Raw genomic sequence first — 56,623 nt, forward strand, 5'->3', positions numbered from 1 at the left:
AAGGACTACCCTTAATCTCTAGTATAAGGAGTTTTTTCTTGCAAGGCCAGGTTATTTCAGGAATTTTGCTGATTTTGGGGCGCAATTGCTCTTGACATGTTTATAATTTTTTTATGCAACGCTAGTGGACGGTGATACTATTTTACTGGATGCCGGCTCCACCACCTTACAGCTGGCCCGCTTGCTGAAGGCGAATAAAAAACAGCCCCTCACAGTGGTGACCAACGCCCTCAATGTAGCCTGGGAACTGGCCTTCGTTGAAGCCATTGATTTAATCCTCACCGGCGGCCACCTGCGCCACCGCACCCTATCTTCCGTCGGTCCCATTGCCGACAATACCCTGCTGGGTTTATACGTCGATAAAGTATTCCTGGCTACCAATAGCTTAGATGTCGAGCGGGGCCTGACTACGCCCAATATCTACGAGGCGCAGACCAAACAGAAGATGGTTAAAGCTGGCCGCGAGGTTATTGTCCTGGCCGACCACAGCAAGTTCGGCCGCATCTCGCTGGGGTTTGTTTGCCCCATAACTGCCATTCACCGGCTCATTACCGATCCCGGTGCCCCGCAAGAGGACCTGGCACGCCTGAAGGAGCGCGGCGTGGAAGTAATTGTCGCCACCAGAGATTGAACTACCAGGAGGGGACATTATTGCCTGCACCCATTATTACTGTTACTTTGAACCCGGCCCTGGACAAGACGGTTGTCGTTGAAAACTTTGAGCCTGGCAAAACAAACCGTGCCCGGATAGTGTGTTACGAGCCCGGCGGGAAAGGAATTAATGTTGCTAAATATTTACATGAACTGAATTATCCGGTTATTGCTACTGGTTTCCTGGCCGGCCATAACGGTATTCTGATTAAAGAGGCCTTACAGGAGAGAGGCATTCTTGCGGATTTCATTGAGGTCGAAGGAGAAACTAGGATCAACCTGAAGGTCATTGATCCTGTCAAAAATACTGAAACGGAAATCAATGAAAACGGGTTTATCGTCAGGAAGGAAGATTTAACCGCTCTGGAGCAGAAGCTCGATGCATTGCTGTCCCGTTGCCGGTTGCTGGTATTATCGGGCAGTTTGCCCGGGGGCGTCCCTGGCGATTTCTATGCCACCTTAATTCGCCAGGGACAGAAATATGGTATTGCTGTCATCCTGGATGCCGAGGGGGAGGCCCTGGAGTACGGCTTGGCGGCCAGGCCCCTGCTGGTAAAACCCAACAAGTATGAAGCCGAAACCCTGCTGGACGAGCAGATCTCTACGCCTGAAGACGCCGTCCGCGCCGGCATAAAAATCCGGCAGGCCGGGGCGGCGATGGTGGTCATTTCCCTGGGCGCCCTGGGGGCGGTGGCTGTGGACGGGCACCAGGCCCTGTGGGCGCAGCCGCCCCGCCTGGCGGTTGGTAGCACCGTCGGTGCCGGTGACGCCATGGTAGCCGTCCTGGCCAGGGCGATAAGTGAAGGGACCGGCCTGGCGGAGGCCCTGCCCCTGGCGGTAGCCGCCGGCACCAGGCTTGCTGCCCGTCGCACCGGGCCCCAGAACAGTATCGGCCTGGAAACCCTGGCCCGCCAGGTTCAAATAATGCCCATTAAAACCCGTCCCGCCAGCTTAGCTGCCCCGGAAATGAGGGTTTCCGGTTAAGCAGGGAAAAGGAGGAAGTTAATTTGAATTCCTACGAGCGCGCCGTGGCTACCCTGAAAGGGGAAATCCCCGACCGGGTGCCAACCTTTGAACTGATGATCGACCCGGCGGTCATGCAGGCTATCACCGGTAGCGATGATTATGCTGATTTCTGTGAATACGTGGGCCTGGATATAGTCGTCACCGGTACCCCTTCTAAACTATATGCCGAAAAGGTTATTGATCCTGTTAGCCGCACTATTATCAACGAATGGGGCATTGTTCGCCGCTACAGCGAGCAGGTGGTTTCCATCCCCCTGGAAGGCCCCATCAAGGAACCTGCCGATATTGAAAATTACACCCCGCCCGATCCCTATGATGAAAGGCGCTATGTCCAGCTCAAAGCCCTGCTGCATCGCTTCAAGGGCAAAAAGCTGGTTGGCATGCACCTCCACGACGCTTTTAACTACCCCGTTTACCTGCGGGGCATGGAACAGCTCTTCATGGACCTGATTATAAACCCGGAACTGGTGCAAAAACTGGTGCGGATTTCAGTGGAACATAACATCGCCATTGCTGAACGGGCCATCGACATGGGCGCCGACTTTATCATCCTGGGCGATGACTACGGCAGTAGCACCAGCACCCTGGTATCCCCGCAGCATTTCCGCGAGTTTTTCCTGCCGGGATTAAAGGAAGTAGTCCAGGCCGTCAAGGCCAAAGGCGCCTTTTGCCTGAAACACTGCTGTGGCAATATCAATGCCATTATCGATGACATGGTGGCCGCCGGCCTGGACGGCCTGCATCCCTTGGATCCAAGCGCCGGCATGGACATGCTGGCCGTGAAAAACCGCCACCCGCAGTTAACCGTCATTGGCGGTATCAGTTGCGCCGAGCCGCTGACGGAGTATAGCGTCGAGGAATTGAAGCAGGAAGTAAAGAAAGTTATCGACTGCGTGGCCCCCGGCGGTCGCTATATCCTGGCCTCCAGTAATTCTATCCACAGTAAAGTAAAACCGGAAAATTTCCTGGCCATGCAGGAAGCGGCACGAGAATACGGGATCTATAGGAAGTCCGGTAAGCAGTCAGGGTAGTAGCAATCGCCCAGATCCAGGAGTAGAAGAACGGATTAATCAAGGAAGGTAATCTTGACTGGAAAGGTAGCCGGGTTAAAGCTATCCCTGCATACCAATTTCACTTACCAATATAGATTGGCAAGAAGTTTTTTTCAAAAAAAATTACAGAGTAGCAGGAATCCCGAAGGCGGCGTCGAATATATGACAACGATAGTCATCGACAACGTTATCAAGTCAGAGGAGTAAGGTTTATTTTGATAAATAGGAATGATTCACCTAAAGGGCTGCCTACTATTAAAGACGTGGCTGCTGCCGCCGGGGTTTCCTTGAAAACTGTTTCCCGGGTCATCAACGGCGACGAGCACGTCCGCGAGCAGACCAGGGAAAAGGTCCTGGCGGCTATCAAGGCTGTGGGTTACCAGCCGAACGCCATTGCCAGGAGTTTACGGGTTAAGAAAACTTATACCATCGGCGTCATCATCGCCGATATAACTAACAACTTTTACAGCGCTATTGTCCGGGGTATCGAAGACATCGCCACCAGTAAAAACTACAGCCTCCTCATTGCTAACTCTGACGAGATGCTGAAGAAAGAAAAGCAATATACCCGCATCTTTGTGGAAAAGCAGGTGGAGGGGATGATTATCGTCCCGGCGGGCGGCTCCCACCAGTATCTAGAGCACCTGGCCGGGCACCTGCCCCTGGTCTTTGTGGACCGGCAACCGGAAGATTTTAAGGGTGCCTCCATTGTTAAGGTGGAAAATAGCCAGGGTGCCTATAATCTAACTTGCCATTTACTGCAACACGGCTACCGGGAAATTGCCTATATCGGCCATATCGCCAGTTTAACAACTGGGGAAGAACGCTTCGCCGGTTTTAAAAAAGCCATGGAGGAATATGGCCAGGAGATTAAACCTTTCCTGGTGCGGATGGGTAGTAAAACGGTAATGGATGCCTTCCGGGCCACCCAGGAGGTTTTAACGGGACAGCCGCGCCGGCCCCAGGCCATCTTTGCCACTAATAATATCATGGTGCTGGGGGCATTACGGGCCCTGACCCATCTGGGCCTGGAAGTGCCGCGGGATATAGCCCTGGTGGGTTTTGATGATTTTGAAACTGCGGATACCTGCCGGCCGCGCCTGACCGTCGTTTCCCAGCCGGCCTACGCCATGGGCCGGGAGGCAGCCATTATGTTGTTCCGCCAGATGGAAGGAGCTGCTTCTGGGCAGGAAATTACCTTGCCGACGGAATTGATAATCCGGGAATCCTGCGGCTGCCTGGGGCAATTCCAGCGGCAGCCTGGACAGGAGAAGATAAGCTAAACTAGCATCAATTGACAACGTTGTTTTTTGTCGAAGAAGCTGCTGCATCTTAATATGTAACGTTTTTAGCGAGGTGGCTATTGATGCCGGAAGTAATCTGCCTGGGGATTATGGTAGCCGATTTAGTGGGCCGGCCGGTGCGCGTAATACCGGAAAAAGGGAAGTTAACCCTGGTAGATACCATGGAACTGCATACCGGCGGCTGTGCCGTCAATACCGGGCGAGCCTTGAGCAAGCTGGGAATTAAGACGGGTGTTATTGGCAAATTAGGAGCCGACGCCCTGGGCGACTTTATCATCAAGGAACTGGAAATTGCCGGTATTGATACCCGGGGCATCAGGCGGGCCGCCGGTGTAAATACTTCGGCGACCATGGTCATGGTCAGTGAAGACGGCGAACGCTCTTTTATCCACTATATCGGCGCCAATGCTACTTTGAGGCCGGAGGATATTGACTGGGAACTGGTAAAGGGCGCGCGCCTGCTGCACCTGGCCGGCAGTTTAGTAATGCCGGGTTTTGATGGTGAGCCGGCGGCCGGGGTGCTGAAAAAGGCGCAGGAGATGGGCTGCCTGACCAGCATCGATACGGCCTGGGACGCCACCGGCCGCTGGCAGGAACTCATTGACCCCTGCCTGTCCTATACCGACGTCTTTTTACCCAGTCTGGACGAGGCGCGGATGCTATCCGGCTATGAGGAACCCGAAGCGATAGTGGCCAGCTTCCTGGAGAGGGGGGTGAAGATAGTCGGCATTAAGATGGGTGCCGCCGGTTCTTTTGTGGCTTCGGCCGGGGAAAGCTTTCTGATGCCGCCCTTTAAAGTAGAAGCCGTTGACGCTACCGGTGCGGGGGACGCCTTTGTGGCCGGTTTCCTGGCAGGGCTGGTGCGGGGCCTTGATTTAAAAGAAACAGCCCGGCTGGCCAATGCCGTCGGGGCCCTGGCCGTCACCGCCGTTGGCGCCTCCAGCGGCATCCGTGGCTGGGAAGAAACCAAGGAGTTTATTGCGGCAAATTACAATAACATCAACTGACAAAGGAGTCATAGTAGTATGCTTTATCCATTAAAATTTCGCCCCCATTTACGCTTTTATCCATACGGCGGCTACCGCATTGCCCGCATGTTTGCCAAGGAGGATATCCCCACTGACAGGACCGTAGCGGAAAGCTGGGAGATCAGCGCCTGTCCCGGGTCGGAGGGGATTATTAAGAACGGGCCCCTGGCAGGGTTAAACCTCCAGGAGGCAGTGGATAAATTCCAGGCCGACCTGGTGGGGGAAGCGGTCTGGCAGCAATATGGGAATTACTTTCCCCTGTTAATCAAGTTTCTCGACTGTGCCAAGGACCTGCCACCCCAGGTCCACCCCGATGACGATTATGCTGCGCAAGTAAACCTGCCCTACCGGGGCAAGACCGAGGCCTGGTACGTCCTGGCTGCCGATGAAGGAGCCAGCCTCTGGTGCGGCAGCAAGCCGGGATTGACGGTAGAGGAATTTCGCACCCTTATCGAGAGGGGCGATACCTTTGCCCCCATGAAAAAGGTGCCCAGCAAGGTAGGAGCCACCTACTTTATCCCCGGCGGCCATCTCCACGCCATCGGTGCCGGCAACTTTATCGTGGAAGTGCAGCAGAACAGCGACGCCATCTTTGCCTGGGACTGGCTGGACTGGGATTTTGATGAAGAACGCCGTAAGAGCGATATTGAACACAGCCTGCAGGCGGCCGTCATCCAGGATGGCGATCCCGAGGATATCACCCCTATCACTTTAGAAAAAGGGAAAAACCTCCATGAATATCTTTGCGCCTGCCGTTACTTTACCATGGAGCGGCTGAGCCTTAAGGCACCCTGGGCTGAAGGCGGGGATCTAAGGCGATTTACCGCCCTGATCCCGGTAGCAGGCCAGGGGCAGTTGCGCTATAACGGTGGAGTGGAGAAAGTCAAAGCTGGTGAATCCATACTCTTGCCGGCCAGGATGGGTGCCTGGACCCTGGAACCGGAGGGAGAATTAATTTTAATCCGTGCCCTGGTGCCGGTTAATTTGCGGGAGGATATCATCGAGCCCCTACGTGCGGCTGGGATAAACGATGAGAGAATTATATCCCTTGGTGGTTATGGCATCCAGAACGACTTGCGCGTGTTACTTCGATAAGAGATGCTCCCTTCCAGGGGTATCAATATAACTTTATCGCAAAGGAGGGGGATTATCCTTTATAGCAGCGAAACTATAAATTAAGTAAACTGGTAGGCCTGAGGGTAGAGGTTATTGATTTTAAGTCAATTTTTATGGGAGGGACAAAGATGAGACATTTCAAGAGTGCAAAAATGGTCTTAGTATGGGCTATTGTGGCGGTTTTGGCTCTTTCGTTAGTGGCCTGTGGAGGCTCCAAAAATGAGGGAACCCAAACTGGAGGTTCATCATCTACCCAAACGGAACAAAAGTCATCTAAACCTGCCAAGATAACAGTTGCCGGTGTCGTATTCCAGGAAGACCAGTTCATGAAGCTATTGCAGAAAGGTTACCAGGATGCGGCCAAGGCAGCCGGAGTAGAGTGCTTAGTGAGCAATACAAACAATGACCAGGCTAAAGAGACGGAGTTAATCAATACCTATGTTGCCCAGAAGGTTAGCGGTCTTGCCATAGCTCCCTTGAGCGCTGATGCTTCGGTAGCCACACTTAAAAAAGCCGATGAACAGGGCATGAAGATTGCTGTATCCAATATAAATTTAAACAATGCTCCCTTCATCGTAGGCGGCTATACTTCTGACAACAAGGAGCTTGGCAGGCGTACAGGTCAGGAAGCAGTTAAGTTTATCCAGGAAAAACTAGGCGGAAAAGCTAAAATAGCTATTCTTCAGTTTAAATCTCTTCTTCCTGAGCAGAGCGGCGACCGCACCAGTGGATTCCTAGAAGAAGTCAAGAAGCTACCCGGTGTAGAAATTGTGGCGGATCAAGATGCATGGCTGCAGGATAAAGCGGTACAGGTAGCAGGCGATATTATCACCGCTCATCCCGATGTTAACATCATCTGGGCTGCCAATGAAGGCGGCACTATAGGCGCCACCATGGCAGTGCAAAATGCAGGTAAAGCAGGCAAGATATTTACTTTTGGAACGGATGCCAGCGAGCAGCTGGTGGCTATGCTAAAAGACCCCGCTAATATATTGCAAGCTGTAACGGGCCAGGACCCGTATACTATGGGTTACAAAACCATGGAGACCCTCATCAAAGCTATTAAGGGTGAAGATGTAAGCAGTACAAAAGGTAAATGCATTACAGTTCCCGGTGTGGTTTTAAGCCGTTCCAATCCCGATGGCATAGCCAAATTTGAAGCCGATCTAAAGGCAAAAATGGGTAAATAAAATATGAACGGTGGGGATTTGCGATTTGCAAATCCCCACCCAATAAAAATGCGAGGTAAAATGTCATGAGCATTTTACAGACACGTAACGTCACTAAGATATATCCTGGCACTATAGCATTAGATAACGTATCTATATCTTTTGAAAGCGGTAAAGTCCACGCCTTAATCGGCAAAAATGGTTCTGGAAAATCCACCTTAGTAAAGATATTTTCTGGAGCAATAGAACCCACCAGGGGTGAAATTTTGATAGATGGCACCCCCATTAAATTTAACGATCCGGCAGAAGCTTTTTTAAAAGGTATAGCCACCGTATATCAAGAACTTAGCCTCATACCAGGCCTTACAGTAGCCGAAAACATCTTCATGGGAAGATTACCCATGAAAGGAAGATTTGTAGACTGGAAAAAGACTTACGCCATGGCCGAAGAACTCCTTGAAGAAATGAAAGTAGATATTTCCCCCCATGAAATAGTCTATAATCTAAGCATGTGGCAGCGGCAAATGATAGAGATAGTAAAAGCAATGAGCTTTAAACCCAAAGTATTACAATTGGATGAACCTACATCGGCTTTATCTTATAATGAAACGCAATCCCTCTTTAAAATGGTAAGAGAACTTAAGAAAAAAGATGTCATTATAATATATGTTTCCCACCGCCTCCAAGAGCTTTGGGAAATAGCCGACACATGCACCGTCTTAAGAGACGGTAAACTAATAGGTACCATACCTATGGAAAATGCTACCCATGAACAAATAATAAAAATGATGTTTGGCGACGTAAAAATAAACACCCGGCCTTCTGACCTCAAAGTATCAGATGAAACAATATTAGAAGTAAAAAACCTAACTCGTAAAAATCGTTTTGAAAACGTATCCTTCCAACTCAAAAAGGGAGAAATTTTGGGGATAGCAGGCATGCTGGGCTCCGGAAGGACGGAACTTTTAAAATCTATATTCGGTGCCGATCCCCTGGATAGCGGTGAAATAATAATAAACGGTAAACGTATAAGCGCGCCTGATCCAATAAAAATGAAAAAGGAAGGTCTTGCCCTGACACCGGAAGATAGAAAAAACGAAGGGTTAAACCTGATAGGTTCAATCAAAGATAATTTATGTCTCGCAAGTCTTGACTTAATAGCCAACGGTTCCTTTATTAATCCTAAAACAGAAAACAACTTCGCCAATCGGCAAGTAAAAGAGCTTGAAATAAAAGTATCGGATATAGCCCATCCAGTATCCTCCCTTTCAGGAGGGAACCAGCAAAAAGTAGTAGTGGGCAACTGGCTCAATACAGATCCCCAAATAATATTCTTCGATGAACCTTCCCGGGGCATCGATGTCAATGCCAAACAACAAATATTTAAGATAATCTGGGACCAGTCCAGAAAGGGTGTAGCCAGTGTCATAGTATCCTCGGAGCTGGAAGAACTTTTAGAGGTATGCCACAGAATACTCATTATGAGGCAAGGGCATATCATCGGAGAAGTAAAGCCGGAAAAAACGAACATCGAACAGCTATATTCGCTATGTATGGGAGTGGAAAAGAATTGAAACTGGAAATGCGAAAAGTATTAAATAGATACATGCTGGAATGCATTCTTTTAGTAATAAGTATAGCTATAGCACTTATGGCACCGGGCTTTTTGACCCCCAGCAACTTGCTTAATATCTTGAGGAATATATCTTTACAGGGAGTTATTGCTTTTGGTATGACGATGGTAATTATAGCCGGAGAGATAGACCTATCTATAGGTTCCACCGTAGCCTTGACCGGTGTCATTATAGCTCTTACCTCAGGTGGCCTTGCCAAAGCCGGCATAATGCCCATGGAGACAGGAGTTATTGTAGGGATAATCCTGGCATTCATTATAGCTGCCTTAGTAGGACTTTTTAATGGATGGCTCTTGACCACTTTTAAAATGCCCTCCTTCATTATTACCTTGGCCATGCTGAACGCCCTGTACGGTGTAACGGCCATCATATCCAAAGGATTCCCCGTTACCACACTTCCCAGATGGTATAACATGCTCGGGGCGGGTCAGATATTTTCCATACCTATACCTGCCATCATCCTGCTTATAGTATTTGTAATAGTATCAGTCATAATGAACAGGACAAAATTTGGAAGATCAGTTTATGCAGTAGGTGGCAATCCTGAAGCCGCTCGCCTTTCAGGCATAAATGTGCGCAGGGTGAAAATCACGGTCATGATAGCTGTGCAGGTCCTGGCAGCCCTTGGGGGCACATTAGTATCATCCCAGGTTATGGCAGGTTCCTCTACTTTTGGCAGAGGTTGGGAGCTAAACGTCATCGCATCGGTCATTATCGGTGGTGCCAGCCTATTCGGTGGCATAGGCAAAGTATGGGGTACCTTCATAGGTCTTGCCTTTCTAGGTGTATTAATAAACGGTATGACCCTATTGAATATCAATGAATACGTGCAATATGTGGTAAGAGGTTTATTGATCCTGGCAGCGGTGCTTATAAATACCATGCAAACACAAATAAAGAAATAATTACTCTTTTCCAGATTGATACCCCTTTGGATCTTCAGCACGGAAGTATTTTTCCACCAGGACCACATGTTCCTCCAGTAACGCCTGGCTGTGGCCAAACGTTTAATAAAGCTTAAAAATATGGAGGTGCTTAAAATGCGCGAAATGACTCCCCTCCAGCGTTGCCTTGCCGCTCTCCGTTTTGAGGTCCCCGACCGGGTGCCGGTAGTACCCCAGTCCTTTATGGTAGCCTGCGCTACGGCCGGGTACAAGATCGGCGAGATCAATAAAAGTGGCAAGCTCATGGCCGAAACCCACCTCGTCAGCCAGGCCAAATACGGCTACGACGGCGTCGTCATCGATATAGATGATGCCACCTTGGCAGAGGCCTGCGGTGCTAAAGTTATCTGGCGGGAAAATGATGTGGCTATAGTGGATGAGGAAGATGTGGTTTTAAAGGACCTGCGGCAGATTGACGACCTCCCTTTGCCTGATCCCTACAATTCCGGGCGCCTGCCGGAATGGCTGGAGGCCACCCGGATTTTGCGGGAAAAGATCGGCGACCATGTTTTCATTATGGGCCGGGCCGATCAGGGCCCCTTTGACCTGGCCTGCCTCCTCCGGGGGGCGCAACAGTTTATGATTGACCTGGTAACCGAACCGCCGGAACTCATCTGGAAGGTCCTGGACTACTGCCGGCGGGCCGGGACGCTATTTGCCAAGGCCCAGAAGGATGCCGGGGCCCACGCCACTTCCATTGGCGATTCCTTTGCCGGCCCCAACCTCATTTCCCCGGCCATGTTCCGCCAGTTCGCCCTGGAGCATGAGATTATCATGACTAAAGAAGTCCAGGATTACGGCATTCCTTTCTCCATTCATATTTGTGGTGATACGACTGCCATCCTGGAAGATATGGCATCTACTGGCGCCCAGATCTTGGAGCTTGACTGGCAGGTCGATATGGGCTATGCCAAACGAGTAGTTGGTAACCGGGCCGTTCTTATGGGCAATATCAATCCCAGCGATCCCCTGGTCTGGGGCACACCGGAAGCTATTGAAGCCCAGGCAAGGAATATCATTGAGGCCACCGGGGGTATTGGTCTTTTCCTGAGTTCGGGCTGTGCCATGGGTTACAATACACCGGAGGCCAACATGCGGGCCTTGTGTGAGGCCGGTAAAAAGTATGGTAGCTATGAACGGTTAATGGAGTTGCAGGAGAGAAGGAGTAAGGCTTAATGGCGTACCTTTTTGACCGGGAATTTACCCGCCGGGATATCCGGCGCTACTTTGGCAGCCTGGAACAGGTGGCCGGCATCCGCCCCTTTACCTACAGCGAGGGGCGGGCTGAGGGCCTCAAGGCGGTTGAGGTCAGGACCGGGAGCGGTTTCCGGTTTGTCGTCCTGCCTGGGCGGGGCCTGGATATCGGCCTGGCCGAGTACCGGGGCCTGCCCCTGGCCTTTCGTTCGGCAGTGGGAGAGAGCGGCCCCCAGTATTTTGAACCGGCCGGGCTGGGATGGTTGAGGAACTTTGGCGGCGGCCTCCTGGTTACCTGCGGCCTGACCTACCTGGGCTCTCCCTGCCAGGATGCCGGGGAGGACCTGGGTCTTCACGGCCGCATTAACAACGTTCCAGCTGAGGAGTTGGGTACGGCGACTGCCTGGGAGGGAGATGAGTGCATCTTTACCATTAAGGGCCGGGTACGGGAGGCTGTAGCCGTCTTTGGCCCCAACGTACTCCTGGAAAGGACCATCCAGGCGCGCCTGGGGGAGAACCGCCTGTTTATCCACGACGTGGTCACCAATGAGGGCTGGCAGCCGGCGCCCCATATGATCCTTTATCACATCAATCTGGGTTATCCCGTCCTGGATGCCGGTGCCGAACTGCTGGCTGCCAGCCGGGAGGTAAAACCCCGGGACGAAGTGGCTGCCAGGGGGTTAGCCTCTTACCGCATTTACCAGGGCCCGACGCCTGGTTTCCCCGATACTGTCTTTTATCACGACCTCCTGCCTGATGCCAAAGGATGGTGCCAGGCCGCCCTGGTCAACCGCCGGGTAAACCTGGGTGTATATGTCCGTTATGAACACCAGAACCTGCCCAACTTTATCCAGTGGAAGTTTACCGGTGAAGGCGACTATGTGACCGGCCTGGAGCCGGCCAACTGCCTGGTGGAAGGGAGGGCTAGAGAGCGGCAACGCGGTACCCTGGTGTACCTGGCGCCAGGGGAGGCCCGGGAATACCGCCTGGAGATTGGTGTCCTGACCACGGGAGAGGAAATAGACGCCTTTGCCAGGGCCCTGCCGGCTATTTCCTAAGCCGGTGGCGGAAGCGGCATTAATTAAAAAGGCCAGGCAGGTCGGGAGAAAACGAGGAGCACGGAGTGATTTTTTTGCGTCCAGCAGTTGGTATTATTGAAGCCATGGGATTAACGGCAGCCATCCAGGCGGCCGATACGGCCGTCAAGGCGGCTGGCGTTCAGCTCCTGGGTTATGAACTTTCCAAGGGCAAGGGTATGGTTACGGTACGCTTCAGCGGCGATGTCGGCGCCGTTACGGCGGCCCTGGAGGCCGCCGTGGCGGCAGCCAGGGAAGTAAGTGGCGTTTATGCCTCGCTAGTTCTCCCCAAACCCCATGAAGAACTGGACAAGCTATTGTACCGGCAAAAAAAGGATAGTGTTGACTAGGAAAGGGGGGAGAGCACTAAATGCCAATCATGACTTTAAAAGAAGTGCTGGCTGACGCCGACCGGCGCCATTACGGCGTGGGGGCCTTTAATGTCCTTAACGTCGAGATGCTGAATGCCATTGTAAGCGCGGCTGAGGAAGAGCAGGCACCGGTGATCCTGGCTTTTGCCGAGGTACACCAGAAGTATATCGCCATGGAAACCATTGCGCCGCTGATGCTTAAAGTTGCCCGGGAAGCCACGGTACCGGTGGTGGTTCATTACGACCACGGCCAGCAGTTTGAAAACATAATCAAGATCATGCATTACGGTTTTACCTCGGTAATGTTTGACGGCTCGACCCTGCCCTATGAAGAGAATGTCCGCCGCACCCAGGAAGTGGTGCGGATTGCCAGGATCCTGGGCGTTTCCGTGGAGGCCGAACTGGGGCATGTCGGCGGGGCGGAAGGCGGCCCGGGTGGGGAAGATGACCCGCAGGCCTGTTATACTGATGTCAACCAGGCGGCCGATTTCGTAGCCCGGACCGGTGTCGATGCCCTGGTGGTAGCCATTGGTACCGCCCACGGCGTTTACCGTACCCGCCCAAAGCTCGATTTAGAGCGCCTGGCGGCCATCAAAAAACGGGTGGGGATACCCCTGGTCCTCCACGGCGGTTCGGGGTTGAGTGACGACGATTTTCGCCAGGCCATTGCCCGGGGAATAGCCAAGATCAATATCTTTACCGACATGTCCCTGGCAGCCGTCGATCAATTGAAAACGAAGCTGTGCACCTGTAGCCAGGGTAGCTGCGATGCGTCGTGTGCTGACAACTGCTTGCTCCAGCGTGATTACAGCGGTGGTTTGCCCGGGGACAGCATGGAAGACCTGGTCCAACGGGTAGTGGCCCGGGTATTGCAGGAGTTGACGCAGAAAGAGAAAGCCCAGGTCCAGCCGGTACAAAGTTACCCGGATTTAATTTTAGCGACTACGGCCGGGATTAAGGCCGAGGTTAAACGCAAGATACGCCTTTTTGGCAGTAACGGCAAGGCCCTTGCCTTTGGCAAGTAGGATGCGGTGGGACTTGCTACATTTTGCTGAGCAAAAACATTTCGTTTAAGGAGGCAATTTGCAATGATTAATGGTGCGCTGGGTATGGTGGAAACCAAGGGTTTGACCGCAGCTATTGAGGCGGCCGATGCTATGGTAAAGGCAGCCAGTGTAAGCTTGCTGGGTATGGAGAAAATCGGCTCCGGGATGGTGACGGTTTTCGTGGCCGGCGATGTCGGTGCGGTCAAGGCAGCCACCGAAGTCGGCGCCCAGGCTGCCCAGAAGGTTGGCGAGCTGATAGCCGTCCATGTCATTCCCCGGCCCCATGCTGAGCTGGAAAAGATCCTGCCGGCCATGGAATAGTTCTGTCCTCATAAAGTGAGGGAGCGATAAAGTGCTGCCACAGGAAGAATTACTGGCCATCATCACCAGGGCGGTCCTGGCTGAATTAAAGGAGCAAAAGCGTTTAATCCCGGTAGGTGTTTCTGCCCGCCATCTCCACATCAGCCGCGCCGACCTGGATGTCCTGTATGGCCCCGGTTATCAGTTAAAAAAATTAAGGCCCCTTATGGCCGGTGAATTTGCTGCCGAGGAGACAGTGACCCTGGTGGGTCCTAATATGCGGGCCCTGGAGCACGTCCGTATCCTCGGGCCGGAGCGCCAACAGACCCAGGTCGAGCTGGCCCGGACGGATGCCGTCCGCTTAGGGCTCAATCCCCCGGTGCGCCAGTCGGGGGACCTGGCAGGTTCAGCGGGGTTAGTAATTGTAGGCCCCAAGGGAGCCGTGGTCCTGCGGGAAGGTTGCATTATTGCCAACCGCCACATTCACATGACCCCGGCTGATGCCCGGGCCCTGGGCCTGAAAGATAATGTCTACGTTGATGTACGGGCCGTAGGGGAAAAGGGTGCCGTTTTACACCAGGTACAGGTACGGGTTCATGAAAAGTTTCGTACCGAACTGCACATCGACACCGATGATGCTAACGCCCTGGGGTTACGCTGCGGCGATCGCGTCATGGTGGTAGCGTGAAAGCTGGCGAGATAAATGTTAATCGGTAAAGTTATCGGCTCAGTAGTTTCCACCCGGAAACACGAAGGCCTGGTAGGCTTGAAGCTCCTGATCATCAGGCCGTTAAACAGCCGCTCCCGGCACCAGGACCTGGTAGCCGTCGACAATATCGGCGCCGGCACCGGGGAAACCGTGCTGGTGACCACAGGCAGTAGCGCCCGCCTGGTGCTCAACAACCCCCAGGCGCCGGTAGATGCCGCCGTGGTAGGCATTGTCGACAACCCGGCCGGGGTATCGTCCGGGTAACTACTGCTGCCTTTTAAAGGGGTAATAACTTTGCAGGCAGGAGAAGAACGGATTGCCCAGATTGTAGCGGAAGTGCTAAAAAAATTACAGCCCTATCTGCTTCCCGGCCAGCCGGCACCCGACCACCTGGTGGCCGGAGCGGCGCCGGCTAATACTCCCGGTGAACAGGGTATTTTTAATGATCTGGAAGCGGCCCTGGCGGCCGCCAAAAAGGCCCAGGCAGAATTGATGGCCCTGGCCAGGGATACCAGGGAGAAAATTATCGCCGCCATACGCCAGATCTTCTTGGAAAATGCCGAAAAGCTGGCCCGCCTGGCGGTGGAAGAAACCGCCATGGGACGTTATGAAGATAAGATCGTCAAGAATAAGAACGCGGCTTTGCTGACGCCGGGTATGGAGGATTTGGAGCAAAGGGTTGATGCCGGTACGACGGGGATGATTTTTAGCGAGCGCGGTCCCTTTGGCTTGATAGTTTCCATTGAGCCGACCACCAACCCGGTAGCTTCGCCGGTCAATCATGGCCTGGCCATGATTGCCGCCGGCAACAGCGTTTTCTTTGCTCCCCATCCCCGGGCCGTCAAATGCTGCCACGAGGTGGTACGCCTTTTTAACGAGGCGATCTGTAAGGCCGGCGGTCCTGCTAATTTAGTAGTAACCACCCAGGAGGTCAGCCTGGATAACGTCCGCCGGGCCATGGCCTCACCCCAGGTAAACCTGATCGTAGCCACCGGCGGCCACACCCTGGTGGAGGCTGCCCTGGCCAGCGGCAAGAAATGCATTGCCGGCGGTCCCGGCAACCCGCCGGTGGTGGTGGATGAAACGGCCGATATTGAGCTGGCGGCTCGGAATATCATCCTGGGGGCGTCTTTTGACAATAACCTCCTCTGTATCGCGGAGAAAGAGGTTTTTGTCGTGGACCAGGTGGCGGATGCCCTGCTGCTGGCCATGCAGCGCCAGGGCAATTATGTGGCCAGCAACCTGGAAATCCAGCAACTGACCAAACTCTTGGTGGTGGACGGTAAGATTAACAGCCGCTTTATCGGCCAGAATCCCTCCCGGATCTTAAAAGAGATCGGGGTCCGGGTTGGGGATGAGGTGCGGGCGGTAGTCATGGAAGTACCCCTGGAACACCCCCTCGTTACCCTGGAACAACTGATGCCCGTTCTGCCGGTGGTCAGGGTCAAGGATTTTGCCACGGCATTAAAAGTCTCCCGGGAAGTGGAACACGGCTTCCGGCATACGGCCGCCATTTACACCCGCGATTATACCCGGGCGGCGGCCTTCGCCCGGGCCATGGAAGCCACCCTGACGGTGGTCAATGTGCCCACCTATGCCGGCCTGGGTGGCGAAGGTATCGGCAAGCCAACCATGACCGTGGCCGGCCCCACGGGGGAGGGTATTACTTCACCCCGGACTTATACCCGCGAGCGTAACGTTGTCTTTGGTGGCCAGTTAACCATTGTTTAGACCGGAGTGAGCTTAATGACCGGGCCGGAATTAGTAGCTAAAGTTTTTCAGGCGGGAGTGGTCGGGGCCGGCGGGGCCGGCTTTCCGACCCATTTTAAAATTAAAAACCGGGCGGAAATCGTCATTGCCAATGGGGCCGAGTGCGAGCCCCTCCTCCAGGTGGACCAGCAGCTCCTGGTCAGGGAGCGAAGGGCAATTTTAAGGGCTCTTCAGGCAGTAAAAGAGGCTGTAGGGGCCACGGAAGCTTACCTGGCCTTGAAACCCAAGTATAAAGAAGCAGTCAGTGCTTTAGAAGCAGTTTTGCCGGGGTATCCGGGCCTGACGATCAAGTTGCTGCCCGATGTTTACCCGGCCGGGGACGAGCAGGTGCTGGTGTACGAGGTCACCGGGCGGGTTGTCCCCCCGGGGGGAGTTCCCCTCCAGGTAGGCGTGGTGGTTTTAAACATCGAAACCCTTGTTAATGTATATGCAGCTATGCATGACGAACCGGTAACAACGAAGTATGTTACCGTTGCCGGCGCGGTGGCCCGGCCCATAACCATCCAGGTTCCGGTGGGAACGCCGGTGAAGGAGGTCCTGGACCTGGCCGGCGGCCCGCAGGTAGAAGATTTTTTGGTCCTTGACGGCGGCCCCATGATGGGTAAGCCTATCGCCCCTGAACACGATGTGGTGACCAAGACTACCAAGGGGCTGCTGGTGCTCCCGGCCAGCCATCCCCTGGCGGCGAAAAAGCAATTGACCCTGGCCAGGGCCCTGGGGCGAACAATGGCGGCCTGTTGCCAGTGCCGGGAATGTACTGACCTTTGCCCCCGCTACCTGCTGGGGCACCCCCTGGAACCCCACCGGACTATGAGGGCGGTGGCTTATGGGATCACCGGCGATAGCCGGGGTATTACCGGGGCTATGTTGTGTTCCGAGTGCGGGTTATGTGAACTTTTCGCCTGCACCCTGGAACTCTCGCCCCGCCAGGTTAATATCGCCATAAAAAAGGAACTGCGGCGCCAGGGCTACCGGCCAGGCCGGCCAGGGCAGCAACCCCTAGTTAACCCCTGGCGGGACGGGCGCCAGGTACCTACCGGCCGCCTGGTAGCCAGGCTGGGGCTGGGGGATTATAACCGTAAAGCCCCCCTGACCCTGGAATTGTACCGTCCCCGGCTGGTGAGGTTGCCTTTACAGCAGGGCTCTGGTGTGGCCGCCACTCCCCTGGTCAAGAGCGGTGACCGGGTGGCCAGGGGCCAGCTCATCGCTGCTGTTCCCGAAGAGCAAATCGGGGCCAACCTCCATGCCAGCATTGACGGCACCGTCCAGGCGGTGGGTGAGGCGATCATAATCCGGGCCGGGGAGGTGGGTGAAGATTGAATCACGCCATCGGTTTATTGGAATTGAACAGCCTGGCCGCGGGGGTCCTGGCAGCCGACACCATGGTCAAAACGGCGACAGTGGATCTCCTCCAGGCCACCATCATGTGCCCGGGGAAATATATCATCTTAGTTGCCGGGGATGTCAGCGCGGTCCAGAGCGCCGTCGCAGCAGGCAAAGCAGGGTTCGCGGCGAACATCATCAGCAGCCTGGTCCTTGCTAACGTGCACCCGGATGTCTTCCCGGCCCTCAGGGGGGCGGTAGCAGCGACTGAAATGGGTGCTCTGGGTTTGATCGAATCCTTTTCGGTGGCGGCGGCCATCCAGGCCGCCGATGCCGCGGCCAAAGCGGCCGTAGTGCAACTCCTGGAGATTCGCCTGGCCCGGGGTATGGGCGGCAAAGCCTTTGTTCTTTTTACGGGGGATGTAGGTGCGGTCACAGTGGCGGTGGCCGCCGGCGCCCGCCAGGCGGAGGCCGAGGGTATGCTGGCCGGCACGGCCGTAATTGCCAATCCCGATGCCCGGGTCTGGGAGCAGGTGCTGTAGAAGGTTCAAATGGTGGGCGGGCAGGAGAATTAGAAGCAGGTGCTACCAGCTACCAGTGAAAGAGGGTATTTTGATGCAGATTTTAGTTCTCAATTGCGGCGGTTCATCCATGAAGTACCAGCTCCTGGCCATGCCGGAGGAAAAGGTGCTGGCCAAAGGGAGTATTGACCGGCTGTTTACCCCCCGGGCAGAGGTAAGGCATCAGGTGGCGGGCCGGGAAGCAGTCCGGCAGCCCTTGCCCGGTGCGACTTTTGCCGACGGCATCCGCTGGCTGGTTACCGCATTGCGGGAAGAGGGTATCATTGCCGGGGTCACGGATATTGACGCCATTGCCCATAAACTGGCCCACGGCGGGGAGAAATTCCAGCAGCCGGTGTTGATTGACGACGAAGTCCTAGCTACCCTTACCAGCCTTTCCAGCCTGGCGCCGGTTCACCTGCCCCCGGCGGTGGCAGGCATCAGGGTGTGCCAGGAGTTGCTGCCGGGGATACTCCAGTATGCCGTCTTTGAAACCAACTTCCACCAGACTGTACCGCCTTACGCCTATATCTACGGCCTGCCCTACGAGTGGTACGAACAGTACGGCATTCGCAAGTATGGCTTCCACGGTACCTCCCACCGCTATGTAGCAGAGACGGCAGCCGGAATCCTGGGACGGGAACTCCGGGAATTAAAGCTTATCTCCTGCCACCTGGGCAGCGGCACCTCCGTGGCAGCCATCAAATACGGCCGGTCGGTAGACATCAGTAGCGGACTGACACCCCAATCGGGGACCATTATGTCCACGCGGCCGGGGGATTTTGACCCCTGGGTCTTTCCCTTTATCATGGAACTGACCGGCATGACGCCCGCCGCAGTTAATGAAGTTATGGTTAAAAAGGGCGGCCTGCTGGGTATTTCCGGCTTGAGCGGCGATATGCGCGACCTGGAGGCCGCGGCCAGAGAAGGCCACCAGCGGGCCCAGCTGGCCATCAATGTCTTTTGCTACCAGGTAAAGAAGTATATCGGTGCCTTTGCCGCCGCCATGAACGGGCTGGACGCCTTAATATTTACCGGCGGCATCGGCGAACGGTCCCCTGCCATCCGCGCCGGGATCTGCCGGGATCTTGATTTTTTTGGGATTGAGTTAGACGAAGAGAAAAACAAACACCGGCCCCGGCCGGATATCCTCTCCAGGGACAGTGCCCCGGTGGCCATCCTGGCCATTGATACCAATGAGGAACTGATGGTGGCGCGGCAGGTGGCGGAGCTGGTAGGGGAGCAGAAGTAAAGCCTGGGCCCCATCACCAACCCCCTCCTCTGGTCCCACGCCATATCTGTACACCCCGTGATTACTTTAGCTGCCTGGAGGACGCTGCCACGCCCGGGTAACCCTCGCAGTTGTGGCCGAAGCCGGTGCCTATAGCGATGGCTACCCTGGCTCTCCCCGGCACTTTGATTTTAGGCATACTTTATGCTCCATATGTCCATAGAACGGAGAGAAAGCGGCGAGAAAGCGGCGAGGGTCCGGGATAAGGCGTTAAATCTGCCGGCGCGAGAAAAGACGGCCCGGCCCGATCGGTTACGCAATTAGCCATCACCTCCGGCTCCCTGTTAGAATGGGGGCGAAAGGAGGTTAGCAAGATGGCCAAAGTAACAGTAACATTCAAGAGTAGGGTTTTAAAGTTAATAATCCTTCAACAGGCTCAAAGTGCTTCGTATTCCTCGTCACCAGGGGGGCTCTCAGGTCTAAAGAGGTACTGGCAATAACGGCATCTACCGGGGCAAGTCCATGAGCTCTGTATTTTTGCAAAAGCTCTCCGGCACGCCGGGCAATATTAGACGATACGGGAATGGCATTAAAACGCTTAAGCAGACTCTCTACCTGCTCTTTTTCACCTTTTTGGGGCATAGTACCAGCCAGCAATTCCATTTCCGTAAGTACAGATATATGGCCTGTAAACTCACCCTGAAAGATACGCGATAAAAAATCAGTGGCAGGCTGAAAGCCCCGGAGGTGATCAATGAGGATATCAGAGTCAATTATAATGCTATTCATCGAGTAATTCCTCCAGGCGTTGGCGATCTGATTGACGTAATTCTCGGATGAAATTCTCATTGATATCAGTTCTATCTTTCCATAAACCAGCCGTAGCTTTAAGTATATCTTCGCTTGTACCATGGCTACTAGTTAAGGCTTTCTTTTTTACCTCAAGTATAATACTGTTTTCCCCGATCGCTTTGACCAGCAGGGCATCACCAGTATGAATTTTTAACTGGCGCCGAATCTCTGAAGGTATGGTTATTTGTCCTTTGGAAGAAATGCGTGTTTCCATAAGCAATATCCCTCCTTACCAACTTCTTTACTCGCCATAGTGTATCATACCTAGTAAAGCAATGTCAAGAAAGGTAGGCGGCTATGGTCCCAGCAAAAACTCTATCGCCCTGGAGGAAGGAATTCATGCAAACAAAAAACCTAGACGTCGTCTCCATAGGCGAGATTTTAATCGATTTCGTGGGCAGCCCAAAAGGGCGTCCGCTGGCAGAAGCAACCGATTTTCGGCGCGCCGCCGGTGGCGGGCCGGCCAATGTGGCCGTTGGGGTGGCCCGCCTGGGCGGCCGCACCGGTTTCATCGGCAAGGTGGGCCGGGACGCCTTCGGTGATCATTTAGAGCAGATCCTAGAGGAAAACGGCGTGGACACCCGTGGCCTGCTGCGTGATGATGAGGCCAACACCACCCTGGTTTTTGTTGCCCTGAATGAAAAGGCGGTACCGGAGTTCGTCTTCTTCCGTCACGGGACAGCCGATACGAGGCTGGATCCCGCAGAACTGCCGCAAGAGGTACTTGAGGACACCCGTATCCTCCACTTCAGTTCCGTTTCACTCACGGTGGAACCAGCGAGGGGCGCCACCCTGGAGGCCGTCCGGCTGGCCAGGGCGGCCGGGGCAATCATATCCTTTGACCCCAACCTGCGCCTTTCCCTCTGGCCGGACGCCGTAAAGGCCAGGCAGGAAATCCTGGCTGCTATGAAACTGGCCGACGTAGTCAAACTAAATAAAGAGGAACTGCGCTTTTTATTAGGGACTGAGGCAGAAACAGTGGCCGCTGGAGTCACAGCCCTGCTGGCCAGGGGCCCCCGCCTGGTAGCTGTCACTTTAGGTGAAGATGGCGCTTTGCTGGCCGGGATAGAGAGTAAGGTCCGCCTGCCGGCCTTTCCGGTACAAGCCGTCGATACCACAGGCGCCGGTGATGCCTTTATGGCCGGCATGCTGGTGGTGCTGGCTGAAGCCATCCAGCAGGGGGAGGATCTTGAGGCCCTGGATTCCGCCTGGCTGGAGCGGCTGGGTAGCTGGGGCAACGCCGCCGCGGCCCTGACCTGCACCCGCCCTGGCGTAATACCGGCTTTGCCTGCAAAAGAAGAAGTGGCAAAATTAGCGACATAAAGAGCGGGTAATGGTATTACCGGGATAGAATACTAAAAGGGCATAGGCAGTTTTTTATGTTTTATAAGCCTTCGTGGGGCTTTTTCCCGGCCAGGAAACGCACCAGCCGGTCCAGGCCTTCTTTGATGTTTTCCAGGGAATTGGCGTAGGAGATGCGGAGATACCCCTCGCAGTTGCGGCCGAAGTCGATTCCCGGAGTGACGGCTACCCGGGCCTTCTCTAAAATCTCAAAGGCGAAGGAATAGGAATCGCCGGTATATTTCTTTACGTTGGCCAGGGCGTAGAAAGCGCCGGTAGGCTCGACCCGGGTGGCCAGGCCCATGGTTTTGAGGCGGCTCAACAGGTAACGGCGTCGCTCGTCGTAAGTAGCGACCATATGCGCCACGTGTTCATCACATTCCCGCAGGGCGGCGATGCCGGCGGCCTGGACGAAGGAACCGGCGCAGATAAAGAGGTTCTGCTGCAGCTTTTGTAAAGGCCGGACAAGCTCCGGCGGCGCGATGACGTAACCCAGGCGCCAGCCGGTCATGGCGTAGAGCTTGGAGAAGCCGTTGATGACAAAGGCCCGGTCGGTAAACTCCAGGATGGTATGCTCCCGGCCTTCGTAGACCAGGCCGTGGTAGATTTCGTCGGCAATGATATAGGGTTCCAGGCCGGCCAGGGCTTCTAATTCGGCTGCCGTAAAGACGGCGCCGGTGGGATTGGCGGGAGAATTGACCATGATGGCTCTGGTCCGGGGTCCGAGGCTGGCCTGAACAGCGGGAAGGCGGTACTTGAAACCGTCTTCTTCCTTTACCGGGACAAAAACCGGCCTGCCGCCGTGATAACGAATGAAATTGGGGTAGCAGGCATAGTGGGGATCGGGGAGGATGACCTCGTCACCCTGCTCCAGGAGTACGCCGAAGGTCAGGAGCATGGCCGGCGAGGTGCCGGAAGTTACGATGATTTGATCGGGCGAGATGCTGACCCCGTACTTGCGCAGGTAGTAGCGGGCGATTTCTTCCCTGAGTTTCGGCTTGCCCAGGCTGTGGGTATAGTGGGTGTCACCGTCCCGGAGAGCACGCCTGGCGGCTTCTTTGATCGGTTCCGGGGTGTCAAAATCAGGTTCGCCGATTTCCAGGTGGATGATGTTCTCCCCCCGGGCTTCCATTTCTTTGGCCTTTTCCAGGATGTCCATGACGATAAAGGGCGGCATTTCCCGGGCCCTGGCGGCAATATCTTTTTCCCTGTCAGGCATATACTTCCCTGCTTCTTTATAATAATGAGTAATGTTAACGTTTTTTCGCCACAGGGAAGCAGGAATCCTGCCCACTAACTTATCTTTCGCTAATATTTTCAAATCCCTGCTTAAGAAAATGCCTGTCAAAAGCAAATGCCTTTTTAATACCCAGCTTACGCATCACTGCAAAGCTAACGGCATCTACCAGGCTCAAATTTCTCCTGTTGGCGGTCAAAACGGCATTGGCACCCAACTGGTGCAACTCGGCGTCAATCCATTCTACTTGCAGCAGGGGAAGAATATCTTCGTGAAATACCCGCAAAGCTTCCATCCCCAGCCGCCGCTGTACCAGGGCATATGTTTCTACGAGAACGTAACTGCTGCAAATCATTGGAACACCGCTGGTTAAAAGATTTTCCCATATTTTTTTGGCAGCGGCATGATTCTCGTCGTCAGCATCGAGGATGGCTAAAAAAGCTGAAGTATCAAGATAAACATTCATTCCGCAAAAGCCTCCGTTAAATAGGCATCATGATTGCGGGAGAGGTCCTTAACACCGGAACGAAAACGCCCTGCTGCCTTTATAGCCCTCTGAATTCGTTCTTTTTGGCCAGGATTGCTACCGGCCAAGACCTGGTCGACGCCGAGCCGGATTAATTCCGCCATGGATATTTTTTTAACAGCAGCCATTTTTTTCAGGGCATGATATTGTTCTTCCGTGAGCTGAACTTGCGTACGGATCATTTGTTATATCATCCCTCCAATAATGATTAAATGTAAGCATAATAATGTTATCATGATGTTACCCCTTTGACAAGGGGTAGAGCAGGTGTTAACCATATACACGTACTATTTAGCTCTTTGTAGATTCTTGCGAATCCATGGTGATATAATAATTTTGGTGATGAAAAAGTGGCCAGAGAACTAACGGAAATAATCAAAAAGCGCTATAACCGCACGGCGCTCTTTTATGATTGGATGGACCGGATGATCCCCGATGAATGGCGCCGGCGGGTGTGGCAGGAAGTCCGGGGCCGGGTGCTGGAAGTTGGAGTAGGCACAGGGGCTAATTTTCCTTTTTACCCACCCGGATGCCGGGTAACGGCCATTGATTTTAGCCCCGGGATGCTGGCCAGGGCCAGGGGGAAGCTCCACGTGGCCTGGGTACCGGTGGATTTAAAAGAAATGGATGTCCAGCACCTGGAATTTGGAGACGCCAGTTTTGACACGGTGGTAGCCACCTGCGTTTTTTGCACAGTACCCGATCCAGTGCAGGGGCTAAAGGAAGTACGCCGGGTCTGCCGCCCCGATGGCAGGATCGTCCTCCTGGAGCATGTGCGCAGTGAGCACTGGTTCCTCGGCCCCGTGATGGATGCCCTGAACCCGCTGGTCCTGTATCTAATCGGGTCCAACATTAACCGCCGTACAGTCGCGAATGTGAGGATGGCCGGTATCGAGATTGAACGGGAGGAGGATCTGGCGGGAAAGATTGTTAAATTAATTGTCGGGCATCCCGGGGAAATTTAAAGTTTTGGCTACAACTTTCTTTAAGAATTTGTTAAATAGCACTTCAGGCCTTGCGTTCTGCGCCGTGGTATGCTATTATAACTCCAAATTAGTTTAGGCCAAAGCGATGAGGGGGAGTGTCGGCGGCCCACTCCGGTAGGCGAGAGAGCTGGTGGCTGGTGGGAACCAGCCCGGAGGCTGTCGAGGGGCACCCCTGAGTACCCGGCGAGAAATCCTGGATAAGGAAGAAGCCGGGGCGGTCATGTCCGTTACGCATGCAGAGGGGGCCGGGTTATGGCGTTTTTAACCTGGTCAATTAGGGTGGCACCGCGGGTGAAACTCTCGTCCCTTGCAAAAGGGACGAGAGTTTTTATTTTGGACTGGTTAAAAAAGGGAGGTGACCTGGCGGTTTTTAACCCTTTAGCTCAATATAGTGCGCCATTTTAAATTAAATATAGTAAGCCTTTATGATAACTACTTCTATCGATAAATTAAGAGGAAAGGGTGTTCTCCATGACTGACAAGCAAATCTTACTTCTCCCCGGGCCGACGCCGGTGCCGCCCCGGGTGGCCTTGGCCATGGCGCGGCCGGCTATAAACCACCGCGGTCCGGAGTTTAAAGCGCTGTGGGAAGAAGTAATGGAGGGGTTAAAAGATGTCTTCCAGACCCGTTCCGAGGTGGTTATTTTAACGGCTTCGGGTACCGGTGGCATGGAAGCGGCCGTAGCCAACCTCATTTCCCCCGGGGAAAAGGTGCTTGCCGTAACCATTGGCGCCTTTGGCGAGCGTTTTATTCAGATTTGCCGTGCCTTCGGTGTTGAAACGGAGGTTATGGCCTTCCCGTACGGGCAGGCAGCTGACCCCCTGGCCATAGCCAGGCGCCTCGAAGCCGATACGGAACATAAGATCAAGGCCATTCTAGTCCAGCATAATGAGACCTCGACCGGGGTTTTAAATGACATCCAGGCCATCAGCCGTGCCCGGGGAAGCCACCCGGCCCTCCTCATTGTGGACAGCATCAGCGGCCTGGTGGCAGCCGATTTACCAATGGACGCCTGGCATGTTGATGTGGTCATCGCCGGGTCCCAGAAAGCCTTCATGTTACCCCCGGGATTAACCATGCTGGCTGTTAGCGATCGCGCCTGGCAGGCGGCTGAAAAGTGCACCAACCATCGTTTTTACCTGGATATTAAAAAGGCGAGAAATTCAGGGCTAAAGGGGCAGACGCCCTTTACACCGGCTGTCCCCCTGCTCTACGGTCTACAGGAATCCTTGCGTCTCCTGAAGACGGAAACCCTGGCCGGCAGCTTTGCCCGCCATGCCCTGATGCGGGATATGGTACGGGCCGGGGTCCGTGCCCTGGGGCTAAAGCTCCTGGCTGACGATACAGTAGCCTCGCCGGCAGTGACGGCCGTCTGTGTACCGGAGGGTATGAAACCGGCAGATATCATCACCCCCTTGCGGGAAAAATTTGGCGTGGTCGTTGCCGGAGGGCAGGGTGACGTCAAGGACAGGGTGTTCCGCATCGGTCATCTGGGCTATGTGAGTTGCAGCGATATCCTGGCCGGCCTGGCTGCCCTGGAAAATGTCCTTATTGATGCCGGTGTACCGGTGACCCGGGGTGCAGCAGTGGCCGCAGCCGGGGCTATATTAAGCGAAGGAATGCCTGCTGGCGTGGAAACCCTGGCCAGCTAGAGTAGAGGAGCCGCTTATAGGGGCTAAGCGCCCGTTCCACCAAGCATGAAAATGTAGGTTGAGGCAAGGGGCTGGAGGGTACAGGCGGAGGGCGACTTGGTTCGAGGCGTCAGATACTTACGCGAAGCCGCAGGGAGGCGGCGGTGAATGGGATGGGGATCGTAACGTGGCTTCAGGAATGAGAAGTGTCACACCCCGTTACAATTGATCAAAGAGATAAAGGTTAGCCACCCCCGCCGCCGAGCAAGGCTGAGCGCTAAGTTTGCTAGCCCAGAACCACCGGAGCCCGGAGCCTGTACCTCCAGCCTACAAAAAGCTGAATTACAGCTTAACTAGTAGTAACCATGGCAGAACCCCATTTCCGAGGGAGGGGATAACCAAAATGCACGTTTTAGCCCTGGACAGTATAGACGAACGCGGCCTGGCTATCCTCCGGGAGGCAGGCCTGGAAGTTACGGCCGCCGGTAAAATGAATGAAGAAGAACTCAAAGACGCTATCCGTGACAGTGAAGCCTTAATCGTCCGCAGCGCAACAAAGGTAACGGCGGCGGCCATCAACGCTGCCAAAAAGTTAAAGATTATCGGCCGGGCCGGGGTGGGCACCGATAATATCGACGTCACCGCCGCAACTGAAAGGGGTATCGTAGTTGTTAATGCTCCTGAGGGCAACACCGTTGCGGCCGCCGAACATACCATGGCCATGATGCTGGCCCTGGCCCGCAATATACCCCAGGCCAACGCCACCTTAAAGCAGGGCATCTGGGAGAAGAAGAAATATGTTGGCGTTGAACTGCGGGGGAAAACCTTAGGGGTTATCGGCCTGGGAAAAATCGGCCGCGAGGTGGCCCGCCGCGCCCGGGGCATGGAAATGAAGGTTATGGCCTATGATCCTTACGTCGACCCGGAACAGGCCACGCGCCTTGAGGTCGAACTGGCCTCCCTGGAGACAGTCCTGCAAGCCGCCGACTTTGTAACCGTCCACCTACCCCTGACGAATGAGACCCGGCATCTCCTGGGCCGGGAGGAACTGAAACTCCTGAAACCCGGAGCGCGGGTGTTGAATGTGGCCCGGGGAGGTATTATCGACGAGGCAGCCCTTTATGAAGCTTTAAAAGCCGGGCAGGTGGCCGGGGCGGCCCTGGACGTCTTTGAGGAAGAACCCTTAAAGGCCAGCCCCCTGCTGGAACTGGACAACGTCATTGTTACCCCCCATCTGGGAGCTTCGACGGAGGAAGCCCAGGTAGCCGTAGCAGTTGAGGTTGCTCGCGATGTAGTGCGCTGCCTTAAGGGAGAACCGGTTTTGAACGCCGTCAATATCCCGGTGGTGCGGGGCCATGTAGCCGAGGTCTTAAGGCCCTACCTGCAACTAGCCGAAAAATTGGGGAGCTTCCTGGCCCAGCTCATGGAAAGCCCCATAATTGCGGCGGAGATCTGTTGCAATGGTGAGCTGGCCCAGTATGACCTGGCGCCCCTGACCAGCTCCTTCTTGAAAGGGTTACTGCGTCCCCTCCTGGCCGATGCCGTCAACTATGTCAATGCGCCCCTGGTGGCCAAAAAGCGGGGTATACGCATCCGGGAAAAGAAGAGCCGGGAGATGGAGTACTTCGCCAACCTCATCAGTGTAAAGGTCGAGGGGCGGCGGGAGAGCCACCGCCTGGCCGGGACCGTCAACCAGGCCGGGGAACCCCGTCTGGTCAACCTGGACGGTTATAGCGTCGATGCCAGCCCGGCAGGGCACATGCTGGTCGTGCCCCACCTGGACCGGCCGCGTATAATCGGCCCGGTAGGCCTGGCCATAGGGGACCATAAAGTGAATATCGCCGCCATGCAGGTGGGGCGGCAGGAAATAGGTGGCGAAGCCGTCATGCTTATTAGCGTTGATTCCGAGGTACCGCGGGAAGCACTACAGGCCATTCGCCAGGTGGACGGCGTCCTTGATGTGCGCTATATTTACCTTTAAGTTTCTAATGGGGGCGGTAACGCCCCTTAAGTTTTTTACGGCAGGTTTGCCCCGGGCCTTTAATCGTGGCATAATAGTGGCAGGATTATCCACACTAACCGGATGAAAGGGGAGCGGTATTTTGTTGGATATTAAACTAATACGCCAGGAGCCGGAAAGGGTGGCTGAAGCCCTGGCCCGCCGGGGCCTGAAGGCCGGGCTGGAGCACTTTTTAACTCTTGATGCCCGGCGCCGCAACCTCCTGGTTGAGGTCGAGGGACTGAAGAATAAACGCAACCAGGTATCGGCCGAAGTGGCCCGCCTTAAGAAAAACGGCCAGGACGCTACGGAGTTAATTGCCGCCATGCGCGAGGTCAGCGACCGCATTAAAGAACTGGATGCGGTAATTCGCGCTGTGGAAGACGAGCTCCAGCAGGAAATATTAAGGATTCCCAATATACCCCATGATTCCGTACCCGACGGCTTGAGCGACGCTGAGAACAAGCCGGTACGCCACTGGGGCGAGCTGCCCCGCTTTGATTTTGAGCCGCGGCCGCACTGGGAAATAGGGGAACGGCTGGGAATCCTCGATTTTGAGCGCGGCAGCAAGGTGGCCGGGGCGCGATTTGTCTTTTACCGCGGCGCCGGAGCGCGCCTGGAGAGGGCCCTGATTAATTTTATGCTGGATCTCCATACCATCAAGCACGGTTATACGGAAATTTTCCCGCCGTACCTCGTCAACAGCGCCAGCATGCTGGGTACCGGCCAGCTGCCCAAATTTGCTGAGGATATGTTTCATGTCGAGGGCACGGATTATTATTTGATACCGACGGCCGAGGTGCCGGTTACCAATCTATATCAGGGGGAAATCCTGAACGGTGATTTATTACCCATCTACCATGTGGCCTACAGCGCCTGTTTCCGGGCCGAGGCCGGGGCAGCCGGGCGGGATACCAGGGGCCTCATCCGTCAGCACCAGTTTAACAAGGTAGAGCTGGTTAAATTCACCCGGCCGGAGGATTCGTATGAAGAGCTGGAGAAATTGACGCGGGATGCGGAAGAGGTCCTGCAGCTCCTGGGCCTTCCCTACCGGGTGGTGGTCCTCTGCGCTGGCGACCTGGGCTTTTCAGCGGCCAAGACCTATGACCTGGAGGTATGGTTCCCCAGCGCCGGTACCTACCGGGAGATTTCCTCCTGCAGTAACTTTGAGGACTTCCAGGCCCGGCGGGCCGACATTCGCTTCCGGCCCGGCCCCAAGGAAAAACCCCGCTTTGTCCATACCTTGAACGGCTCCGGGGTGGCCGTGGGGCGGACGGTGGCGGCCATCCTGGAGAACTACCAGCAGGAGGATGGTACGGTACTTATCCCCAAAGCGTTAAGACCATATATGGGTGGCCTGGAAGCCATCCGGCCGGAGCAAGGATCAGGGGCATGAACCCTTCCCTCCACTTCTTAACCAGGGAAAACTGGTACTGGAATTTACTCTTTTTCTTCTACGGCCTGTCTTTCTTCCTCATGGGCTTTGGCATCCTCCTCCAGGCCCGGCGGGGCAGCAACCTGCACCTGGGACGGCGTTTACCATGGCTGGCTGTCTTTGGGCTTTTACACGGGCTGGTGGAGTGGGGCTACATTTTCATTCCGACTGCCGCAGTTGCTGAAGGCTGGCAGACTCTGAGGGGGGTTCTCTTTAACGGCGGGCATGCCCTGCTCCTGGCTTTATCCTACCTCTTTCTGCTGGTCTTCGGCGTTGATCTCCTGGCGGATACCAGGAACTGGCCGGCCCGGCTGAGGCTTTTACCCTTTACCTGTTTCGGGGTATGGTTGCTGTTTGCCGCCTTCACTTTTCCCCGCCAGAAAACAGGGCTTGATGCGTGGATGATACTTATAGAAATAGCGGCGCGCTATTTGCTGGCGGTACCGGGAGCGGCGGTGAGCGGGCTGGCCATCCTGGCCCAGGGGGATGAACTGCAACATTTTAAGCGCAAATCCCTGCAATTTTTCCTAAACGGCTCTGCCGCGGCCTTATTTCTTTATGCCTTAGGCGGGGGATTGATTGTACCGCCGGCGGCTTTTTTCCCGGCCAATTTTCTCAATACGGACCTGTTGCTGCGCCTGGGCCTGCCGGCGCCGGCTTTACGCATCCTCAGCAGTATCCTGGTTGCCTTTTTTATCTTCCGCCTCCTGGATGTTTATGATGCCGAGGAACAGCACTACCGGGAGATCGTCAGGGAACGGGAGATGATTTGGCGGGAAAGGGAAAAAATCCGGCGTGATCTTCATGATGGGGTTATCCAGTCCATCTACGGCCTGGCCCTGGGTCTGGAACACAGCCGCACCCTGCTGGCGGATAACCCGGCGGCAGCTGCGGCTAGGCTCGCGACCCTGTCGCAACAGGCAGAAAAGGTAATATCTGACCTGCGGGGGTATCTGGCCGGCCTGCACCTGGGCCGGGACCTGCCGGCCGACCCGGTGGCCCTGGTGAAAAAACTGGTGACAGACCTGGCCAGGAATAGTGATTTAAAGGTAAACTGGCACGTCCAGGGGAACGGACAGCCTTACCTGGATACTGACCAGCGGGATCACCTTTACCACATGATGATTGAGATTTTAAGTAATATTCGCCGTCATGCCCGGGCCAGCGAGATCTGGGTCGGGGTAGATCTGGGGGCCGGCGGTTTCAGGGTAAAGATTAAAGACAATGGAACCGGCTTCGATGCGACGGTCCCCACCGTTGGGCAGGGCCTCAAGAACCTGCGGCAGCGGGCGGCCCTGGCCGGGGGCTGGTTGGAAATTGAAAGCTCGCCCGGGCGGGGAACAGCCATGACCTTCTGGCTGCCCTATGAGGGCGATAGCGGGGGGAAAGTCCATGGCCATCCGCGTGGTGCTGGTAGATGATCACGCCGTAGTCCGGGAGGGGCTGCGGGCCCTCCTGGCCAGGGAAAAGGATATTGAGGTGGTAGGGGAAACCGGTAGTGCCGCTGAGTTATTAAACTTGGTGGATAAGGTCCGGCCGGAAGTAGTAGTAATGGACCTCCAGCTGGGCAACGGCCAGAACGGGGTGGAGGCGACCCGGGCTTTATTGCGAAAACGGCCGGACCTCAAGGTTGTTATTTTAAGCATGTACGACGATCGCGAGCTAATCTTCCGGGCCCTGGAAGCGGGGGCCAGGGGCTATGTTTTAAAGCGGGCCGGGGTGGAGGAGCTTATCCAGGCCATTCGCCTGGCGGTCAAGGGTGAAGCCTTCCTCGATCCCCAGATTGCCCGGCGGGTTATCGACGGCCTGCAGCAGGGCTTGCCGGCAGCCAGGGAGGGTGATGCCGGGAAGGCAGAATTGACCGACCGGGAGATGGAGGTCCTACGCCTGGCTGCCGAGGGTTTGACTAATGCGGAGATTGCCAGGCGCCTGTTTATCAGCGTCAAAACCGTCCAGGCCCACCGAGCCAACCTGATGCAAAAACTGGGTCTCCATGACCGGGTGGACCTGGTTAAGTATGCCATCAAAAAGGGCATTCTTAAACTGGAAGATGATTAGTTGCGGTTATAGGGTTTAGAACCGAGGGGGAAAATTCGGGTCGCCGACCTATGGGTTCTTTCTCTTCCCAGAGTTATAGTAAATATGCGAAGACTATCACGAAAGGGGAGAGAAAAGATGCTCAACTTACTGCGCGACCGGCGTTTAAGCATTGTTTGGACCCTTTTGCGCATATGGCTGGGTTGGCAGTGGCTGGAGGCCGGCCTACACAAACTTAGTGATCCCAAATGGACACAAACCGGTGAAGCATTGAAAGGTTTCTGGGCCAAGGCCGTCGGCGCCCTGCCGGGAAGCGCGCCGGCTATTAAATATGGCTGGTACGAAGCGTTTATTCGTTCCCTATACGATGGAGGCCACTACACCTGGTTTGCCAAGCTGGTAGTAGCCGGCGAGGTTTTAACGGGTATTGCCCTCATTTTGGGAGCGGCAACCGTATTTGCCCTGAGTGTCGGTGCATTTATGAATCTTAATTTTATGCTCGCCGGTACCGCGAGCACCAACCCGGTGCTCTACACAGCGGCCATCATCCTGCTGCTGGCTGGAAGCTCGGCCTACTATTACGGTGTCGACCGGCTGGTATTGATTTACCTGCAGCGTAAGAAGGAAAGAGAAACGAGCGAGTCACTGGCGGTAAGTAAATAAGTAAGAAAAGAAGAAGTAAAGCCCCGGCATCCCTAGGGGTGACCGGGGCTTTAGCTTCCATACACTATTACCAACATACGTTTGATTTGCATTTTAAATTGACAGCGACGGCAAGGGTATGTTATACTATTCTTGCCAGTTGGGGAGGGGTGTCCGAGCGGTTTAAGGAGCTGGTCTTGAAAACCAGTGATGCTCTTACGGGCACCGTGGGTTCGAATCCCACCCCCTCCGCCAGTAACAAAGGAAGAAGGCGTGGAGAGATGGCCGAGTAGGTCGAAGGCGATCGCCTGCTAAGCGATTGTACGGGTATAAAACCTGTACCGTGGGTTCGAATCCCACTCTCTCCGCCACAGGATGCCGGCGCCTGAAGGCGCCGGTTTGACTTTACCTTTGGGGCGGCCCGCCAGGTCCGCGGCCCTGTGGCCGTAGCCGGCGTAGATATGTGGTGTGTACCCTTGACTTGCTCCTGCATCTCTGGTACAATTAACTCTGCCGGTTGAAAAAGTTTGTGCGCCCGTAGCTCAACGGGATAGAGTAACTGGCTACGAACCAGGAGGTTGGGGGTTCGAGTCCCTCCGGGCGCGCCATTTTTTATTCGTGCGTCTGTAGCTCAGGTGGATAGAGCAGCGGTTTCCTAAACCGCGTGCCGGGGGTTCGAGTCCCTCCAGGCGCACCAGAATACCAGCGAGGGGGTCCCGTGTGGACCACCGTTTCTATATGGGGGAAGCCCTGGCCGAGGCAGAAAAGGCCTTTGCCCTGGGGGAAATCCCCATCGGCGCTGTAGTAGTAGAAGGGGAGCGAATTATTGCCCGGGCCGGTAACCGGCGGGAAACCTGGGGTGACCCTACGGCCCACGCCGAGATTATCGCCTTGCGGGAAGCGGCCCGGGTACGGGGCAACTGGCGGTTGACAGGTACTACCCTGTACGTCACCCTGGAACCCTGTCCCATGTGTGCTGGCGCCCTGGTGCAGGCCAGGGTAAAGAGGCTGGTTTATGGTGCCCCGGATTTACGCGCCGGGGCTGTAGATTCTGTAGTCAATCTGGTGGAAAATCCCCATTTTAACCACCAGGTGGAGGTTATCACCGGCATCCGTGAAGAGGAATGCCGGCAGTTATTAAAACGTTTTTTCCAGCAACTGCGGAGAGATGGCTGAGCTGGTTGAAGGCGCTCGACTCGAAATCGAGTAGGCGGCTGAAGAGGTCGCCTCGTGGGTTCGAATCCCACTCTCTCCGCCAGCAAAAGTTAATTAAGGGGTGTTGCCGTTATAAATGGCCTCCCCTTTTTCTTAAACGCCTTGACATGCTCTTCTGAAGCAGCTTGCATTTAGCCGCACTTCGCTGTATAATTTTTATATAAACAACAGATTTGCGCGGAGAGATGGCTGAGTTGGTCGAAGGCGCTCGCCTGGAGAGCGAGTAGACGGGTCACAAACTCGTCTCGTGGGTTCGAATCCCACTCTCTCCGCCATTTTAATTTTTATAGCTTTGACCGTGCTAGACGGGGAGGTAGCGGTGCCCTGTAACCCGCAAACCGCTATAGCGGGGTCGAAGTCCCACTGGCGGGCCTGACCTGTGGGGTCCGGCCGGTGTAAGGGGCGAAGAGAGCCGGGTCCTGCGCGACGAGAACTCATGAACCCCGTCAGGTCCGGGAGGAAGCAGCGGTAAGTGAGCACCCTCGGGTGCCGCGGGAGCGCCTGGTTGGAGTTACCTGCGCCGGTAACGCCCGGAGGCCATGTTCAACAGTGGGTGCACGGTCACCTAATGAGACAGGAAGGGATTATTCGGCAGGGGAATAATCCCTTTTTTAATAGGATAAGAAGGTGAGGATGTTGGCTCAGTACCAGGCCCTGTACCGGCAATGGCGGCCGCGCACCTTTACCGAGGTAGTGGGACAGGAACATATTACCCGCACCCTGCTCAATGCCCTGCGCAACCATCGCGTGGTCCACGCCTACCTTTTCTGCGGTCCCCGGGGCACCGGTAAAACCAGTACCGCCAAAATCCTGGCCAAAGCCGTCAATTGCCAGTCGCCCCGGGAGGGAGAACCGTGCAATGAGTGTCCCAATTGCCGGCGCATCAATGCCGGTAACTCCCTGGATGTCCTGGAAATCGACGCTGCCTCCAACCGGGGCATCGATGAGATCCGTGAATTAATTGAAAAGATTCCCCTGGGGCCGGTAGAGGGCCGCTACAAGGTTTATATTATCGATGAAGTCCACATGCTGACGCCGGAGGCCTTTAATGCCCTGTTAAAAACCCTGGAAGAGCCGCCGGCCCATGCCGTCTTTATCCTGGCCACCACGGAGCCGCGCAAGGTTTTACCGACCATCCTTTCCCGCTGCCAGCGCTTTGACTTTCACCCCCTAACGGTAGCCGCCATCAGCGGGCGCCTGCAGGAGGTGGCGGCGGCCAATAAAGTCCAGATCGAGCCGGCGGGCTTAAGCCTTTTAGCCCGCAAGGCTGCCGGGGGCTTACGCGATGCTTTAAGCCTTTTGGACCAGATCCTGTCTACCGGCAACCAGGAGATCATTACTGCGGCGCAGGTAGCCGCTACCCTGGGTACGGCACGCCTGGATACCCTCCTAGCCATAACAGATGCCCTGGCAGACGGCGATGGGGCCGCCATGCTCCGCCTGGTAGATACGGCCCTGCAGTCGGGGGTGGAACCCCAGCGGCTGCTGGAGGACCTGCTGGAGCATACCCGCAACCTCCTTCTTTTGCATATGGATCCCCGGGCGGGGGAATTTACCGGCCTCCTGCCGGAAGAAGTGGAACAGGTAGCGGCCCAGGCGCAGAAATTTACTCCCCGGCGCCTGCTGGACCTTATGGAACGGTTGCAGGAGGGTGGAGCAGCCCTGCGCTGGAACAACCAGCCCCGGGTCCTCATGGAAATGACCTTGGCCGGATTCCTGGTCGATCCCGGCCCTTCCCTGGAGGACCTGGCCCGCCGGGTGGAGGAACTGGAAAAACGCCTGGCCGCCCTGGACGGCAGCGGGTGTGTAAAAGGGCAACTGCCTGAAATAAAACCCGGGGAAACACCGGCGCGTCCCGGGCTCGCCGGCAGAGGCCAGCACGCTCCGGAGACGACCGGCCAGAGAAAGGCGGAAGGCATGACTTTGCCTGGTAAAGGAGAAAGCCATGCTTCCAGGACCAGGCCTGCAGCCCGGCAACAGGAAGGAGTTACGCCTGCCGGCTCTCCTCCATTAGAATTATTTACTGTCCAGGAGCGCTGGCCGGAGGTCCTGGCAGCGGCCCGCCGGGAAAGCGTCCACCTCCAGGCTTATTTACGGGCCGGGGAGCCGGCGGCTGTGACGGGGGACAGCCTGACCGTGGAAGTCAAAACGGATTTCCACCGCGGCATGCTGGAACAGCCCGCCAACCGGCAGAAGGTGGAAGCTGTCCTGGCCAGGGTATTCGGCCGGCCCCTCAAGCTCGTTATTACGGCGGGGAGGCCGCCTGTGGACGGGGCGAGCCAGGAAGAAGTATTAGATAAGCTGGTAGAATATTTCGGCCCCGACAAAGTGGAGATCAAGGATTAAAAAGGAGGACGGTCAAGCCCGTGGGTATGAACAATATCAACAAGATGATGAAGCAGATGCAAAAGATGCAGGCCCAGATCGCCAGGCTCCAGGATGAGCTGGGGGAAAAGACAGTTGAGGCAGCCGCCGGCGGCGGTGCCGTTGTGGTTACGGCCAACGGCCGCCAGGAAATTGTCGGTATTAAAATTGACCCGGCTGCCGTGGATCCTGAAGATGTGGAAATGCTCCAGGACCTGATCCTGGCAGCTGTCAACGAAGCCCTGCGCCAGTCCCAGGAAATGGCGGCCAGGGAAATGGGGAAAATTACCGGGAACATGCGGCTGCCGGGGTTTTAAAAAATGAATTACCCGGAACCCCTGAACAAACTGATTGCGGCCCTGGGCAAACTGCCGGGAGTAGGGCCCAAAACAGCCCAGCGCCTGGCCTTCTATCTTCTCAACGCCCCGGCGGCAGAGGCGGAAAACCTGGCAGCAGCTATCCTGGAGGCCCGCCGGAAGACCCATTATTGCTCTGTATGCGGCAACCTCACCGACCGCGATCCTTGCCTCCTGTGCACCGATCCGGAAAGGGATCAGGGCATTATCTGCGTGGTGGAGGAGGCGCGGGACATTGTGGCCCTGGAAAAAACCCGCCAGTACCGGGGATTGTACCATGTGTTGCAGGGGGCCATTTCACCCGTGGACGGGATAGGGCCGGACCAGCTCAGGGTTAAAGAGCTTTTAAGGCGCCTCCAGGGGGGGAAGATCAGGGAGGTAGTCCTGGCTACCAATGCCGATGTGGAAGGAGAGGCGACGGCCCTTTATCTCGCCAGGCTGTTAAAACCCCTGGCCGTAAGGGTGACCCGCCTGGCCTACGGCCTGCCCGTGGGGAGCGATCTGGAATACGCCGATGAAATTACCCTGGCCCGGGCCTTCAGCGGCCGCCACGAAATGGAATAAAAAGTAGGCAAGAAATTATTCCCAGCTGCATATTTTATAAGCAAATGGCAGTTGGGAGGTGGCCGCATGCAGGAGTGGAGCCTGAACGCAGACCTGGAAGTGCTGGCCGAAGCTATCAGGGAGGCCCGGGCAGAATGGTGGGCGGCCCAGCGCTTTTTTGCCGAGGTAACGGAATCCGATCTGGTGGATCAGGCCATCTACCGTCTGGAGGCGGCAGAAAGGAAATATATGTACCTGTGGAAGCTGGCTCGTAACCGGCAACAAAAAGACGGCCTGCAAACGCAAGCCTGTGGCGGGGAAAGCGGGTTAAGGAGTGGTACCTGTGGGCAGTGATACCGTACAGCTTATACTGGCCGGTGTTTTCTTGTTATTTCTTGTTTATCTTATAGGCGGCCTTTTATTAAAACCCTTGAAGTTAGTTTTTAAGATTGTTGTTAACTCCTTGTTCGGGCTTCTCCTCCTCTGGGCCTTTAACTTTTTTGGCGCCTATTTTCATTTTTTTATCCCCCTGAACTGGCTCACTGTTTTAATCGCCGGTTTCCTGGGCCTGCCCGGGTTAATCCTACTGATTTTTTTGCGCCTGGTCCTGGGGACGTGAGGGTGGGAGGCACCCGGGGTGGCCCGTAGCACCGGCAGTCCGGTTAAAGCCGGGCTTTTTTATTTTTTAGGCGGTCTTTCAAAGCGGGTGGCATGCCTTATTCGGAAGTATGCTATTCTTGCAGGAGCGCATACTAACCACCGGGGTGAAGAAAAGCGCGTATCGTTGAGGCATACCTGGGGGAATACGGCAGCGGCAAGTCGGAGAACGCCGTTAACCGGGCTGTTTTTTTACGGGAACAGGGCCGGCAGGTAACCCTGGCCGACCTGGATACCGTGGAACCGTGCTATACTCTGCGCCCCCTGAAACTCAAGCTGGAAGCCATGGGGATCAAGGTGCTGGCCTGGGAGACGCGGCAGGTGACCGGCTGGGGTGAGGCCGGGACGGTCCTGCACCCGGCCGTCCGCTGGGCCCTGCACCGGGAAGGGGACGTGATCATCGATGCCGGCTATGGCACGGCCGGGGCCGGTATGTTGCATTTACTGGAAGGAGCGGGGACGGCTCCCGATCTCCGGGCCCTGGCTGTGATCAATACTGCCCGACCGGCGACGGCCACGGTTAAGGATATTATCGTTCACGTGCGCTCTTTAGGCCGGGTGGACGGCCTGCTCAACAACACCCACCTGGGGGAAGAGACAACGGTAGACCTCATCCAAGCCGGGGCCAGGAAGGTAACTGCTGCGGCCCGGGAATTAAACCTCCCGGTAGTGGCCACGGCAGTAATGTTCGAACTGGTTCCATTAATCGGCGAGCGCGATATTTGTGGTAATCCTGTCCGGGCAATCAAACGCTACATGCCCCTGGCATTCTGGTAAGGGTACTTTCACAGGGGGATTTGCGCAGGAACGGGGTGTATTTATGGCAACCAGGCCTGTTACGGGCGAGCAGCGGGCCTTCATGACCGGCAACGAGGTGGTGGCCTGGGCGGCCCTGGCCGCCGGGGCCGACATCATGTACGGCTACCCCATTACGCCGCAGAATGAAATTATGCACTACTGGACCCGGATGGCGCCCAAATATGAACGGGGTTTTCTCCAGACGGAAGATGAAATCTCGGCCGGTTTTGCTACTGTCGGGGGTGTCCTGGCAGGGAAGCGGGCCTTTACGGCTACGGCCGGGCCGGGCAACGTCCTGATGCAGGAAGCCATGGCTATGGCCGAGATGATGCGCCTGCCGACGGTCGTGGTGGTAACCCAGCGCGGCGGTCCTTCGACGGCCACGGTCATCTATTCCCAGCAGGAGCTTAATCTGACCTGTTTCGGCGGCAATGGCGAAGGCTTGAGGATTGTTTATTCCCCGTCTTCCCATGATGAGCTGTTTCTTTATACCATTAAAGCCTTTAACAGCGCCTGGAAATACCGTTTCCCCACCTTTGTCCTGGGGGACGGGTATCAATCCAAAATGCGGGAACCGGTAACCATCTTCGACCCTGAAGCCCGGGGCATTACCATGGAACCGTGCCGCCCCATGGTAGGCCTGCCGGGCCTGCCGGGGGAAGAACGCGACCCGGCCCACCTGCGCAATACCTATAACCTGGAAGATGAGCTTTACGAGGTCCTCACGGCGGCCATTAAAGAATATGAAGCCCTCTCTCCCCGGGTAGTCGAATGGGACACCTACGCCGTCGATGACGCCGAGTTGCTTATTATTGCCCACGGGGTCGTGGCCCGGGCCGCCCGGGCGGCCGCGGTTTCCCTGCGGGAAAGAGGTTTCAAGGCCGGCTATTTCCGGCCCGTGACCTTACGGCCCTTCCCGGCGGAAACCTTAAGGCCCCTGGCAGCCCGGGCCCGCAACCTCCTGGTAGTGGAGTCGGCCTACGGCCAGCTAAAACGGCAGGTCCAGGCCAGCCTTTACGGCCTGGAGACGCCGGTCTCCGGCTACCTGCGCCCAGGAATGGGGATTACGCCGGAAGAAATAGTGGAGTTTATCCATGCGAAGGAGCTGATCTAATGGCCATCGCCGCCCAACCGCAAATGCCCCGGGTCTGGCGGGCGGAGACCAAGCCCCACAAGTTTTGCCCCGGCTGCGGCCACGGTATAGTCCTCAAAGCCCTGGGGGAGGCTGTCGACGCCCTGGACATCCAGGAACGGACCATCTTTGGTTGCGACATCGGCTGCTCCCTGCTTTCCTGGGACTTTTTCAACCTGGACACCGTCCAGACCCACCACGGCCGTACCACGCCGGTGCTGGTGGGGATCAAGCGGGCGCGACCGGAACTGGTGGTCGTTTCCTACATGGGCGACGGCGGCGCCTACGCCATCGGCGCCCAGCACCTGGTCAGCAGCGCCAGCCGCAACGACCTGGTGACGATTATCGTGGTTAACAATACCGTCTACGCCATGACCGGCGGCCAGATGGCCCCGACCACCCTGCCGGGACAAAAGACGGAAACGACCCCCTATGGCCGCGACGCCAGGCTCACCGGCCGGCCCATCCTGGGCCCGGAACTGGTGGCGGCCATTGCCCCGCCGGGAGCTTACGTCGCCCGGGGGAGCATAGCCAATATCGTCCAGCTGAAAAACTTTATTCAGAAAGGCCTGCAGAACCAGCTGGAAGGCCGGGGTATCGCCTTTATCGAGGCCCTGTCGTCCTGCCCCACCAACTGGCACACCAATGCTGCCGCGACCTGGCGTTTTGTGGAAAAAGAAATGACCGCCTATTTCCCTGTCGGGGAGCTGAGGACACCGGAAGAGGGACCGGTCGGCCGGCTCCAGGAGGTGCCAGCCCGTGGATTTCAATCTTAAAATCGCCCTGGCCGGGGAAGGAGGGCAGGGGGTACAGTCGGTGGCCGAGATTATTACCGAGGCGGCCTATCAGGCCGGCTTCCAGGCCCTTTATATCCCCAATTTTGGCGTCGAACAGCGGGGCGGCGTTTCGGTGGCCTTTGTCCAGATAAGCAGGGAACCAGTGAGCGCGCCTAAATTTACTACCGGTGATATTGTGGTAGCTTTGAGCCACCGGGCCGTAGAGAGGGTACGGCAGTATGTAGGCGACAAGACTTTACTGGTTTATGAGGCCGGCCTGGAAGACGACGTGCGGCAGGTTTACGGGAAAAGGCAGAGACGCCTGGCCGTCCCGGCCCTGGCTATAGCCCAGGAGGAAATGCACCCCCGGGTCTTTAACGTCATCATCTTGGGAGTACTGGTGGGCGTAACGGGCTTTTTAGAGCGCCGGGATGTAGAACAGGCCCTGGAACGCCAGTTTGGCCATAAGTTTGCCCAAGACCCGGGCCTCAGGGAATTAAACTACCGCGCCCTGGAGCGGGGGTACGAAATAGGGAGAGAGAACTTATGAGCGTCACTTTCAAAGCCATTACCACCGAGAATGGCAAAGGGATCTTCCATCTGTTCCCGGCCCTGTGCAAGGGCTGCGGCCTCTGCATCGAGAAGTGTCCTGTAGACACCATCGGCTGGGCTAAACAACTGGGGGCCTTCGGCACCCCGGTGGTAGAGCCGGGTCACGGGAAACCCTGCATTGCTTGTAAGAAATGTCAACTGGTATGCCCCGATGCCGCCATCTGGATCGAAAGGCGCGACGGCAAGGGCCGGTCTGATAGCCTGACGGCTGCTCCGGAAAAGCATTGACAGGGATGGCGGTATGAGGATATATTAAATATAGAAGGAAAATTTAAACCCCCATTCTGCCTGCCGGGATGGGAAAATATGGGAGGGGAGATGTTTTTGCGTATTATCTTTATTGGCCAGGCGCCCTTTGGTAGAGACTGCCTGCAGGCCCTCCTTGACCAGGGGGAAGAGATTGCCGGCGTCCTCACCGTACCGGACCGGCCGGGGCAAAAGGGACCAAATCCGGTGAAAGAGCTGGCAGTGGGGAGCGGTTTGCCCCTGTTGCAGCCGGCGCGTTTGAAGGACCCAGAAGTCTTGACGTGGGTTAAAAACCTCCGGCCCGACCTGCTGGTACTGGCCTTCGTAACCGATATTGTCCCCCGGGCTATGATTGACATGGCTACCTGCGGTGGCATTAATTATCACCCTTCATTACTACCTAAATACCGCGGCGGCAGTGCCATGAACTGGGCCATTATCAATGGCGAAACGGAAACGGGCGTTACCATCCATCAGATTGATGCCGGTATTGATACGGGTCCCATTATCCTACAGCAGAAAGTGGCCATTGACCCTGATGATACGGTAAAATCATTATACTTTGAGAAACTCTACCCCCTGGGCGTGCAAATGGTTGCCGAAGCCGTCCGCTTAATCCGGGAGGGGAAGGCTAGCCCGGTGCCCCAAGATGAAACGCAAGCTTCTTTCCAGCCAGTAATTAAGGAAGCAGATGTGAGAATTGACTGGCGGCAAAACGCCCAGAAGATTTATAACCTTATCCGCGGTTCCAACCCTAACCCGGGGGCCTGGACTACCTTCCGGGGGGAAAAGCTAAAGATCTGGGAGGCCAGGCCCTGCCAAGCTCAAGGTGACCCGGGTACAATAATTGAAATCCCCGGGGAGGAAGGCTTTGTTATCGCTACAGGGGAGGGGGCAATTCTGGCCCGCCGGGTACAGTACGGTAGCTCCCCTGACAAGATACTTGCTGGCCAGTTTATAACTGCCGCTGCTATCCAGCCAGGTGAACAGGTGGGAATTTAACAATATTTCCTGTCTGCTGGTTAGACCATAAGACAGGCAGCTAATGAATGAAAATGGGAGAAAAGGCTTTATACAAGGGTTTTTCTTGTCTGCCTGAAGGACATTATAAGCCAGACAATTCTTGACACCTGTCCAAAGTTACTGTTAGATTTAAATTAATGAATATTATACCTTTGTTATATTAGTAACAAAATAGACGGGGCTGGTGCTAACGAAAATATACTTTTTAACCTGGTCGCACCGCTGCAGAGTGGTGTTTAGATAGAGAGTCTGGCCATGATTTTAATGGGGAAGGGAGAGGGGTTTAATAATGGTCGATCAATCAACCCTTAACGAGCTGGTGAGAATTGTCGGCAAAGAGAATGTCTTGACTTCCAGGGTATCTTTGAATACCTACATGTATGATGCTTCCCTCGTTTACGGCCAGCCCGAAGTGGTTGTCTATGTCCAGGATGCCCAGCAGATAGCTGCCATCTTGAAGCTCGCTGGCAGCAAAAAGATCCCGGTAACACCCCGCGGGGGCGGTACCTGCCTGAGCGGCGGCGCCGTACCACAGCGGGGCGGGATAGTCATTGTCATGACCAGGATGAACCGTATCCTGGAGATTGATCCCGAAAACCGCGTGGCGGTGGTGGAACCGGGCGTTACCAATATGGAACTACAAAAAGCCGTCGCTCCTTATGGTTTAGTTTACATGCCCGACCCGGCCAGCCAGAAGGTATCGACCATGGGAGGCAACCTAGGGGAGAACTCGGGTGGCATGCGGGGGATTAAATATGGCCTCACCAGGGACCATATTATCGGGATGGAGCTGGTTTTATCGAGCGGTGAAATTGTGCAAATCGGAGGCAAACTGGAGCCGATAGCCCAGGAATTAAACCTCAATGCCCTGCTGATCGGTTCGGAAGGCAACCTGGGCATTGCCACCAAGATAATTTGCAAATTGACGCCGGCGCCCCGGGCCAACCGCACCATGCTGGCCATCTATAAAACCCTTGAAGATGCCGGCACGTCAGTTTCGGCCATAATTGCCCACGGCATTATCCCCTGTACCCTGGAACTGATGGACAACAAGATCATCAATGCCGTTGAAGACTGGCTGCATATCGGCTTGCCTGTAGATGCGGGAGCTATACTTTTAATTGAAGTTGACGGTTGGGATGCCGGCCTGGACCGCCAGGCGCAGCAGATAATGCAAATCTGCCGGGAGAATGGGGCTACCGATGTAAAGCTGGCCCAGAATGCCCGGGAACGGGATAACCTGTGGACGGCGCGGCGGATGGCTATTGGCGCCATTGGCCGCCTGGCCCCCAATTACGATATGGAAGATGCCACCGTACCCCGCACCAAGTTGCCGGAAATCCTCAAGGAAGTTAACCGCTTGAGCCAGGAATATAACGTCCCCATTGGCATGCTGGCCCACGCCGGTGACGGCAACCTGCATCCCCTGGTTCTTTTCGATGAACGTAATAAAGAAGAAATGGAGCGGGTGGAAAAAGTCAGGGCCGCCCTTTTCCGCAAGGCCCTGGATCTGGGTGGTACCCTATCTGGCGAGCATGGCATTGGCCTGGCCAAACTGGAATTTGTACGCTGGGCCTTTAACCCGGAGGAACTCCAGTTTTTACGCCGGGAACGCCTGGCCTTTGATCCCAGCGAGATATTGAACGCCGGTAAAACTGTACCCGATACCGATACGGCGGCCTGAGGAGGACAGCAAAATGCAGCAAGAAAATATTAATAAGCTGGAGAAGATTCTTGGTGCCGGGAATTGCCAGGTAGACCCAGACATCCGGCGCCAGCACAGTTGCAGCAAGACGGCCCTGCCGGACGCAGTTGTCTACCCGGAGAACAGCCAGCAGGTAGCTGAGGTTTTGCAGCTCGCCGGTAAAGAGGGTATACCTGTGGTACCCTGGGGAGCCGGTACCATGGCCTGGCGCGGCCTGTTGCCGCTGGCGGGAGGATTGGTAATCAACCTTACCCGGATGAATAAAATTATTGAATATGATTATGAGAACATGACCGCCTATGTGGAAGCTGGTATCCCCCTGGGCGAGCTGCAAAAGACATTGCGGACCCATAACTTATACTGGCCCGTCGAGCCGGTAGAACCCGACACCTGCACCGTTGGCGGGTGCATAGCCGCCGGCGCGTCAGGCCCCAGCAAGCTCGGTTATGGCGATGTTAAATTCCATATTTTAGGCCTGGAAGTTGTTTTACCTACCGGGGAAATTATCCACACCGGCGGGAAAACCGTTAAAAACGTCCAGGATTATGATAACACCCGCTTTCTGGCCGGCTCCTGGGGAGCCCTCGGCATTATCACCAAGGCCATGTTGAAATTAAGGCCCGTGCCGGAGAAGGAAACGACGGTTTTCTTGCCTTTTAAACAACTGGCAGAAGCCATAGCGGCGGCCCGCATCATCAGGAATGATACCTTACCTGTGGCCCTGGAATTACTGGACGGCGCCGCCATAGCGGTACTGGCCCGGGCCGGGTGGAAGCCTGATGGTAAGGGACCCGGCGTGCTGGTTGCCTATAACGGCTTTAGGGAACAGGTAGACACCCAGGTTGATTATGTCAAGAAACAATTTCCGGCTGCCGCCATCCTGGAAGGGGAGACAGCTGTAGCCGCCTGGCAGGCCCGCCGGCAGTTATTTCCGGTCTTTGCCGGAGAGTCCGGGGCCATCCTGGCCAGCGTAGCCGTACCTTTTACTGCCCTGGAGGAATTTTTAACCCGGGCCCGCGACGAGCTGGACCGGAGCCGCAAAGGAGCAGCCCTGGCAGCCCATTTCGGCAACGGGCACGTCCATATCCTCCTGGATGCAGCTCCCGGCGCCTATGCCGGCGTCCAGGAAACTGTTAATCGCCTGGCCTCCCTGGCGGGGGACCTGGGCGGGCTGCTGGTTGTAAATAATATCGATGACCTGACTTTAACGCGGCACTGGGTTGAGGCGCGGGGGAAGGCCTTAATGGAGTTACTGTCCCGGATTAAGGCGGCCTTCGACCCGCAGCGGATTATGGCCCCCAACAGCAAGGTCCTGGCGTATGTTATTGATAACAGCAGGGCGGTATCCTGAGACGAGGAGGAACAGGTAATGGTCAAGACTTTTCGGCAGTATGAAGAAGATATCGTACGTTGTAACCGGTGCGGCTTTTGCGAAGAGGTATGCCCTACGTATAAGGTAACCGGCGAGGAGTTTTCCCTGGCCCGGGGGCGCAACCGTTTGATGCGCCAGTCCATGGAAGGACACTTTGATTTAACCAAAGAGCGGGAGATAAACCATCATATTTATTCCTGCCTCCTCTGCGGCGCCTGCGTTGTCACCTGCCCCTCCTCCGTTATTACCGATACTCTGGTTAAGGCTGCCCGGGCGGAAATTACCCGTGCCAACGGCAATCCTTTCCCCATTCGCATGGCCTTGCACGGCGTTCTGGCCAGGCAGCGGCGCCTGACCCTGGGGGCGAAAGCCTTGCGCTTTTACCAGCGCAGCGGCGCAAGATGGCTCGCCCGCCATACCGGCTTTCTGGGTTTGCTGGGGTCCCTGGGTAAGGCTGAAGGGTTGCTGCCCGACATCCCGGCCCGTACTCTAAGGGAGCGCCTGCCGGAAGTTTTGAAGAAGCCCCTGAAACCCCGGCACAAAGTGGCTTATTTTGCCGGCTGCATGATGAACAACTTCTTTCCCCAGGTCGCTGAGGCGAGCTTACGGGTTTTCCAGGAAAACGACATTGAGGTTGTGGTACCAACTTCCAACTGCTGCGGTATTCCCCACGAAGCTTACGGCGAGACGGAAATGCATATCAAACTGGCTAAAGAAAACCTGGATTCCTTCAGACGCTTTGATGTGGAAGCGGTGGTTACCGATTGTGCCAGCTGCGCCCACGGCCTCCATTCCTATGCTGAACTCCTGAAAGATGACCCGCAATATGGACCCCTGGCGAAAGAGTTTGCCGCCAAGGTAAAGGAAGCTTCCCAGTACCTGGCGGAAGTGGGCTTTAAGAAGGAAATGGGACCGGTAAACGCTACCGTAACCTACCATGATCCCTGCCACGCCGTCCGCGGCCTGAAGGTCAAGGATGAGCCGCGCCAGATTTTAAAGAGCATCCCGGGAGTCAAATTTGTCGAGATGAACGAGTCCGACTGGTGCTGTGGTGGCGCCGGCTCCTATAACGTTACCCATTATGATTTATCGCAGAAAATCCTGGCCCGCAAGATGAATAACTTTAAGAAAACCGGGGCCCAGTACCTGGCCACTTCCTGTCCCGCCTGCCTGATGCAGCTGGCCCATGGTCTGGACGTCCACCAGCTACCCGGCCGGGCTATTCACGTCATGCAACTCCTGGACCAGGCCTACCAGAACCGGGCTGTAAAGAGCGGTGCCAGAGCCGTATGAGGTGCTACAATAACAATATTAGACCTTGAGATATGAACGGACTTGGAAGTAACCCCCTTGCTGGCAGGGGGCTTTTCTTATCTTATGGAGATTATGTTAATCTATACCGCATATAGCATATAGACAGTATATGTAGGTAATGGTAAAATGCTGGTAAAGGGAGGGAAAAGAGGTGACGGCCATGCCCGGAGATGTTATCCAGGAGCTTGAACGGGGCAGGAAGGAATTGTTTCATATAGCAACCTCGCGCTGAATAGGATCATCTCGGGGGGTGAGGAGATGATCCTGTTATGGCGCTGGCGCCGGGTACCCAACGTCCTTATCCCGGCGCTGCTCTTTTTCCTGGGTCTCTACCTAGGTGCCAGGCTGGCCGATTACCAGCCACTGGCGGCCATGGTTGGCCGGGCCAGGAAATTGTTACCCATATACAGCGTTAACACGACGGATAAAAAGGTGGCCCTGTCTTTTGATGCCACCTGGGGAGCAGAGTATACACCTAAATTGCTGGCCACCTTAAAACAGCATAATGTTAAAACGACCTTCTTTTTAACCAATATCTGGCTCAAGAAATATCCAGAGGTAGCCAAGAGAATAGCCGCCGCTGGCCATGAGATCGGCCTGCACTCGGCCACCCATCCCCATTTTACCTCCTTAAGCGAGGCGGAAATGGAAAAAGAGTTGCAGGAAAATAGCCAGATGGTGCGGGAAATAACTGGCTATAATGCAGAACTCTTCCGGCCTCCTTTTGGTGACTATAACGACACGGTGATCCGTACCGCGGAGCGCCTGGGGTACCGGGTTATCCAGTGGGATGTGGATTCCCTGGACTGGCAGGAACACATGACGCCTGATGCTATCTTAAACCGGGTGCTGAAAAACATAAAACCTGGCTCCATTGTTCTCTTTCACAATAACGGCCGCTATACGGCGGATGTTTTGAGCCCCCTCCTGGAAAAGCTCAAGACCGACGGCTACCAGGTCGTGCCGGTAGGGGAGCTGATCATCAAGGGGGATTACTATATTGACCACGCCGGCGTGCAGCACCCCGGCCGTTGAGGGTACCGAAAAAATATTTTGCATGCCAGGGATGTGTGTTACAATAACATCGTGAAGACCCAAGGGCAAGCGCCTCTCTGGGAGGCGCTTTTAAATTACCGGCGACAGAAACTTAATTCCTGGCATACACCGGGTCATAAGGATGGAGCCTATACCTGGCCCTCCTGGCGGCAGGCCCTGGGGGAGGAAACTCTGGCTCTGGACCTGACCGAAGTGCCTGGACTGGACAACCTGGCCTGTCCCAGCGGGGTGATCCGGGCGGCCCAGGAGAAGGCCGCCGCCTTTTACGGGGCAGCGCGGACGTTTTTCCTGGTGAACGGGGCCAGCAGCGGCCTCATGGCCGTCATCCTGGCTACCTGCCGGCCTGGGGATGAAGTTTTATTGCCCCGTTATGCCCACCGGGCTGTCTTTAACGGTTTGATCTTGAGCGGGGCCAGGCCGGTTTATATGGAAACGGAATGGCTAACCTCACCCGGCCTCCCCCTGGGGGTAACCCCGGCAGTTTTAGCCAGGACTTTGCAGGCCCATCCCCGGGCCAGGCTCCTGCTCCTGGTCCACCCCACCTACGAGGGAATCGTCCCATGGAGTAAGGAACTAATCGCCCTCGCCCATGACCATGGCCTGGCCGTCCTGGTCGACGCCGCCCACGGCGCCCACTTCGGCCTTGACCCGATGCTACCGCCCTCACCCCTGGCCTTGGGCGGCGATTATGTAGTCCAGAGTACCCACAAGACCATGGGGGCCCTTACCCAGGCGGCCATGCTGCACCTGCGGGAAGCCGGGGCCGGAGATACAATAGCAGCGGCCTTACACCTTTTACAGACCACCAGTCCTTCCTATTTACTCCTGGCTTCCCTGGACGTGGCCCGGCTCCTGGCGGAAGAGCGAGGCCGCCGGGACTGGGGCCAGGCTGTGGCCAGGGCGTTGCGGCTGCGGGAAAAACTGAAGGCAGCCGGCATACCCTGCCTGGCCCCGGCAGATGTGACGGGACCTGCGGCCGCCGGCCTGGATGTCACCCGCCTGCTGCTGCCGGCGGCCCCATTCAGTGCCAGCGGGCCGGAAGTAGCCGCCTTCTTACGCCGCTATGGCCAGGAGGTAGAGCTGGCCGGGCCGGACTATATCCTGTTAATCATCACCCCCGGCGACGGCGAAGCCAAAATAAAATCTCTCCTGGAGGCCCTGCTGGCCCTGCCGCGGCCGGCCGGGCAGCTGCCACCGGCAGCAAATGGTAAAGTGGGAGCAAGTCCCGGCCCCCGGATCGCCCAGCCCCGGCAGGTGCTGACGCCCCGGGAAGCCTGGCTGGCCCCCCGGCGGGAGATACCCTTAAGGGAGGCAGAAGGCCGGATTTGCGCCGAGTTGATCGCCCCCTGTCCTCCCGGCCTGGCCCTCGTCGTACCGGGAGAGGTCCTGACCGGGGAAGTAATTATCAGGCTGGTATACTTGCGGGGGCCGGAGGGTAAGGTGCTGGTAGTAGATGGGTGAGAAATGTTTATTCTTTAGGAAAAAGTGCAGGTGATTTTTACGTGCCTGGCGGCCTGTTCATTACCCTGGAGGGGCCGGACGGCTCCGGTAAGACCACCCAGATGGAACACCTGGAGTGTTTCTTAAGCAGGCGGGGGTTTACCGTCGAATGTACCCGGGAACCCGGCGGGACGCCCCTGGCCGAAGCCATCCGACAACTGCTCCTGGAACCGCGCTATGGCCCCATTGATGCCCGGGCCGAAATCCTGCTTTATGCTGCCGCCAGGGCCCAGCATGTAGCCGAACGCATCCGGCCGGCCCTGGCAGCAGGAAAAATAGTCCTCTGCGACCGTTTTACGGATTCCAGCATCGCCTACCAGGGTTATGGCCGCAAGCTGGGGGTGGAACTGGTGCGCCAGGTTAACAACCTGGCTACCAGCGGCCTCCTACCGGATCTTACCCTCTTAATCGACGTGCCGGTAGAGTTAGGTTTGGCACGGCGCCGGGGGAAAAGCGCCGCCGACCGCCTGGAGCGGGAGGACCTGGCCTTTCACCGGCGGGTACGCCAGGGTTACCTGGAATTGAGCCGCCTGGAGCCGCAGCGAATCCACCTCATTGATGGTACCGGATCCCCGGATGTCGTGTGGTCGCAGATTGAAAAGGTAGTAGAACCTTTACTGGAGTTGAGGAAAGGCTAAATGGTAGCAGGAGAGCAGTTACCCACAGCGAAGCCCCAAATTGCCATGACTGCCCGCCAGCAGCTGCGGCAGGCCCTGCAAAGGGGGAAACTCGTCCATGCCTACCTCCTGGCAGGCGGCAGTGAGGCCGCGAGGATGGAACTGGCCAGGTACCTGGCTGCGACCCTGAACTGCCAGGAGCCCCGGGAGGGGGAACCCTGCGGCCGCTGTCGTTCCTGCCAGCAGATGGCCGGCGGCAACCACCCGGACTTTTATCTTTTCAAGCCCCAGGGCGCCACTCTAAAAATTGACCAGATCCGGGAACTGGAAAGGCAGTTGACCTTCCGGGCCTTCCAGGGAGGGGCCAGGGTGGCCGTCCTGGACGGGGCCGATACCATGACCGAAGCAGCAGCCAACTGCCTGCTAAAGACCCTGGAAGAGCCCCCGGAAGGAGCCTATCTTATTTTACTGGCTGCCCAGCCGGACTTATTGCTGCCCACCATCCGTTCCCGCTGCCAGGAACTGCACCTGGGCGGGGAAGGCGGGGTGTCACCTGCCGGGGCCACCTACTGGAACCGCCTGGCAGGGGCCGGTTTAGCAGCTATGCTGCAGGAAATCTTACCCGAGCTGGAAAAGGAGGATGATCTCCCGGCCGTTCTCCAGGCCATGGCCCTGGCCTGCCGGGACCAGCTGGTCTGGCAGTTAACAGGAACGGCAACACTATTACTGCAGCCAGGGTACCTTTTACCGGTACCCCTGTCACCGGCGAAAGCCTGGCGCTGTTTTCAGCTTATCCAGGCTGCCCGGGCGGCCATTGAACGCAATGCCAACCGCCACCTGGCCCTGGAAGTATTGATGTTTAATCTGCACCGGGAGCTGGCCAATACCATTGTATAGCTTCCCCCATCTGACTTCTGATTTACGGAGGTGAGGCAATATAGTTACCGTCATTGGCGTCAGGTTTAAAAAGGCCGGTAAAATATATTACTTTGATCCCGGCGAACTGGAGCTTACCAGGGGTGACCATGTAATCGTCGAGACAACCCGGGGCCTGGAATATGGTGAGGTGGTCATCCCGCCCCGCCAGGTTGATGAAGGCCAGATAGTGCAGCCTTTGCGGCCGGTTATCCGCCGGGCAACGGCGGCCGATACCGAACAGGTAAATATCAACCGCCAGAAGGAAAAGGAAGCATTTGCCATTTGCCAGCAAAAAATTGCCGAGCACGGCCTGCCTATGAAATTAATTGACGTCGAATTTACCTTTGACGTCAGCAAAATCATTTTCTATTTTACGGCCGAAGGCCGGGTCGACTTTCGCGAGCTGGTCAAAGACCTGGCGGCCGTTTTCCGCACCCGCATAGAATTACGCCAGATTGGTGTCCGGGATGAAGCCAAGATGCTGGGCGGGCTGGGTTGCTGCGGCCGGCCGGTCTGCTGTGCCACTTTTCTGGGTGAGTTTGACCCGGTTTCCATACGCATGGCCAAAGAACAAAACCTGTCTTTAAATCCTACCAAGATTTCGGGCCTGTGCGGCCGGCTCATGTGCTGCCTGCGCTACGAAAATGACGTTTATGAGGAGGCGCGACGCCACTTTCCTCCCTGTGGCGCCATGGTCCAGACACCGGCAGGTCCAGGCCGGGTAACAGGGCACAATATCCTTAAGGAAACCGTCATGGTAGAAATACCCGAGCATGGTACTATGGAATTTCCCCTGAAAAATATCAGGAGAGAAGATCATGAGCAGTAATTTTGTGGATTCTCAAGGCGGTACCCTGGCCGTAGCCCTGGCTGAACTGGAAGGACACCTGAGTGAGGTTTTAAAGGAAGTGCGGCGCCTCCGGGCTTTAGCGCGGGCCCTGGAGGAAGAAAACCAGCGCCTCAGGACCATCATGTTCGCGGACCAGGCCGGGGAAGGTGGTTACCAGCAGCTTTTACGCTTTTATGAGGAGGGTTTTCACGTATGCCCGCCCCATTTTGCCCGGGTGCGGGACGGGGAGGGCTGCCTTTTTTGCCAGAGTTTTTTAGAGAAGAAGGGGTTACAGTCCCATGGCTAGCCTTTACCTGGTAGCCACTCCCATCGGTAACCTGGAGGACATTACCCTGCGGGCCTTAAGGGTCCTGCAGGAGGTCGATTTAATCGCTGCCGAGGATACCCGGCGTACCCGGGAACTCCTGGCCCATTATGACCTGCACACACCCCTGACCAGTTACCACCGCCACAACCAGGCCAGCAAAACCCCTTATTTATTAAAGCTTCTCCAGGAAGGCAGGGATATCGCCCTTGTTTCCGATGCCGGCCTCCCGGGCATCAGCGACCCGGGGGAAGAGCTGGTGCGGCAGGCGGTAGCTGCCGGCATTAAGGTAGTTCCCATTCCCGGTGCCAACGCCGCCCTCGCTGCCCTGGTGGCGTCCGGGTTACCGGCTGGCCGTTTCGTTTTTGAGGGTTTTTTGCCCCGGGCCGGGAAGGAGCGCCGGGAACGGCTGGCGGCCCTGGCGGCTGAGGAACGGACCCTGATTTTCTATGAGGCCCCCCACCGCCTGGTGGCTACCCTGTCGGACTTGCTGGCAACCCTGGGAGAACGGCGGGTTGCCGTCGGCCGGGAGCTGACAAAAAAATTTGAGACCATCTGGCGGGGGTTGCTGTCGGAAGCAGTAGCGCACTTCCACGCCAACCCGCCCCGGGGAGAGATTACCCTGGTAGTGGCCGGGGCCGGGCCGGCAATCCTGCCGGCTTATGACCCGGCCCGGGCGGCAGCGGAGGTGGCGGAACTGGAAGCTGCCGGCCTCGACCGTAAAGAGGCTATGGCCAGGGTAGCCCGGCGTTACGGCCAGCCCCGGCGGGAGATTTACCGTGCCTGCTTGCAGGCCCTCAAAAAAGGTGGCGAGGCCTTCCTGTCAAAATAAAAAGGCGCCCGGAGGCGCCCCTTTTACCTTACCTGACTTAGACAGCCCTGGCCTGCTGGGTCATGGCTTCCAGGCATGCCCGGCAGACGTTTTTACCATGGAAATTGACGATATCTTCCGCATTGCCGCAGAAAACACAGCCGGGCTCATACTTTTTCAGGATAATTTTCTCATGGTCGACGTAAATCTCCAGGGCGTCTTTTTCATCGATGCCCAGGGTACGCCGCAGCTCAATGGGAATGACTACCCGGCCGAGCTCGTCCACTTTACGTACCACGCCCGTAGATTTAATCATGGCTCTCCCCTCCCTATTTCAACATGTTTCGACAACCTGTCTATATGGTACCAGTGTTTCCAGTAAAAGTCAACCATATTTTGGACAAAAAATTAGCCTTCTCGCGCCATTATAGCCAAAACTTGACAACTTGCTCTTTTTTTTAATATAATACTCCTGAATTTGCCGAAAGGGGACGACCAGGATGGGGGACAAGGTTTTTTACGTTACCACCCCTATTTATTATCCCAGCGATAAACTGCATATTGGTCATGCCCTGACGACCACCATGGCCGACACCCTGGCCCGCTACAAGCGCCTGCGGGGTTATGACGTTTATTTCCTCACCGGTTCCGACGAGCACGGCCAGAAAATCCAGCGCAAGGCCCGGGAAGCTGATCTACCGCCCCAAAAGTATGTCGACCGTATTGTGGCTACTTTCCAGGAACTCTGGCGCCGTCTTAATATTTCTTATAACGACTTTATTCGCACCACCGAACCGCGCCATACGCGGGTCGTCCAGCATCTACTGCAGAAAATTTACGACCAGGGGGATATCTATAAGTCCACCTACGAGGGCTGGTACTGTACCCCCTGTGAAACCTTCTGGACGGAACGGCAGCTCAAGGACGGCAACTGCCCCGACTGCGGCCGGCCGGTGGAACTGGTCAAGGAAGAAAGCTATTTCTTCCGGATGAGCAAATATGCCGATCGCCTGCTGCAATATATAAAAGAACACCCTGACTTTATCCTGCCCGTTTCCCGGCGCAATGAGATGATCAGCTTTATCGAGGGTGGCCTGGAGGACCTGTGTATTTCCCGGACCACCTTTGACTGGGGTATACCGGTGCCCATGGACCCCAGGCACGTTATCTATGTCTGGTTTGATGCCCTCACCAACTACATCTCCGCCCTGGGCTACGGTACCGAAGATGATCACCTTTTCCGTAAATACTGGCCGGCCGCCGTGCACCTGGTGGGTAAAGATATCGTCCGCTTCCACACTATTATCTGGCCCATTATCCTCATGGCCGCCGGCATTGACCCGCCGCGCCAGGTCTTTGGCCACGGCTGGCTCCTGGTGGACGGCGGCAAGATGTCCAAATCCAAGGGCAATGTTGTCGATCCCATGGTGCTCATCGACCGCTACGGCGCCGACGCCATCCGTTATTTCCTCCTGCGGGAAATGCCCTACGGCGCCGACGGTTACTACAGTGAAGAGGCTTTAATTACCCGCCTCAATACCGACCTGGCCAACGACTTTGGCAACCTCCTCAGCAGGACGACGGCCATGATTGAAAAATTTAACGGCGGGGTGATTGCGGCGCCCTCAGTCCCGGAGCCCCTGGATGAGGAGTTAAAGGCCATAGCCAGGGCTGTGCCGGATGAGGTGGACGCGGCTCTGAACAATTTTGAATTCGCCCGGGCCCTCACGGCCATCTGGCGCCTGGTTAACCGGGCCAATAAATACATCGAGGAGACGGCTCCCTGGGCCCTGGCCAAAGACCCCTTAAAGAAACCGCGCCTGCAGACGGTCCTTTACAACCTGGCCGAGGCCATGCGCCAGGCTACCATCATGGTGGGGCCCTTTATGCCCGGCGTACCGGCCCGGGTGTGGGAGCAGCTGGGCCTTTCGGATGTCCCCGCGGCCCTCACCTGGGAGAGCCTGGCCACCTGGGGGGGCATCCCTGCCGGTACCCGGGTGAGAAGGGGCCCGGCCCTCTTCCCCCGTATTGAACTTAACGAACAGGAAGGAGAAGGACCGGTGGCAGTACAGGAGAAGCCGGCGGCGACGTCGCCTGCAGTTAAAGAAGAAACGGTTGCTAAACCCGGTGAAGAAGAAATAACCATCGAGGAATTCGCTCGCATTAAACTAAGGGTAGCTGAAGTCCTGGCGGCGGAGAAGGTGGCCAACGCCGACAAGCTCCTAAAGCTGGAAGTTAAAGTTGGTGACGAGCGGCGGACTATCGTGGCCGGCATCGCCCGCTACTACCGGCCGGAAGAACTGGTGGGCAAAAAGGTTGTTATTGTGGCTAATTTGAAGCCGGCAAAACTCAGGGGTATTGTCTCCCAGGGGATGGTGCTGGCGGCCGTCGCTGACGATACCTTAAGCCTGGTAACACCGGAGCGGGCTATTCAGGACGGCGCCCAGGTGCGATAAATGCCGGAACTCATTGACTCCCACGCCCACCTCAACGATCCGGCCTTTGGCGCCGACCTGGCCGGTGTCCTGGGCCGCCTGCAAGAGGCCGGCGTTGTAGCTGTAATCAACGTGGGTTATGATGTATCATCTTCCCGGCGGGCGGTGGAGCAGGCCCACGCCTGGCCCTTTATCTACGCTGCCGTGGCCGTCCACCCCCATGATGCGGCGACTTTCGACGCGGAGGCGGCGAATGTCATCGGCGGCCTGGCGAGGGACAGCCGGGTGGTGGCCATTGGCGAAACGGGACTCGATTACTACCGCAACCTTTCACCCCGGCAGCGCCAGCAGGAGGTCTTTCGCTGGCACCTGGAGCTGGCCCGATCTTTACGCCTGCCGGTAATTGTCCATGACCGTGACGCCCATGGGGATACCCTGCGGATTTTAAATAAGGCCGGGCCTTTCCCGGCGGGGGGCGTCCTCCACTGTTTCTCCGGTAGCTGGGAAATGGCCTGGGAGTGCCTGGAGATGGGCTTTTATATTTCCTTTGCTGGGCCGGTAACCTATAAAAACGCGGCCCGGTTGCGGGAAGTGGCCGTCCGGGTGCCCCTGGAGCGGTTGCTCATTGAAACCGACTGCCCGTATCTTACCCCGGAGCCCCACCGGGGCCGGCGTAACGAGCCGGCTTACTTGGGCCTGGTGGCCGACGCCATAGCCGCAGCCCGGGGCCTGGCAGCGGAAGCCGTCAGCGAAGCCACCGCGGCCAACGCCCGGCGCCTGTTTGGGATTTGATCAGAAAAATTCCCGCAGCACATAATCACGGAACATCGGCTCAACGAATGTATAAGACCCGCGCCCCTTCTTCTCGATCACTGTTTTAGCCAACAAATGATCTATCGTCCGCTTAATTTCATTAGGATTGGCGTTTTTTATGCTATAAATACTGGTTCCTGTGGCAATGCGCTTTAATACCTGGCGTCCAGTGAAACTCAGGTTTAGATCGTCTAGTAATTGATCGTAGATGGGGGCAAGAGTCAGCAGGGCGCGATCATATCCCAAGCTTACAATCTCAAGGGATATGGTGTTCTGCCCGGCTTCAAGCAATGCGTAGTATAGTTCGGAACATACAACCATCGTGTCCTGGGGGTGCCCTCCGGTTTTACGGGTAATCTCCTTTATTGCTTCCGGGGTAGATATGATTCCCCTGGTGCGGAACTTTTTGGCAATATATTCCGCCCAGGCCGTTTCGGGAATCGAGGGTATGGGAAGAATAGTGGCGAACCGGTAAAAGGCTTCCTTTTTGTCAGCGAATAGGGTTTTCATCATGCCCTCTTTTGATCCCAGGAACAAGTAGGCCACATCTTCTTGATTTTGAAAATAGGAACGCATCTTTTTATAGATTTCCGTCCCTGCTACCCGGGAAGCGTCTTGAAATTCATCGAACAAGATAACCACCGGCTTTTTATCCCGTTTAGCCAACACCCCGGGCAAGTTTAGCGCATAGTCAAGCAAAGCTTCATCGCTTTGCTCGCCTTGCGAAAGCCCCAAATCGAGTTCAAGGTCCTGGAGCTTAATTGCTAGTTTCGCAGTGCCGACAATGGTTTTAGTCCGGTCTTTCCACGCGTCGATTGTCTTGCGAATGCCAGTCCTGTTTTCCAGGCAAGCGTTAATCAGCGCAACGGCCAGATCGCGCTTGCTGGAAAGCCGGAAAAGATCAACTGAAGCGATATAAAAACCTTTTACCTTTAGCTGCCTTAACACCTCATGGGCCAATGAGGTTTTTCCTATGCGCCGTGGGCCGTAAAGCATGACGCTTTGACCCTCAGAG

At 56.0% G+C, this 56,623-nt stretch carries 59 protein-coding genes, 6 tRNA genes, 1 other RNA gene and 1 other annotated feature (1 of these 67 cut by a window edge); of the genes, 59 read left to right on the top strand and 7 right to left on the bottom strand.

The annotated features are described in order from the left end of the window. The first annotated feature begins 124 nt into the window (after positions 1–124). The 20 genes from MOST_RS08760 (at position 125) to MOST_RS08855 (ending at position 19,525) form a co-directional block, all read left to right on the top strand. Entirely contained in the window at positions 125–631 is a 507-nt protein-coding gene (locus MOST_RS08760) for a DeoR/GlpR family DNA-binding transcription regulator (protein WP_245909665.1), read from the top strand. 20 nt (positions 632–651) lie between these two features. After that, the gene (pfkB, locus tag MOST_RS08765; protein ID WP_054936896.1) at positions 652–1,635 is read left to right on the top strand and encodes a 1-phosphofructokinase; all 984 of its coding nucleotides are present in this window, start codon (positions 652–654) and stop codon (positions 1,633–1,635) included. 23 nt (positions 1,636–1,658) lie between these two features. Further along, a complete protein-coding gene (locus MOST_RS08770; protein ID WP_054936897.1) occupies positions 1,659–2,708 on the top strand; it encodes a uroporphyrinogen decarboxylase family protein in 1,050 nt (349 codons plus the stop codon). Positions 2,709–2,944: 236 nt separating this feature from the next. After that, positions 2,945–4,012, top strand: coding sequence for a LacI family DNA-binding transcriptional regulator (locus MOST_RS08775; protein WP_244267040.1), 1,068 nt, complete (start codon positions 2,945–2,947; stop codon positions 4,010–4,012). Positions 4,013–4,095: 83 nt separating this feature from the next. Then, positions 4,096–5,040: a carbohydrate kinase family protein gene (locus MOST_RS08780; protein ID WP_054936898.1), complete on the top strand. Its 945-nt coding sequence runs from the start codon at positions 4,096–4,098 to the stop codon at positions 5,038–5,040. Between the two features lie 18 nt (positions 5,041–5,058). Continuing rightward, a complete protein-coding gene (locus MOST_RS08785) occupies positions 5,059–6,156 on the top strand; it encodes a type I phosphomannose isomerase catalytic subunit (RefSeq protein WP_054936899.1) in 1,098 nt (365 codons plus the stop codon). 149 nt (positions 6,157–6,305) lie between these two features. Next, positions 6,306–7,367: a substrate-binding domain-containing protein gene (locus MOST_RS08790; protein WP_106007101.1), complete on the top strand. Its 1,062-nt coding sequence runs from the start codon at positions 6,306–6,308 to the stop codon at positions 7,365–7,367. Between the two features lie 65 nt (positions 7,368–7,432). Beyond that, the gene (locus MOST_RS08795) at positions 7,433–8,920 is read left to right on the top strand and encodes a sugar ABC transporter ATP-binding protein (RefSeq protein ID WP_054936901.1); all 1,488 of its coding nucleotides are present in this window, start codon (positions 7,433–7,435) and stop codon (positions 8,918–8,920) included. Further along, complete coding sequence (locus MOST_RS08800) at positions 8,917–9,885, top strand: ABC transporter permease (protein ID WP_208974846.1); 969 nt, start codon at positions 8,917–8,919, stop codon at positions 9,883–9,885. The genes MOST_RS08795 and MOST_RS08800 overlap by 4 nt, the downstream gene beginning before the upstream one ends. A 135-nt stretch (positions 9,886–10,020) precedes the next feature. Beyond that, the gene (locus MOST_RS08805; RefSeq protein WP_054936903.1) at positions 10,021–11,100 is read left to right on the top strand and encodes a uroporphyrinogen decarboxylase family protein; all 1,080 of its coding nucleotides are present in this window, start codon (positions 10,021–10,023) and stop codon (positions 11,098–11,100) included. Beyond that, positions 11,100–12,176 carry an aldose 1-epimerase family protein gene (locus tag MOST_RS08810; RefSeq protein ID WP_054936904.1) on the top strand — a complete coding sequence of 359 codons (1,077 nt, stop codon included), beginning with the start codon at positions 11,100–11,102 and terminating at the stop codon, positions 12,174–12,176. Before MOST_RS08805 ends, MOST_RS08810 begins: the two co-directional genes overlap by 1 nt. A 65-nt stretch (positions 12,177–12,241) precedes the next feature. Continuing rightward, entirely contained in the window at positions 12,242–12,544 is a 303-nt protein-coding gene (locus MOST_RS08815; RefSeq protein WP_277995706.1) for a BMC domain-containing protein, read from the top strand. 20 nt (positions 12,545–12,564) lie between these two features. Then, a complete protein-coding gene (locus tag MOST_RS08820; protein ID WP_054936905.1) occupies positions 12,565–13,590 on the top strand; it encodes a class II fructose-bisphosphate aldolase in 1,026 nt (341 codons plus the stop codon). Between the two features lie 63 nt (positions 13,591–13,653). Then, positions 13,654–13,932, top strand: coding sequence for a BMC domain-containing protein (locus MOST_RS08825; protein WP_054936906.1), 279 nt, complete (start codon positions 13,654–13,656; stop codon positions 13,930–13,932). 31 nt (positions 13,933–13,963) lie between these two features. After that, positions 13,964–14,599, top strand: coding sequence for a phosphate propanoyltransferase (pduL, locus tag MOST_RS08830; RefSeq protein WP_244267042.1), 636 nt, complete (start codon positions 13,964–13,966; stop codon positions 14,597–14,599). A 15-nt stretch (positions 14,600–14,614) separates the two neighbouring features. Next, positions 14,615–14,884 carry a EutN/CcmL family microcompartment protein gene (locus MOST_RS08835; protein WP_054936907.1) on the top strand — a complete coding sequence of 90 codons (270 nt, stop codon included), beginning with the start codon at positions 14,615–14,617 and terminating at the stop codon, positions 14,882–14,884. 30 nt (positions 14,885–14,914) lie between these two features. Continuing rightward, positions 14,915–16,351, top strand: a complete 1,437-nt coding sequence (locus MOST_RS08840) for an aldehyde dehydrogenase (RefSeq protein ID WP_054936908.1) — start codon at positions 14,915–14,917, stop codon at positions 16,349–16,351. A gap of 15 nt (positions 16,352–16,366) precedes the next feature. Next, positions 16,367–17,710 (top strand): 4Fe-4S dicluster domain-containing protein, encoded by a 1,344-nt coding sequence (locus MOST_RS08845; RefSeq protein ID WP_054936909.1) that lies wholly within the window; start codon positions 16,367–16,369, stop codon positions 17,708–17,710. After that, on the top strand, positions 17,707–18,255 hold the full coding sequence (locus MOST_RS08850) for a BMC domain-containing protein (RefSeq protein ID WP_054936910.1): 549 nt from the start codon (positions 17,707–17,709) through the stop codon (positions 18,253–18,255). The genes MOST_RS08845 and MOST_RS08850 overlap by 4 nt, the downstream gene beginning before the upstream one ends. A 73-nt stretch (positions 18,256–18,328) precedes the next feature. Further along, positions 18,329–19,525 (top strand): acetate/propionate family kinase, encoded by a 1,197-nt coding sequence (locus MOST_RS08855; RefSeq protein WP_054936911.1) that lies wholly within the window; start codon positions 18,329–18,331, stop codon positions 19,523–19,525. A gap of 375 nt (positions 19,526–19,900) precedes the next feature. On the opposite strand, the gene MOST_RS08860 is transcribed toward MOST_RS08855, so the two are convergent. Continuing rightward, complete coding sequence (locus MOST_RS08860) at positions 19,901–20,293, bottom strand: type II toxin-antitoxin system VapC family toxin (protein WP_054936912.1); 393 nt, start codon at positions 20,291–20,293, stop codon at positions 19,901–19,903. Beyond that, positions 20,286–20,570: an AbrB/MazE/SpoVT family DNA-binding domain-containing protein gene (locus tag MOST_RS08865; protein ID WP_054936913.1), complete on the bottom strand. Its 285-nt coding sequence runs from the start codon at positions 20,568–20,570 to the stop codon at positions 20,286–20,288. The genes MOST_RS08860 and MOST_RS08865 overlap by 8 nt, the downstream gene beginning before the upstream one ends. A gap of 125 nt (positions 20,571–20,695) precedes the next feature. On the opposite strand from MOST_RS08865, the gene MOST_RS08870 reads away from it, so the two are divergent. Beyond that, a complete protein-coding gene (locus MOST_RS08870; RefSeq protein ID WP_054936914.1) occupies positions 20,696–21,679 on the top strand; it encodes a carbohydrate kinase family protein in 984 nt (327 codons plus the stop codon). Positions 21,680–21,740: 61 nt separating this feature from the next. On the opposite strand, the gene MOST_RS08875 is transcribed toward MOST_RS08870, so the two are convergent. From MOST_RS08875 to MOST_RS08885, 3 genes are all read right to left on the bottom strand, one after another. Then, the gene (locus tag MOST_RS08875) at positions 21,741–22,916 is read right to left on the bottom strand and encodes a pyridoxal phosphate-dependent aminotransferase (protein ID WP_054936915.1); all 1,176 of its coding nucleotides are present in this window, start codon (positions 22,914–22,916) and stop codon (positions 21,741–21,743) included. 79 nt (positions 22,917–22,995) lie between these two features. Then, positions 22,996–23,400: a type II toxin-antitoxin system VapC family toxin gene (locus MOST_RS08880; protein WP_054936916.1), complete on the bottom strand. Its 405-nt coding sequence runs from the start codon at positions 23,398–23,400 to the stop codon at positions 22,996–22,998. Then, the gene (locus MOST_RS08885) at positions 23,397–23,642 is read right to left on the bottom strand and encodes a ribbon-helix-helix protein, CopG family (RefSeq protein ID WP_054936917.1); all 246 of its coding nucleotides are present in this window, start codon (positions 23,640–23,642) and stop codon (positions 23,397–23,399) included. Before MOST_RS08885 ends, MOST_RS08880 begins: the two co-directional genes overlap by 4 nt. Positions 23,643–23,810: 168 nt before the next feature. Here MOST_RS08885 and MOST_RS08890 point away from each other — a divergent pair, with 168 nt between their 5' ends. The 36 genes from MOST_RS08890 (at position 23,811) to rsmI (ending at position 52,381) form a co-directional block, all read left to right on the top strand. Further along, on the top strand, positions 23,811–24,425 hold the full coding sequence (locus tag MOST_RS08890) for a class I SAM-dependent methyltransferase (protein ID WP_054936918.1): 615 nt from the start codon (positions 23,811–23,813) through the stop codon (positions 24,423–24,425). Positions 24,426–24,522: 97 nt separating this feature from the next. Next, positions 24,523–24,757: a binding site (T-box leader), on the top strand. A gap of 160 nt (positions 24,758–24,917) precedes the next feature. Then, positions 24,918–26,099: a pyridoxal-phosphate-dependent aminotransferase family protein gene (locus MOST_RS08895; RefSeq protein ID WP_054936919.1), complete on the top strand. Its 1,182-nt coding sequence runs from the start codon at positions 24,918–24,920 to the stop codon at positions 26,097–26,099. Positions 26,100–26,481: 382 nt separating this feature from the next. Further along, positions 26,482–28,059, top strand: a complete 1,578-nt coding sequence (gene serA, locus MOST_RS08900; protein WP_054936920.1) for a phosphoglycerate dehydrogenase — start codon at positions 26,482–26,484, stop codon at positions 28,057–28,059. 121 nt (positions 28,060–28,180) lie between these two features. Then, a complete protein-coding gene (gene serS, locus MOST_RS08905; protein ID WP_054936921.1) occupies positions 28,181–29,473 on the top strand; it encodes a serine--tRNA ligase in 1,293 nt (430 codons plus the stop codon). Next, the gene (locus MOST_RS08910; RefSeq protein WP_054936922.1) at positions 29,470–30,933 is read left to right on the top strand and encodes a sensor histidine kinase; all 1,464 of its coding nucleotides are present in this window, start codon (positions 29,470–29,472) and stop codon (positions 30,931–30,933) included. The genes serS and MOST_RS08910 overlap by 4 nt, the downstream gene beginning before the upstream one ends. Continuing rightward, a complete protein-coding gene (locus tag MOST_RS08915; protein ID WP_054936923.1) occupies positions 30,905–31,570 on the top strand; it encodes a response regulator in 666 nt (221 codons plus the stop codon). Before MOST_RS08910 ends, MOST_RS08915 begins: the two co-directional genes overlap by 29 nt. A 117-nt stretch (positions 31,571–31,687) precedes the next feature. Beyond that, positions 31,688–32,212: a DoxX family membrane protein gene (locus MOST_RS08920; protein ID WP_054936924.1), complete on the top strand. Its 525-nt coding sequence runs from the start codon at positions 31,688–31,690 to the stop codon at positions 32,210–32,212. A 143-nt stretch (positions 32,213–32,355) separates the two neighbouring features. After that, positions 32,356–32,446, top strand: a tRNA-Ser gene (locus tag MOST_RS08925). Between the two features lie 20 nt (positions 32,447–32,466). Further along, positions 32,467–32,562, top strand: a tRNA-Ser gene (locus tag MOST_RS08930). A gap of 160 nt (positions 32,563–32,722) precedes the next feature. Continuing rightward, a tRNA-Arg gene (locus tag MOST_RS08935) sits at positions 32,723–32,799 on the top strand. 12 nt (positions 32,800–32,811) lie between these two features. Then, positions 32,812–32,888 (top strand) — tRNA-Arg (locus MOST_RS08940). 23 nt (positions 32,889–32,911) lie between these two features. Beyond that, positions 32,912–33,367: a tRNA adenosine(34) deaminase TadA gene (tadA, locus tag MOST_RS08945; protein WP_106007102.1), complete on the top strand. Its 456-nt coding sequence runs from the start codon at positions 32,912–32,914 to the stop codon at positions 33,365–33,367. Beyond that, positions 33,354–33,449: transfer RNA gene (locus MOST_RS08950), tRNA-Ser, on the top strand. The genes tadA and MOST_RS08950 overlap by 14 nt, the downstream gene beginning before the upstream one ends. A gap of 136 nt (positions 33,450–33,585) precedes the next feature. Beyond that, positions 33,586–33,681, top strand: a tRNA-Ser gene (locus tag MOST_RS08955). A gap of 21 nt (positions 33,682–33,702) precedes the next feature. Beyond that, positions 33,703–33,967, top strand: an RNA gene (ffs, locus tag MOST_RS08960) — signal recognition particle sRNA large type. 75 nt (positions 33,968–34,042) lie between these two features. Further along, the gene (gene dnaX, locus MOST_RS08965; RefSeq protein WP_106007113.1) at positions 34,043–35,752 is read left to right on the top strand and encodes a DNA polymerase III subunit gamma/tau; all 1,710 of its coding nucleotides are present in this window, start codon (positions 34,043–34,045) and stop codon (positions 35,750–35,752) included. Between the two features lie 26 nt (positions 35,753–35,778). Beyond that, complete coding sequence (locus MOST_RS08970) at positions 35,779–36,087, top strand: YbaB/EbfC family nucleoid-associated protein (protein WP_054936966.1); 309 nt, start codon at positions 35,779–35,781, stop codon at positions 36,085–36,087. 3 nt (positions 36,088–36,090) lie between these two features. Further along, positions 36,091–36,690 (top strand): recombination mediator RecR, encoded by a 600-nt coding sequence (recR, locus tag MOST_RS08975; RefSeq protein ID WP_054936926.1) that lies wholly within the window; start codon positions 36,091–36,093, stop codon positions 36,688–36,690. 66 nt (positions 36,691–36,756) lie between these two features. Next, the gene (locus MOST_RS08980) at positions 36,757–37,023 is read left to right on the top strand and encodes a DUF2508 family protein (RefSeq protein ID WP_054936927.1); all 267 of its coding nucleotides are present in this window, start codon (positions 36,757–36,759) and stop codon (positions 37,021–37,023) included. Beyond that, complete coding sequence (locus MOST_RS08985; RefSeq protein ID WP_054936928.1) at positions 37,013–37,288, top strand: pro-sigmaK processing inhibitor BofA family protein; 276 nt, start codon at positions 37,013–37,015, stop codon at positions 37,286–37,288. The genes MOST_RS08980 and MOST_RS08985 overlap by 11 nt, the downstream gene beginning before the upstream one ends. Positions 37,289–37,563: 275 nt before the next feature. Then, positions 37,564–38,103 (top strand): hypothetical protein, encoded by a 540-nt coding sequence (locus MOST_RS08995; protein ID WP_244267044.1) that lies wholly within the window; start codon positions 37,564–37,566, stop codon positions 38,101–38,103. 43 nt (positions 38,104–38,146) lie between these two features. Further along, positions 38,147–39,238 (top strand): transketolase C-terminal domain-containing protein, encoded by a 1,092-nt coding sequence (locus tag MOST_RS09000; protein ID WP_054936931.1) that lies wholly within the window; start codon positions 38,147–38,149, stop codon positions 39,236–39,238. Then, positions 39,238–40,032 carry a thiamine pyrophosphate-dependent enzyme gene (locus tag MOST_RS09005; RefSeq protein ID WP_054936932.1) on the top strand — a complete coding sequence of 265 codons (795 nt, stop codon included), beginning with the start codon at positions 39,238–39,240 and terminating at the stop codon, positions 40,030–40,032. Before MOST_RS09000 ends, MOST_RS09005 begins: the two co-directional genes overlap by 1 nt. Further along, the gene (locus MOST_RS09010) at positions 40,016–40,582 is read left to right on the top strand and encodes a 2-oxoacid:ferredoxin oxidoreductase subunit gamma family protein (protein WP_054936933.1); all 567 of its coding nucleotides are present in this window, start codon (positions 40,016–40,018) and stop codon (positions 40,580–40,582) included. The genes MOST_RS09005 and MOST_RS09010 overlap by 17 nt, the downstream gene beginning before the upstream one ends. Beyond that, the gene (locus MOST_RS09015; protein ID WP_054936934.1) at positions 40,579–40,872 is read left to right on the top strand and encodes a 4Fe-4S dicluster domain-containing protein; all 294 of its coding nucleotides are present in this window, start codon (positions 40,579–40,581) and stop codon (positions 40,870–40,872) included. Before MOST_RS09010 ends, MOST_RS09015 begins: the two co-directional genes overlap by 4 nt. A gap of 96 nt (positions 40,873–40,968) precedes the next feature. Further along, entirely contained in the window at positions 40,969–41,892 is a 924-nt protein-coding gene (fmt, locus tag MOST_RS09020) for a methionyl-tRNA formyltransferase (RefSeq protein WP_161952823.1), read from the top strand. 310 nt (positions 41,893–42,202) lie between these two features. Continuing rightward, positions 42,203–43,597 (top strand): FAD-binding oxidoreductase, encoded by a 1,395-nt coding sequence (locus MOST_RS09025; RefSeq protein ID WP_054936936.1) that lies wholly within the window; start codon positions 42,203–42,205, stop codon positions 43,595–43,597. 13 nt (positions 43,598–43,610) lie between these two features. After that, positions 43,611–44,969, top strand: a complete 1,359-nt coding sequence (locus tag MOST_RS09030; RefSeq protein ID WP_054936937.1) for an FAD-binding oxidoreductase — start codon at positions 43,611–43,613, stop codon at positions 44,967–44,969. 18 nt (positions 44,970–44,987) lie between these two features. Then, positions 44,988–46,283: a (Fe-S)-binding protein gene (locus tag MOST_RS09035; protein WP_054936938.1), complete on the top strand. Its 1,296-nt coding sequence runs from the start codon at positions 44,988–44,990 to the stop codon at positions 46,281–46,283. Between the two features lie 279 nt (positions 46,284–46,562). Next, positions 46,563–47,339, top strand: coding sequence for a polysaccharide deacetylase family protein (locus tag MOST_RS09040; protein WP_054936939.1), 777 nt, complete (start codon positions 46,563–46,565; stop codon positions 47,337–47,339). A gap of 33 nt (positions 47,340–47,372) precedes the next feature. Further along, positions 47,373–48,821, top strand: coding sequence for an aminotransferase class I/II-fold pyridoxal phosphate-dependent enzyme (locus tag MOST_RS09045; RefSeq protein ID WP_161952824.1), 1,449 nt, complete (start codon positions 47,373–47,375; stop codon positions 48,819–48,821). A gap of 41 nt (positions 48,822–48,862) precedes the next feature. Further along, a complete protein-coding gene (gene tmk, locus MOST_RS09050) occupies positions 48,863–49,498 on the top strand; it encodes a dTMP kinase (RefSeq protein WP_106007114.1) in 636 nt (211 codons plus the stop codon). Beyond that, positions 49,499–50,374 (top strand): DNA polymerase III subunit delta', encoded by an 876-nt coding sequence (gene holB / locus MOST_RS09055; RefSeq protein ID WP_054936940.1) that lies wholly within the window; start codon positions 49,499–49,501, stop codon positions 50,372–50,374. A 40-nt stretch (positions 50,375–50,414) separates the two neighbouring features. Continuing rightward, positions 50,415–51,224: a regulatory iron-sulfur-containing complex subunit RicT gene (locus tag MOST_RS09060; RefSeq protein ID WP_054936941.1), complete on the top strand. Its 810-nt coding sequence runs from the start codon at positions 50,415–50,417 to the stop codon at positions 51,222–51,224. Further along, a complete protein-coding gene (locus tag MOST_RS09065) occupies positions 51,214–51,531 on the top strand; it encodes an initiation control protein YabA (protein ID WP_054936942.1) in 318 nt (105 codons plus the stop codon). The genes MOST_RS09060 and MOST_RS09065 overlap by 11 nt, the downstream gene beginning before the upstream one ends. Continuing rightward, complete coding sequence (gene rsmI, locus MOST_RS09070) at positions 51,524–52,381, top strand: 16S rRNA (cytidine(1402)-2'-O)-methyltransferase (protein WP_054936943.1); 858 nt, start codon at positions 51,524–51,526, stop codon at positions 52,379–52,381. The genes MOST_RS09065 and rsmI overlap by 8 nt, the downstream gene beginning before the upstream one ends. 37 nt (positions 52,382–52,418) lie before the next feature. On the opposite strand, the gene MOST_RS18345 is transcribed toward rsmI, so the two are convergent. Further along, entirely contained in the window at positions 52,419–52,676 is a 258-nt protein-coding gene (locus MOST_RS18345) for an AbrB/MazE/SpoVT family DNA-binding domain-containing protein (RefSeq protein ID WP_054936944.1), read from the bottom strand. A 184-nt stretch (positions 52,677–52,860) separates the two neighbouring features. Between MOST_RS18345 and metG the strand changes: the two genes are divergently transcribed. Together metG and MOST_RS09085 are read left to right on the top strand one after the other, a co-directional pair. Further along, positions 52,861–54,816, top strand: coding sequence for a methionine--tRNA ligase (gene metG, locus MOST_RS09080; RefSeq protein ID WP_054936945.1), 1,956 nt, complete (start codon positions 52,861–52,863; stop codon positions 54,814–54,816). Continuing rightward, positions 54,817–55,587 (top strand): TatD family hydrolase, encoded by a 771-nt coding sequence (locus MOST_RS09085; RefSeq protein ID WP_054936946.1) that lies wholly within the window; start codon positions 54,817–54,819, stop codon positions 55,585–55,587. Here the strand turns inward: MOST_RS09085 and MOST_RS09090 are convergent, their stop codons facing one another. Continuing rightward, positions 55,588–56,623 carry the 3' portion of an AAA family ATPase gene (locus tag MOST_RS09090; protein ID WP_054936947.1) on the bottom strand. Its footprint extends 92 nt past the window's final position, so only the last 1,036 of its 1,128 coding nucleotides appear in the window; its start codon lies off the right edge, out of view; its stop codon occupies positions 55,588–55,590.

The organism is Neomoorella stamsii, assembly GCF_002995805.1.
Lineage (GTDB): Bacteria > Bacillota > DSM-521 > Neomoorellales > Neomoorellaceae > Neomoorella > Neomoorella stamsii.

What these genes read in the sequence shown, in the direction of transcription:
- MOST_RS08780 (WP_054936898.1), top strand. Translation starts at nt 4,096, where the DNA reads ATGCCGGAAGTAATCTGCCTGGGGATTATGGTAGCCGATTTAGTGGGC.
- MOST_RS08785 (WP_054936899.1), top strand. Translation starts at nt 5,059, where the DNA reads ATGCTTTATCCATTAAAATTTCGCCCCCATTTACGCTTTTATCCATAC.
- MOST_RS08790 (WP_106007101.1), top strand. Translation starts at nt 6,306, where the DNA reads ATGAGACATTTCAAGAGTGCAAAAATGGTCTTAGTATGGGCTATTGTG.
- MOST_RS08795 (WP_054936901.1), top strand. Translation starts at nt 7,433, where the DNA reads ATGAGCATTTTACAGACACGTAACGTCACTAAGATATATCCTGGCACT.
- MOST_RS08805 (WP_054936903.1), top strand. Translation starts at nt 10,021, where the DNA reads ATGCGCGAAATGACTCCCCTCCAGCGTTGCCTTGCCGCTCTCCGTTTT.
- MOST_RS08810 (WP_054936904.1), top strand. Translation starts at nt 11,100, where the DNA reads ATGGCGTACCTTTTTGACCGGGAATTTACCCGCCGGGATATCCGGCGC.
- MOST_RS08820 (WP_054936905.1), top strand. Translation starts at nt 12,565, where the DNA reads ATGCCAATCATGACTTTAAAAGAAGTGCTGGCTGACGCCGACCGGCGC.
- MOST_RS08825 (WP_054936906.1), top strand. Translation starts at nt 13,654, where the DNA reads ATGATTAATGGTGCGCTGGGTATGGTGGAAACCAAGGGTTTGACCGCA.
- MOST_RS08835 (WP_054936907.1), top strand. Translation starts at nt 14,615, where the DNA reads ATGTTAATCGGTAAAGTTATCGGCTCAGTAGTTTCCACCCGGAAACAC.
- MOST_RS08845 (WP_054936909.1), top strand. Translation starts at nt 16,367, where the DNA reads ATGACCGGGCCGGAATTAGTAGCTAAAGTTTTTCAGGCGGGAGTGGTC.
- MOST_RS08855 (WP_054936911.1), top strand. Translation starts at nt 18,329, where the DNA reads ATGCAGATTTTAGTTCTCAATTGCGGCGGTTCATCCATGAAGTACCAG.
- MOST_RS08860 (WP_054936912.1), bottom strand. Translation starts at nt 20,293, where the DNA reads ATGAATAGCATTATAATTGACTCTGATATCCTCATTGATCACCTCCGG.
- MOST_RS08865 (WP_054936913.1), bottom strand. Translation starts at nt 20,570, where the DNA reads ATGGAAACACGCATTTCTTCCAAAGGACAAATAACCATACCTTCAGAG.
- MOST_RS08870 (WP_054936914.1), top strand. Translation starts at nt 20,696, where the DNA reads ATGCAAACAAAAAACCTAGACGTCGTCTCCATAGGCGAGATTTTAATC.
- MOST_RS08875 (WP_054936915.1), bottom strand. Translation starts at nt 22,916, where the DNA reads ATGCCTGACAGGGAAAAAGATATTGCCGCCAGGGCCCGGGAAATGCCG.
- MOST_RS08880 (WP_054936916.1), bottom strand. Translation starts at nt 23,400, where the DNA reads ATGAATGTTTATCTTGATACTTCAGCTTTTTTAGCCATCCTCGATGCT.
- MOST_RS08885 (WP_054936917.1), bottom strand. Translation starts at nt 23,642, where the DNA reads ATGATCCGTACGCAAGTTCAGCTCACGGAAGAACAATATCATGCCCTG.
- MOST_RS08895 (WP_054936919.1), top strand. Translation starts at nt 24,918, where the DNA reads ATGACTGACAAGCAAATCTTACTTCTCCCCGGGCCGACGCCGGTGCCG.
- serA (WP_054936920.1), top strand. Translation starts at nt 26,482, where the DNA reads ATGCACGTTTTAGCCCTGGACAGTATAGACGAACGCGGCCTGGCTATC.
- MOST_RS08910 (WP_054936922.1), top strand. Translation starts at nt 29,470, where the DNA reads ATGAACCCTTCCCTCCACTTCTTAACCAGGGAAAACTGGTACTGGAAT.
- MOST_RS08915 (WP_054936923.1), top strand. Translation starts at nt 30,905, where the DNA reads ATGGCCATCCGCGTGGTGCTGGTAGATGATCACGCCGTAGTCCGGGAG.
- MOST_RS08920 (WP_054936924.1), top strand. Translation starts at nt 31,688, where the DNA reads ATGCTCAACTTACTGCGCGACCGGCGTTTAAGCATTGTTTGGACCCTT.
- MOST_RS08970 (WP_054936966.1), top strand. Translation starts at nt 35,779, where the DNA reads ATGAACAATATCAACAAGATGATGAAGCAGATGCAAAAGATGCAGGCC.
- recR (WP_054936926.1), top strand. Translation starts at nt 36,091, where the DNA reads ATGAATTACCCGGAACCCCTGAACAAACTGATTGCGGCCCTGGGCAAA.
- MOST_RS08980 (WP_054936927.1), top strand. Translation starts at nt 36,757, where the DNA reads ATGCAGGAGTGGAGCCTGAACGCAGACCTGGAAGTGCTGGCCGAAGCT.
- MOST_RS09000 (WP_054936931.1), top strand. Translation starts at nt 38,147, where the DNA reads ATGGCAACCAGGCCTGTTACGGGCGAGCAGCGGGCCTTCATGACCGGC.
- MOST_RS09005 (WP_054936932.1), top strand. Translation starts at nt 39,238, where the DNA reads ATGGCCATCGCCGCCCAACCGCAAATGCCCCGGGTCTGGCGGGCGGAG.
- MOST_RS09015 (WP_054936934.1), top strand. Translation starts at nt 40,579, where the DNA reads ATGAGCGTCACTTTCAAAGCCATTACCACCGAGAATGGCAAAGGGATC.
- MOST_RS09025 (WP_054936936.1), top strand. Translation starts at nt 42,203, where the DNA reads ATGGTCGATCAATCAACCCTTAACGAGCTGGTGAGAATTGTCGGCAAA.
- MOST_RS09030 (WP_054936937.1), top strand. Translation starts at nt 43,611, where the DNA reads ATGCAGCAAGAAAATATTAATAAGCTGGAGAAGATTCTTGGTGCCGGG.
- MOST_RS09035 (WP_054936938.1), top strand. Translation starts at nt 44,988, where the DNA reads ATGGTCAAGACTTTTCGGCAGTATGAAGAAGATATCGTACGTTGTAAC.
- MOST_RS09040 (WP_054936939.1), top strand. Translation starts at nt 46,563, where the DNA reads ATGATCCTGTTATGGCGCTGGCGCCGGGTACCCAACGTCCTTATCCCG.
- holB (WP_054936940.1), top strand. Translation starts at nt 49,499, where the DNA reads ATGGTAGCAGGAGAGCAGTTACCCACAGCGAAGCCCCAAATTGCCATG.
- MOST_RS09065 (WP_054936942.1), top strand. Translation starts at nt 51,214, where the DNA reads ATGAGCAGTAATTTTGTGGATTCTCAAGGCGGTACCCTGGCCGTAGCC.
- rsmI (WP_054936943.1), top strand. Translation starts at nt 51,524, where the DNA reads ATGGCTAGCCTTTACCTGGTAGCCACTCCCATCGGTAACCTGGAGGAC.
- MOST_RS18345 (WP_054936944.1), bottom strand. Translation starts at nt 52,676, where the DNA reads ATGATTAAATCTACGGGCGTGGTACGTAAAGTGGACGAGCTCGGCCGG.
- metG (WP_054936945.1), top strand. Translation starts at nt 52,861, where the DNA reads ATGGGGGACAAGGTTTTTTACGTTACCACCCCTATTTATTATCCCAGC.
- MOST_RS09085 (WP_054936946.1), top strand. Translation starts at nt 54,817, where the DNA reads ATGCCGGAACTCATTGACTCCCACGCCCACCTCAACGATCCGGCCTTT.